76 protein-coding genes (1 of these 76 only partly in view) are annotated in these 51,396 nt (G+C 71.1%); 19 read left to right on the forward strand and 57 right to left on the reverse strand.

All coding sequences use genetic code 11. The features are described from left to right. Positions 1–42 precede the first annotated feature (42 nt). Complete coding sequence (locus JM949_RS06095) at positions 43–585, reverse strand: type 1 glutamine amidotransferase domain-containing protein (protein ID WP_203147462.1); 543 nt, start codon at positions 583–585, stop codon at positions 43–45. A gap of 158 nt (positions 586–743) precedes the next feature. Here JM949_RS06095 and rfaE2 point away from each other — a divergent pair, with 158 nt between their 5' ends. Continuing rightward, a complete protein-coding gene (gene rfaE2 / locus JM949_RS06100; protein ID WP_203147463.1) occupies positions 744–2,573 on the forward strand; it encodes a D-glycero-beta-D-manno-heptose 1-phosphate adenylyltransferase in 1,830 nt (609 codons plus the stop codon). Next, positions 2,570–3,448, forward strand: coding sequence for a glycosyltransferase family 2 protein (locus JM949_RS06105; protein WP_203147464.1), 879 nt, complete (start codon positions 2,570–2,572; stop codon positions 3,446–3,448). The genes rfaE2 and JM949_RS06105 overlap by 4 nt, the downstream gene beginning before the upstream one ends. A 1-nt stretch (position 3,449) precedes the next feature. Here JM949_RS06105 and JM949_RS06110 read toward each other — a convergent pair whose 3' ends face one another. The 3 genes from JM949_RS06110 to JM949_RS06120 are packed head-to-tail and all read right to left on the reverse strand — an operon-like array spanning position 3,450 to position 5,613. Continuing rightward, entirely contained in the window at positions 3,450–4,550 is a 1,101-nt protein-coding gene (locus tag JM949_RS06110) for a glycosyltransferase family 9 protein (protein ID WP_203147465.1), read from the reverse strand. An 8-nt stretch (positions 4,551–4,558) separates the two neighbouring features. Beyond that, entirely contained in the window at positions 4,559–5,110 is a 552-nt protein-coding gene (locus JM949_RS06115) for an Hsp20/alpha crystallin family protein (protein ID WP_203147466.1), read from the reverse strand. Continuing rightward, positions 5,110–5,613, reverse strand: coding sequence for a DUF2231 domain-containing protein (locus tag JM949_RS06120; protein WP_203147467.1), 504 nt, complete (start codon positions 5,611–5,613; stop codon positions 5,110–5,112). The genes JM949_RS06115 and JM949_RS06120 overlap by 1 nt, the downstream gene beginning before the upstream one ends. A gap of 169 nt (positions 5,614–5,782) precedes the next feature. On the opposite strand from JM949_RS06120, the gene JM949_RS06125 reads away from it, so the two are divergent. Then, positions 5,783–6,400, forward strand: a complete 618-nt coding sequence (locus JM949_RS06125) for a pyridoxamine 5'-phosphate oxidase family protein (protein ID WP_203147468.1) — start codon at positions 5,783–5,785, stop codon at positions 6,398–6,400. Here JM949_RS06125 and JM949_RS06130 read toward each other — a convergent pair. Further along, positions 6,381–6,965, reverse strand: coding sequence for a DUF4240 domain-containing protein (locus JM949_RS06130; RefSeq protein WP_309232025.1), 585 nt, complete (start codon positions 6,963–6,965; stop codon positions 6,381–6,383). The genes JM949_RS06125 and JM949_RS06130 overlap by 20 nt on opposite strands. A gap of 154 nt (positions 6,966–7,119) precedes the next feature. On the opposite strand from JM949_RS06130, the gene JM949_RS06135 reads away from it, so the two are divergent. Next, positions 7,120–7,743: an RNA ligase 1 family protein gene (locus JM949_RS06135; RefSeq protein ID WP_203147469.1), complete on the forward strand. Its 624-nt coding sequence runs from the start codon at positions 7,120–7,122 to the stop codon at positions 7,741–7,743. Between the two features lie 106 nt (positions 7,744–7,849). Here the strand turns inward: JM949_RS06135 and JM949_RS06140 are convergent, their stop codons facing one another. The 3 genes from JM949_RS06140 to JM949_RS06150 all read right to left on the reverse strand — a co-directional run bounded on the left by JM949_RS06140 (position 7,850) and on the right by JM949_RS06150 (position 10,967). Next, positions 7,850–8,692 carry an SGNH/GDSL hydrolase family protein gene (locus tag JM949_RS06140; RefSeq protein ID WP_203147470.1) on the reverse strand — a complete coding sequence of 281 codons (843 nt, stop codon included), beginning with the start codon at positions 8,690–8,692 and terminating at the stop codon, positions 7,850–7,852. 131 nt (positions 8,693–8,823) lie between these two features. After that, a complete protein-coding gene (rarD, locus tag JM949_RS06145) occupies positions 8,824–9,777 on the reverse strand; it encodes an EamA family transporter RarD (RefSeq protein WP_203147471.1) in 954 nt (317 codons plus the stop codon). Continuing rightward, positions 9,777–10,967: an MFS transporter gene (locus tag JM949_RS06150; protein ID WP_309232026.1), complete on the reverse strand. Its 1,191-nt coding sequence runs from the start codon at positions 10,965–10,967 to the stop codon at positions 9,777–9,779. Before JM949_RS06150 ends, rarD begins: the two co-directional genes overlap by 1 nt. A 78-nt stretch (positions 10,968–11,045) precedes the next feature. On the opposite strand from JM949_RS06150, the gene JM949_RS06155 reads away from it, so the two are divergent. From JM949_RS06155 to JM949_RS06165, 3 genes are all read left to right on the forward strand, one after another. Then, positions 11,046–11,819 (forward strand): AraC family transcriptional regulator, encoded by a 774-nt coding sequence (locus tag JM949_RS06155; RefSeq protein ID WP_238432678.1) that lies wholly within the window; start codon positions 11,046–11,048, stop codon positions 11,817–11,819. 131 nt (positions 11,820–11,950) lie between these two features. Continuing rightward, positions 11,951–12,868 (forward strand): aminopeptidase, encoded by a 918-nt coding sequence (locus JM949_RS06160; protein ID WP_203147473.1) that lies wholly within the window; start codon positions 11,951–11,953, stop codon positions 12,866–12,868. Between the two features lie 321 nt (positions 12,869–13,189). Further along, positions 13,190–13,912 carry an LPXTG cell wall anchor domain-containing protein gene (locus tag JM949_RS06165; protein ID WP_203147474.1) on the forward strand — a complete coding sequence of 241 codons (723 nt, stop codon included), beginning with the start codon at positions 13,190–13,192 and terminating at the stop codon, positions 13,910–13,912. Positions 13,913–14,170: 258 nt separating this feature from the next. Here JM949_RS06165 and JM949_RS06170 read toward each other — a convergent pair whose 3' ends face one another. Further along, on the reverse strand, positions 14,171–14,854 hold the full coding sequence (locus JM949_RS06170) for a hypothetical protein (protein ID WP_203147475.1): 684 nt from the start codon (positions 14,852–14,854) through the stop codon (positions 14,171–14,173). 116 nt (positions 14,855–14,970) lie between these two features. After that, positions 14,971–15,378: a winged helix-turn-helix domain-containing protein gene (locus JM949_RS06175; RefSeq protein WP_203147476.1), complete on the reverse strand. Its 408-nt coding sequence runs from the start codon at positions 15,376–15,378 to the stop codon at positions 14,971–14,973. 158 nt (positions 15,379–15,536) lie between these two features. Here JM949_RS06175 and JM949_RS06180 point away from each other — a divergent pair, with 158 nt between their 5' ends. The 5 genes from JM949_RS06180 to JM949_RS06200 all read left to right on the forward strand — a co-directional run bounded on the left by JM949_RS06180 (position 15,537) and on the right by JM949_RS06200 (position 18,085). After that, positions 15,537–16,793 carry a helix-turn-helix domain-containing protein gene (locus tag JM949_RS06180; RefSeq protein ID WP_203147477.1) on the forward strand — a complete coding sequence of 419 codons (1,257 nt, stop codon included), beginning with the start codon at positions 15,537–15,539 and terminating at the stop codon, positions 16,791–16,793. 160 nt (positions 16,794–16,953) lie between these two features. Then, entirely contained in the window at positions 16,954–17,163 is a 210-nt protein-coding gene (locus JM949_RS06185; RefSeq protein ID WP_203147478.1) for a hypothetical protein, read from the forward strand. 38 nt (positions 17,164–17,201) lie between these two features. Then, on the forward strand, positions 17,202–17,426 hold the full coding sequence (locus JM949_RS06190) for a hypothetical protein (RefSeq protein ID WP_203147479.1): 225 nt from the start codon (positions 17,202–17,204) through the stop codon (positions 17,424–17,426). 220 nt (positions 17,427–17,646) lie between these two features. After that, positions 17,647–17,835, forward strand: a complete 189-nt coding sequence (locus JM949_RS06195) for a DUF397 domain-containing protein (protein ID WP_203147480.1) — start codon at positions 17,647–17,649, stop codon at positions 17,833–17,835. Positions 17,836–17,911: 76 nt separating this feature from the next. Beyond that, on the forward strand, positions 17,912–18,085 hold the full coding sequence (locus JM949_RS06200; protein WP_203147481.1) for a hypothetical protein: 174 nt from the start codon (positions 17,912–17,914) through the stop codon (positions 18,083–18,085). A 16-nt stretch (positions 18,086–18,101) separates the two neighbouring features. Here JM949_RS06200 and JM949_RS06205 read toward each other — a convergent pair whose 3' ends face one another. After that, complete coding sequence (locus JM949_RS06205; RefSeq protein ID WP_203147482.1) at positions 18,102–18,317, reverse strand: hypothetical protein; 216 nt, start codon at positions 18,315–18,317, stop codon at positions 18,102–18,104. Positions 18,318–18,444: 127 nt separating this feature from the next. Between JM949_RS06205 and JM949_RS06210 the strand changes: the two genes are divergently transcribed. From JM949_RS06210 to JM949_RS06235, 6 genes are all read left to right on the forward strand, one after another. Next, entirely contained in the window at positions 18,445–19,308 is an 864-nt protein-coding gene (locus tag JM949_RS06210; RefSeq protein ID WP_203147483.1) for a DUF2637 domain-containing protein, read from the forward strand. Positions 19,309–19,380: 72 nt separating this feature from the next. Beyond that, complete coding sequence (locus JM949_RS06215; RefSeq protein WP_203147484.1) at positions 19,381–19,725, forward strand: hypothetical protein; 345 nt, start codon at positions 19,381–19,383, stop codon at positions 19,723–19,725. Further along, positions 19,725–19,958 carry a hypothetical protein gene (locus tag JM949_RS06220; protein ID WP_203147485.1) on the forward strand — a complete coding sequence of 78 codons (234 nt, stop codon included), beginning with the start codon at positions 19,725–19,727 and terminating at the stop codon, positions 19,956–19,958. The genes JM949_RS06215 and JM949_RS06220 overlap by 1 nt, the downstream gene beginning before the upstream one ends. Beyond that, on the forward strand, positions 19,958–20,575 hold the full coding sequence (locus JM949_RS06225; protein WP_203147486.1) for a hypothetical protein: 618 nt from the start codon (positions 19,958–19,960) through the stop codon (positions 20,573–20,575). Before JM949_RS06220 ends, JM949_RS06225 begins: the two co-directional genes overlap by 1 nt. Then, positions 20,572–21,036 carry a hypothetical protein gene (locus JM949_RS06230; protein ID WP_203147487.1) on the forward strand — a complete coding sequence of 155 codons (465 nt, stop codon included), beginning with the start codon at positions 20,572–20,574 and terminating at the stop codon, positions 21,034–21,036. The genes JM949_RS06225 and JM949_RS06230 overlap by 4 nt, the downstream gene beginning before the upstream one ends. 106 nt (positions 21,037–21,142) lie before the next feature. Then, positions 21,143–21,643 (forward strand): hypothetical protein, encoded by a 501-nt coding sequence (locus tag JM949_RS06235; protein WP_203147488.1) that lies wholly within the window; start codon positions 21,143–21,145, stop codon positions 21,641–21,643. A 71-nt stretch (positions 21,644–21,714) separates the two neighbouring features. Here JM949_RS06235 and JM949_RS38995 read toward each other — a convergent pair whose 3' ends face one another. Beyond that, on the reverse strand, positions 21,715–21,948 hold the full coding sequence (locus tag JM949_RS38995; RefSeq protein ID WP_203147489.1) for a holin: 234 nt from the start codon (positions 21,946–21,948) through the stop codon (positions 21,715–21,717). A gap of 29 nt (positions 21,949–21,977) precedes the next feature. Here JM949_RS38995 and JM949_RS06245 point away from each other — a divergent pair, with 29 nt between their 5' ends. Further along, entirely contained in the window at positions 21,978–22,295 is a 318-nt protein-coding gene (locus JM949_RS06245) for a hypothetical protein (protein ID WP_203147490.1), read from the forward strand. A 597-nt stretch (positions 22,296–22,892) separates the two neighbouring features. Here JM949_RS06245 and JM949_RS06260 read toward each other — a convergent pair. The 45 genes from JM949_RS06260 to JM949_RS06470 all read right to left on the reverse strand — a co-directional run. Further along, positions 22,893–23,186 (reverse strand): hypothetical protein, encoded by a 294-nt coding sequence (locus JM949_RS06260; RefSeq protein WP_203147491.1) that lies wholly within the window; start codon positions 23,184–23,186, stop codon positions 22,893–22,895. Between the two features lie 31 nt (positions 23,187–23,217). Then, positions 23,218–24,126, reverse strand: coding sequence for a hypothetical protein (locus tag JM949_RS06265; RefSeq protein WP_203147492.1), 909 nt, complete (start codon positions 24,124–24,126; stop codon positions 23,218–23,220). Positions 24,127–24,219: 93 nt separating this feature from the next. Then, positions 24,220–27,213: a hypothetical protein gene (locus JM949_RS06270; RefSeq protein WP_203147493.1), complete on the reverse strand. Its 2,994-nt coding sequence runs from the start codon at positions 27,211–27,213 to the stop codon at positions 24,220–24,222. 15 nt (positions 27,214–27,228) lie between these two features. Continuing rightward, positions 27,229–27,924, reverse strand: coding sequence for a hypothetical protein (locus tag JM949_RS06275; protein WP_203147494.1), 696 nt, complete (start codon positions 27,922–27,924; stop codon positions 27,229–27,231). Beyond that, positions 27,909–29,030: a hypothetical protein gene (locus tag JM949_RS06280; RefSeq protein WP_203147495.1), complete on the reverse strand. Its 1,122-nt coding sequence runs from the start codon at positions 29,028–29,030 to the stop codon at positions 27,909–27,911. Before JM949_RS06280 ends, JM949_RS06275 begins: the two co-directional genes overlap by 16 nt. A gap of 1 nt (position 29,031) precedes the next feature. Next, positions 29,032–29,406 (reverse strand): hypothetical protein, encoded by a 375-nt coding sequence (locus JM949_RS06285; RefSeq protein ID WP_203147496.1) that lies wholly within the window; start codon positions 29,404–29,406, stop codon positions 29,032–29,034. Positions 29,407–29,443: 37 nt separating this feature from the next. Next, entirely contained in the window at positions 29,444–32,521 is a 3,078-nt protein-coding gene (locus JM949_RS06290) for a coiled-coil domain-containing protein (protein WP_203147497.1), read from the reverse strand. A gap of 10 nt (positions 32,522–32,531) precedes the next feature. Next, the gene (locus JM949_RS06295) at positions 32,532–32,765 is read right to left on the reverse strand and encodes a hypothetical protein (protein WP_203147498.1); all 234 of its coding nucleotides are present in this window, start codon (positions 32,763–32,765) and stop codon (positions 32,532–32,534) included. Positions 32,766–32,785: 20 nt separating this feature from the next. After that, positions 32,786–33,433 carry a hypothetical protein gene (locus JM949_RS06300; protein ID WP_203147499.1) on the reverse strand — a complete coding sequence of 216 codons (648 nt, stop codon included), beginning with the start codon at positions 33,431–33,433 and terminating at the stop codon, positions 32,786–32,788. Next, positions 33,430–34,023, reverse strand: coding sequence for a hypothetical protein (locus tag JM949_RS06305; RefSeq protein ID WP_203147500.1), 594 nt, complete (start codon positions 34,021–34,023; stop codon positions 33,430–33,432). The genes JM949_RS06300 and JM949_RS06305 overlap by 4 nt, the downstream gene beginning before the upstream one ends. A 1-nt stretch (position 34,024) precedes the next feature. Beyond that, a complete protein-coding gene (locus JM949_RS06310; RefSeq protein WP_203147501.1) occupies positions 34,025–34,432 on the reverse strand; it encodes a hypothetical protein in 408 nt (135 codons plus the stop codon). Between the two features lie 19 nt (positions 34,433–34,451). After that, complete coding sequence (locus JM949_RS06315) at positions 34,452–34,760, reverse strand: HK97-gp10 family putative phage morphogenesis protein (RefSeq protein ID WP_203147502.1); 309 nt, start codon at positions 34,758–34,760, stop codon at positions 34,452–34,454. Further along, a complete protein-coding gene (locus tag JM949_RS06320; RefSeq protein WP_203147503.1) occupies positions 34,760–35,230 on the reverse strand; it encodes a hypothetical protein in 471 nt (156 codons plus the stop codon). The genes JM949_RS06315 and JM949_RS06320 overlap by 1 nt, the downstream gene beginning before the upstream one ends. Further along, a complete protein-coding gene (locus JM949_RS06325; protein ID WP_203147504.1) occupies positions 35,218–35,619 on the reverse strand; it encodes a DUF6093 family protein in 402 nt (133 codons plus the stop codon). The genes JM949_RS06320 and JM949_RS06325 overlap by 13 nt, the downstream gene beginning before the upstream one ends. Positions 35,620–35,622: 3 nt before the next feature. After that, on the reverse strand, positions 35,623–36,027 hold the full coding sequence (locus JM949_RS06330; protein ID WP_203147505.1) for a hypothetical protein: 405 nt from the start codon (positions 36,025–36,027) through the stop codon (positions 35,623–35,625). Between the two features lie 3 nt (positions 36,028–36,030). Continuing rightward, on the reverse strand, positions 36,031–36,573 hold the full coding sequence (locus tag JM949_RS06335; RefSeq protein ID WP_203147506.1) for a hypothetical protein: 543 nt from the start codon (positions 36,571–36,573) through the stop codon (positions 36,031–36,033). Beyond that, positions 36,566–37,468, reverse strand: coding sequence for a major capsid protein (locus JM949_RS06340; protein WP_203147507.1), 903 nt, complete (start codon positions 37,466–37,468; stop codon positions 36,566–36,568). The genes JM949_RS06335 and JM949_RS06340 overlap by 8 nt, the downstream gene beginning before the upstream one ends. Positions 37,469–37,487: 19 nt before the next feature. Beyond that, a complete protein-coding gene (locus JM949_RS06345) occupies positions 37,488–37,865 on the reverse strand; it encodes a capsid cement protein (protein WP_203147508.1) in 378 nt (125 codons plus the stop codon). Next, on the reverse strand, positions 37,796–39,184 hold the full coding sequence (locus tag JM949_RS06350) for a head maturation protease, ClpP-related (RefSeq protein WP_309232032.1): 1,389 nt from the start codon (positions 39,182–39,184) through the stop codon (positions 37,796–37,798). The genes JM949_RS06345 and JM949_RS06350 overlap by 70 nt, the downstream gene beginning before the upstream one ends. Next, positions 39,075–40,481 (reverse strand): DUF935 domain-containing protein, encoded by a 1,407-nt coding sequence (locus JM949_RS36565; protein ID WP_238432679.1) that lies wholly within the window; start codon positions 40,479–40,481, stop codon positions 39,075–39,077. The genes JM949_RS06350 and JM949_RS36565 overlap by 110 nt, the downstream gene beginning before the upstream one ends. 17 nt (positions 40,482–40,498) lie before the next feature. Then, complete coding sequence (locus tag JM949_RS06355; protein ID WP_203147510.1) at positions 40,499–42,025, reverse strand: hypothetical protein; 1,527 nt, start codon at positions 42,023–42,025, stop codon at positions 40,499–40,501. Continuing rightward, positions 42,022–42,420: a hypothetical protein gene (locus JM949_RS06360; RefSeq protein WP_203147511.1), complete on the reverse strand. Its 399-nt coding sequence runs from the start codon at positions 42,418–42,420 to the stop codon at positions 42,022–42,024. Before JM949_RS06360 ends, JM949_RS06355 begins: the two co-directional genes overlap by 4 nt. A 124-nt stretch (positions 42,421–42,544) precedes the next feature. Next, entirely contained in the window at positions 42,545–42,763 is a 219-nt protein-coding gene (locus tag JM949_RS06365) for a hypothetical protein (RefSeq protein ID WP_203147512.1), read from the reverse strand. Positions 42,764–42,838: 75 nt separating this feature from the next. After that, positions 42,839–43,165, reverse strand: a complete 327-nt coding sequence (locus tag JM949_RS06370; protein ID WP_203147513.1) for a hypothetical protein — start codon at positions 43,163–43,165, stop codon at positions 42,839–42,841. 3 nt (positions 43,166–43,168) lie between these two features. After that, complete coding sequence (locus tag JM949_RS06375; RefSeq protein WP_203147514.1) at positions 43,169–43,702, reverse strand: HNH endonuclease signature motif containing protein; 534 nt, start codon at positions 43,700–43,702, stop codon at positions 43,169–43,171. A gap of 208 nt (positions 43,703–43,910) precedes the next feature. Next, entirely contained in the window at positions 43,911–44,177 is a 267-nt protein-coding gene (locus tag JM949_RS06380; protein ID WP_203147515.1) for a hypothetical protein, read from the reverse strand. Beyond that, complete coding sequence (locus JM949_RS06385) at positions 44,174–44,518, reverse strand: DUF6221 family protein (protein ID WP_203147516.1); 345 nt, start codon at positions 44,516–44,518, stop codon at positions 44,174–44,176. Before JM949_RS06385 ends, JM949_RS06380 begins: the two co-directional genes overlap by 4 nt. 14 nt (positions 44,519–44,532) lie before the next feature. Next, positions 44,533–45,192 carry a hypothetical protein gene (locus tag JM949_RS06390; RefSeq protein ID WP_203147517.1) on the reverse strand — a complete coding sequence of 220 codons (660 nt, stop codon included), beginning with the start codon at positions 45,190–45,192 and terminating at the stop codon, positions 44,533–44,535. A gap of 29 nt (positions 45,193–45,221) precedes the next feature. Next, positions 45,222–45,485 carry a hypothetical protein gene (locus JM949_RS06395; RefSeq protein WP_203147518.1) on the reverse strand — a complete coding sequence of 88 codons (264 nt, stop codon included), beginning with the start codon at positions 45,483–45,485 and terminating at the stop codon, positions 45,222–45,224. Next, the gene (locus JM949_RS06400; RefSeq protein WP_203147519.1) at positions 45,479–45,691 is read right to left on the reverse strand and encodes a hypothetical protein; all 213 of its coding nucleotides are present in this window, start codon (positions 45,689–45,691) and stop codon (positions 45,479–45,481) included. Before JM949_RS06400 ends, JM949_RS06395 begins: the two co-directional genes overlap by 7 nt. A gap of 980 nt (positions 45,692–46,671) precedes the next feature. Continuing rightward, entirely contained in the window at positions 46,672–46,950 is a 279-nt protein-coding gene (locus tag JM949_RS06405) for a hypothetical protein (protein WP_203147520.1), read from the reverse strand. Then, complete coding sequence (locus JM949_RS06410; RefSeq protein WP_203147521.1) at positions 46,947–47,276, reverse strand: hypothetical protein; 330 nt, start codon at positions 47,274–47,276, stop codon at positions 46,947–46,949. The genes JM949_RS06405 and JM949_RS06410 overlap by 4 nt, the downstream gene beginning before the upstream one ends. A 3-nt stretch (positions 47,277–47,279) precedes the next feature. Continuing rightward, positions 47,280–47,648 (reverse strand): hypothetical protein, encoded by a 369-nt coding sequence (locus JM949_RS06415; RefSeq protein WP_203147522.1) that lies wholly within the window; start codon positions 47,646–47,648, stop codon positions 47,280–47,282. 83 nt (positions 47,649–47,731) lie between these two features. After that, positions 47,732–47,926: a hypothetical protein gene (locus JM949_RS06420; protein WP_203147523.1), complete on the reverse strand. Its 195-nt coding sequence runs from the start codon at positions 47,924–47,926 to the stop codon at positions 47,732–47,734. Positions 47,927–47,929: 3 nt separating this feature from the next. Further along, on the reverse strand, positions 47,930–48,442 hold the full coding sequence (locus JM949_RS06425; protein ID WP_203147524.1) for a DUF6085 family protein: 513 nt from the start codon (positions 48,440–48,442) through the stop codon (positions 47,930–47,932). Next, positions 48,439–48,561 (reverse strand): hypothetical protein, encoded by a 123-nt coding sequence (locus tag JM949_RS38465; protein WP_255545534.1) that lies wholly within the window; start codon positions 48,559–48,561, stop codon positions 48,439–48,441. Before JM949_RS38465 ends, JM949_RS06425 begins: the two co-directional genes overlap by 4 nt. After that, the gene (locus JM949_RS06430) at positions 48,558–48,773 is read right to left on the reverse strand and encodes a hypothetical protein (protein ID WP_203147525.1); all 216 of its coding nucleotides are present in this window, start codon (positions 48,771–48,773) and stop codon (positions 48,558–48,560) included. The genes JM949_RS38465 and JM949_RS06430 overlap by 4 nt, the downstream gene beginning before the upstream one ends. Further along, positions 48,766–49,122, reverse strand: coding sequence for a hypothetical protein (locus JM949_RS06435; RefSeq protein ID WP_203147526.1), 357 nt, complete (start codon positions 49,120–49,122; stop codon positions 48,766–48,768). The genes JM949_RS06430 and JM949_RS06435 overlap by 8 nt, the downstream gene beginning before the upstream one ends. Next, positions 49,119–49,553: a hypothetical protein gene (locus tag JM949_RS06440; protein ID WP_203147527.1), complete on the reverse strand. Its 435-nt coding sequence runs from the start codon at positions 49,551–49,553 to the stop codon at positions 49,119–49,121. Before JM949_RS06440 ends, JM949_RS06435 begins: the two co-directional genes overlap by 4 nt. Beyond that, positions 49,550–49,837: a hypothetical protein gene (locus JM949_RS06445; RefSeq protein WP_203147528.1), complete on the reverse strand. Its 288-nt coding sequence runs from the start codon at positions 49,835–49,837 to the stop codon at positions 49,550–49,552. Before JM949_RS06445 ends, JM949_RS06440 begins: the two co-directional genes overlap by 4 nt. Continuing rightward, positions 49,834–50,142: a hypothetical protein gene (locus JM949_RS06450; protein WP_203147529.1), complete on the reverse strand. Its 309-nt coding sequence runs from the start codon at positions 50,140–50,142 to the stop codon at positions 49,834–49,836. Before JM949_RS06450 ends, JM949_RS06445 begins: the two co-directional genes overlap by 4 nt. Continuing rightward, positions 50,139–50,333 carry a BldC family transcriptional regulator gene (locus JM949_RS06455; protein WP_203147530.1) on the reverse strand — a complete coding sequence of 65 codons (195 nt, stop codon included), beginning with the start codon at positions 50,331–50,333 and terminating at the stop codon, positions 50,139–50,141. Before JM949_RS06455 ends, JM949_RS06450 begins: the two co-directional genes overlap by 4 nt. After that, a complete protein-coding gene (locus JM949_RS06460) occupies positions 50,326–50,682 on the reverse strand; it encodes a hypothetical protein (RefSeq protein WP_203147531.1) in 357 nt (118 codons plus the stop codon). The genes JM949_RS06455 and JM949_RS06460 overlap by 8 nt, the downstream gene beginning before the upstream one ends. Continuing rightward, positions 50,679–51,005: a hypothetical protein gene (locus tag JM949_RS06465; RefSeq protein ID WP_203147532.1), complete on the reverse strand. Its 327-nt coding sequence runs from the start codon at positions 51,003–51,005 to the stop codon at positions 50,679–50,681. The genes JM949_RS06460 and JM949_RS06465 overlap by 4 nt, the downstream gene beginning before the upstream one ends. Beyond that, positions 51,002–51,396, reverse strand: partial view of a hypothetical protein gene (locus JM949_RS06470; protein ID WP_203147533.1) — the 3' portion only. It continues 67 nt past the right edge of the window; only the last 395 of its 462 coding nucleotides appear in the window; its start codon lies off the right edge, out of view — the gene reads right to left on this strand; it ends in the stop codon at positions 51,002–51,004. The genes JM949_RS06465 and JM949_RS06470 overlap by 4 nt, the downstream gene beginning before the upstream one ends.

Genomic DNA, 51,396 nt, shown 5'->3' on the forward strand with positions numbered 1-51,396 from the left:
GTTCTTCGACGCGGGCAAGCCGGTCGGGGTGGGGGTCGGTGGTTAGGGGGTGGCGAAGGTTTGGGTGATTTTCTGGCAGAAGGCGGGGAGGTCGTCGGGTTTGCGGCTACTGGTCAGGTTACCGTCGGTTACGCACTCCTCGTCCACCCAGGTGGCACCGGCGTTGGTCAGGTCGGTACGCAGGGTGGGCCAGGAGGTGATGCGCCGGCCGCGCACCACGTCCGCCTCGATCAACGTCCACGGGCCGTGACAGATCACCCCGACCGGCTTGCCCGCGTCGAAGAACGCCCGCACGAACCGCACCGCGGCCGGGTCACCGCGCAGGAAATCCGGATTCGCCACCCCGCCGGGCAGCACCAACGCGTCGTAGCCGGCGGCGTCCGCCTGGTCGGCGGTCACGTCCACGTCGTACGTCTTCGACTCGTCCAGGTGGTTGAAGGACTGGATGGAACCGGGCTTCAGCGAGACCAGCTCGACCGTCGCGCCGGCGTTCTCGACCGCCTCCCGCGGCTGGACGTACTCCACCTCCTCGACGCCGTCGGCGGCCAGGAAGGCGATCCGCTTGCCCTGCAATGTCGCTGCCATCTCGGTACATCTCCTTTCCGGGGGTACCTCAACTCCCTTCCCGAGCCCGAACGCCCGAAACAGGCCGGACCGACGCGAACCGCCGAAGGCCGTCTGACCAGCGGCGGACCGGTCACCACCCAGGTTTGGCCCGGAGGGCGGTGGGGACCCGGGGAGGCATGGCAGGAGCAGCAGCGGAACAGCGCCGGCTCGCCACCGTCGTGGAGAGCTGGCTCGGACGCCCCGTCCTGATCGTCGGTGATGCCATGTTGGACGAATGGCGGTTCGCCGACTCCGACCGGCTCTGCCGGGAAGCACCTGCCCCGGTGCTCACCCTGCGCCGGAGGATCTCCGCCGCCGGTGGGGCCGCGAACACCGCTGTCAACGTCGCCGCCCTCGGCGGCCGGGCGGCGCTGGTGGCACCGGTCGGCGCCGACGTCGCCGGGGACGAACTGCACGACTGCCTGGACCGCGCCGGCGTCTGGGACCGTACGGTCAACCAGCCCGGACGACCCACCCCGGTGAAGCGGCGGATGCTGGCCGGCAACCAGATCCTGCTGCGCGAGGACTCCGGCGACCCGGACGACGCACTCGACCAGGACGGTGTGGACCGGCTGCTCACCGCCCTGAGCTGCGCCACCGAGGAGCTACGCGCCGCCGCCGGCGGGGAGGCCCCGACCCTGGTGGTCTGCGACTACGGCCTGGGCGCGCTGCCCGCGCCGGTCCGCGCGTGGCTGGTCGAGCACCGCGAGCGGTACGCCACTGTCGCGCTGGACGCCCACGACCTGGCCGACTGGCGGGGCCTCGCGCCGACAGTGGTCACCCCCAGCTTCGCCGAGGCGACCCGGCTGCTCGCCCGCGCCGGTGGCCGGACCCGACCGACCGGCGGACCCGAACTGCACCTGGAGCACCCCGACGGCGACCCGGTCGACGGGCCGTCCGAAATGACAGCGGGCGCGGCGCCGGGCGGGGTACGCGCCGGCGTCGCGGAGCCGGCGCCGGACGACCGTCGCGGGCCGGTCGGTGAACCCACAGCGAGCGAGGGACGGGTGGCCCTGACCGGCGACGGGCTCAGCGTCACCGGCACCGGCGTCACCGTGAACACCCAGGCCGGCGCGGGGGTCGACCGGGCCGTCCTGGCCGAGTCGCGCCTGGCCGAACTGCGCGCGCACACCGGTGCCGACGTGGTCGCGGTGACCCTGGACACCGAGGGCGCGGTGGTCGGCGGCGCGGACGGGGAGCCGCGACGCAGCCACAGCACCCCGGTCCCGGCGAGTCACGCAGTCGGTGCCGGGGACGCCTACCTGGCGGCGATGACATTGGCCCTGGCCGCCGACGCGCCGCTGCCCACCGCCGCCCAGCTCGCCCAGTTGGCGGCCACCATCACCGTCTCGGACACCGGCACCTGCGTGTGCCGGCGGGACGACCTGCTCGCCGCGCTGGGCCAACCAACTGGCACCACGAGCTATCCCGGGCTGGTCGGCAACGACGAGTTGGACGCGATCGTCGCCCAGTACCGCGAGGCGGGACGGTCGGTGGTCTTCACCAACGGCTGCTTCGACGTGCTGCACCGCGGGCACGTGCGCTACCTGGAACAGGCCCGCGCGTTGGGCGACCTGCTCATCGTGGCGGTCAACTCGGACGGCAGCGTACGACGGCTGAAGGGCCCGGACCGGCCGGTCAACCCGGTGGAGGACCGGAGCGCCCTGCTCGCCGCGCTCTCCTGCGTGGACCACGTGGTGGTCTTCGAGGAGGACTCGCCCGCCGACCTGATCGAGGCGGTCCGGCCGGACGTGTACGTCAAGGGCGGCGACTATCCGCCGGAGCTGGTGCCGGAGGCGCCGCTGGTGCGCCGGCTGGGCGGTCAGGTGCGCACCCTGGGCTACGTGCCGGACCGGTCCACCTCCGCGATCATCGAGCGGATCCGGTCGCACAGCCAGGACCCGGCTCCGCACGCCACGGACCGGGCGCCCGATGAGTCGCTGAGCGCCCGTACCCAGGCGTCGTGAACCGCCCTCTCGACCTCGGCACCCCGGCGGAGTTCCGCACCGACCGGCTGGTCGACGTGCTGATTCCCACCCGGAACCGGCCAGCCGAGTTGGCGGTAACCCTGGGCGGGCTCGCTGCCCAGGAGGGGCTGCCCGGCTTCGGGGTGGTGGTCAGCGACCAGTCCGACGGGGACCCGGCGTACGCGCACCCGGCGGCGGCCACCATGGTCCGGGCGCTGCGCCACCGTGGTCACCCGGTGCTGCTGACCCGGCGGCTGCCCCGGCGCGGGTTGGCCGAACACCGGGCGTACCTGCTCGCCACCTCGGCCGCCCGGTACGTCCTCACCCTCGACGACGACGTCTGGCTGGAACCGGGTGCGCTGCACCGACTGGTCACCGCGATCGGTGAGCTGGGCTGCGGGTTCGTCGGCAACGGTGTGCACGGGCTCTCCTACACCGACGACCTGCGGCCCGAATCACACGGGCACTACGAGGAGTGGGTCGGCCCGCCGACGCCCGAGCGGATCCGACCCGACACCCCCCAGTGGAACCGCGCCCGAATCCACTCGGCGGCCAACCTGCTGCACATCACCGAGCAGCTGGCGCTGCCGCCGGGCGCGTGGCGGGCGTACAAGGTCTCCTGGATCGGCGGGTGCGTGCTCTACGACCGGGCCAAACTCGTCGCCGCCGGTGGCTTCGACTTCTGGCGGCGGGTGCCGGAGAAGCACCAGGGCGAGGATGTGGCCGCGCAGCTCGCGGTGCTGTCCCGGTACGGCGGGGCGGGCATCCTGCCCAGCGGCGCGTACCACCTGGAGTCTCCCACCACTGTCACCGACCGGGACGTCGAGGCGTGGGAGGCCGTGCTCGCCGACGAGGACGCCCCGCAACCGGCCTGAACTACGAGCTGAGCAGCTCCCGGGCGGCCTCCAGCACCTCGACCACCGGGACGTCGGCGACGAACGAATCCCGGTGCGGGCACTCGCCGTCACCCGGCCGGTGCGGGTAGATGCCGGGCGTGCAATCCACCCCACAGACCGGGCAGTGCACCGTCCAGGAGCAGATCGGCCGGTGCCGGCCGCGCAGCGGACTCCCCGTGTTGATCAGGTTGCCGACCCAGAAGATCCCCACCGTCGGCGTACCCACCGCTGCGGCCAGGTGCAGTGGGCCGGTGTCGTTCGAGACGACGAGCGCGCAGTCGGCGTAGCAACCGACCAACCCGGAGAGGCTGAGCGTGCCCACCTGCGGGCGCACCGGCACCTGGGCCGCGGCGACCACGCGGTCCACCACCTCCCGCTCGGCGGGCGTGCCGGTGACCAGCACCTCGTAGCCGTCCTGGTGCAGGGCGCGGGCCACCTCGGCGAAACGCTCGGCGGGCCAGCGGCGGCGGGTGTCGCTGGCACCCGGATGCAGCGCCACCCGGGGTCGACCCGCCGGGCCGAGCACCCGGGCCGCCTCGGCCCGGTCGGCGGCGGTCACCGCAAGCGTCGGCACGACGGTGGTGGCCGGCGCTCCCACCAGCGCCACCACCTCCAGATAGCGGATCACCTCGTGCTGGTAGTAGACGTAGCGGAGCCACCGGTCCAGCGGCGGCGCGTCGTCGGCGCGCAGCCCGACGGTGAGCCGGGCACCGAGACGACTGATCAGCGGGTTGGAGTTGGCACCGCCACCGTGGACCTGCACCGCCACGTCGAAACCGGTGGCCGCCGCCACGAAATCGTCGATCGACGACTCCGGCTCGCCCGGGTCGGCCGCACGAATGCCGGGTGCCGGCGGCACCACCAGCACCCGGTCCACCGGGCCGGGCCGGTCGCGCCAGAGCTTCGCGTGCCACGGCGCACCGAGCAACACGATCTCCGCCGAGGGGTACGCGCCGCGCAGCGCCTCCAGCGCCGGCAGGACGAAGATGAAGTCGCCGAGTGCGTTCGCGCGCAGCACCGCGATGCTCCGCACGTCGGGAAGGGGCTCGGCGGTCGGGCCGAGCAGGGACGGGGTGACCACGCAGCCCGCTACGGGCGGTCGATCTCGCCGAGGGTGTCCGGGCGGTGCAGCTCCCGGTCCGCGGCGGGATCGGCCGGCATCGCCGTACCCGTCCAGGAGTCACCGGAGCGTGGCCCGGTGCGACCCACGGTGATGGTGCGCGGTGCGGGCCGGCTCGCCCGGGGCAGCCGGACCCGGAGCAGGCCGTGGTCCATGACCGCGTCGATGGTGTCCGGGTCGACCCGGGACGGCAGGTTGACCCGGTACTCGAAGCCCCGGGTCTCGAAGCCGCCCGGGATGCCCTGGTCGGCGTTGACCTCCGCCTCCGAACGGGCTCGTACGCACAACTCGCGGTCGTCCAGCTCGACCGCCACCTCCTCCGGCGCCACACCCGGCAGCCGGACCACGACCTCCCAGCCGTCCGAGGTCTCGGTCAGCTCCACGTCGGACGTGCCGGCCCGGCCGCCGACCAGGCGACTCAGCTCGGCGCGCAGTGACTGCAACTCCCCCATCGGGTCCCAGCCCTGCTGCCGGCCGCCCCGCCAGCCCCGGCCGAAGCCGCCGCTCTGCTGCTCGCTCATCACACCTCTCCGATCCGCTGGGCGGCCTTGGGCGGCCGTAGTGAGCTGGGCGCGTCCAGGCCGGCGTCCCGGTCGACACCCACGCCCAGCCGGTCGACCAGCTCACCACCGAGCCAGGCGCTGATGCCGAGGATCGCCACCGCGACCACCTCGATGGCGATCAGCGCGCCGCCGGCGGCGCGGGAGTCCGCGTTGAGCCGGACGGCCCACACGGCGGCGAAGAGCAGGATCACCGCGATGTTCGCGGCCGCGTGCAGCAGACCGACCCGCTTCGCACGGGTGCCGGTCGGAATCGCCAGCAGGTCGAACGAGCCGGCCGCCGCGGCGAGCAGGCCACCGATCAGCGCGACGGTGATGTTCCAGTACGCGACCTCGCCAAGGAAGTCGGGACCGCCGACGGTGTCCACGATGTCGAACAGCACCGCCGTCACCAGCAGGGCGACCGGGAACATCACCAGCATCGGGTGGACTGGGTGACCCAGTACCTTGAGTCGGCTCTCCATCTCTCGGCCTCCACTGGTCGGCGTCCTGCGGAACGATGTCGTTGCGGCGGGCGCGTCGGGTGAGGCCGTACCCCCGGCGACCGGACCCAAACCTCGCACTGGCCACCCCGCCTTAGGCTGACGACCGGTGGTGCCCCGCCATCGGGTCAACGGCTGAGGGAGGACCAACGTGACGGTGGAGATCACTTCCCACGAGGAACTACGCGAGCTGCTCGGCGTGCCGAGCGCGCGGGCTGCCAACAAGGACCGCACCCGCCTGCACCAGCGCGACCGCGACTGGCTCGGCGCCTCGCCGTTCTGTCTGGTGGCCACGGCCGGCGCGGACGGCAGCTGCGACGTCTCCCCCAAGGGGGACCCGGCCGGGTTCGCCCTGGTGCTGGACGACACGACCATCGCGCTGCCGGAACGGCCGGGCAACCGGCGGGCGGACGGCTACCGCAACATCCTCGACAACCCGCACATCGGGTTGGTCTTCCTCATCCCGGGCCGGACCGACACGCTGCGGATCAACGGGCGCGCCCGGCTGGTCAGGGACGCGCCATGGTTCGACGAGATGGTGGTCAAGGGGCACCGGCCGGTGCTCGCCGTGGTGGTGGAGATCGAGCAGATCTTCTACCACTGCGCGAAGGCGTTGCTGCGCTCCGCGCTGTGGCAGCCGGAGACCTGGCAGCCCGAGGCGCTGCCGTCCCGAGCCCGCCTGATCAAGGAGGTCGAGGCGCCGGTGGAGAGTCTCGAAGACCTGGAACAGCACTACGGGCCGGAGTACGTCACGAAGATCTATACCTGATCTCCGCGTCTCCGTTGGCTCGAATCAGCCCGTCGTCGGGGCGGACCGGCTCCCGGGAGATCCCGGAGCCGGTCTCCGGCCACGAACCGAACCGGTCGTTGTGCAGGTGCGCGAAGAGGTAGCAGATGCCCTCACACTCGGCGTCCGGCAGCGCCATCGTGGGGTCGGCGCGAACCGCCTCGTAGTAGGCCTGGCCCAGCGCGACGATGAAGCCTCGGCAGTAGAGGAAGCCATCGTCGGACCCGTCGGTCACCTCGTGGATGTCCTCCCGGTCGATCTCGTGCAGCTTGCGCTCCACCACCCGGTCGAGATCGGTCAGCTCCTGCCGGGTCAGCTCGGCGGCCAGCTGTCCGAGCCGGTCCAGGAGAGGATCCAGCCACCCCTCGATCGCGTAGGACGGGCCGTCCTCGTCGTCATCGTCGGCGGGGTCACGCTGGAGGATGGCCTGCCGTAGCGCCAGGGGCTCGGCACCCAACCCGGCCCACGCGGACTCGATGAGGGCCCACAGTCGGGCCTCGTCGGCGGGGGTGGGCATCGACTGCGGAGCATCGGTGGTCACGGTCACCGCCGGACCGTATCCACCACCACCGACGTTCCTAGCGCCCCCAAGTGGGCGGACACCATCCAGCGGTGACCGTCCGAGCGGCAATATGCCGTGGCAGCCGGCAGCACCTCTCCCGCATGCTGTGCGAGGCCAGCGCAGCACAAAGGAGACCGCGATGCGGAAGATCCCCACTCTGTTCCGACGCGACCCGGAGGACATGCGCCGGGTGACGTCGGATGTCCACCCGGACTGCCGGTGGGTTCTCGACGGCGAGGGAGTCGCCACCCGGAAGTACGACGGAACCTGCGTCAGGTACGACGGCGAACGCTGGTGGGCTCGGCGCGAGGTCAAGCCGGGTAGGACCACGCCCCCGGGGTATCAGCCGGTCATGACCGACGACGTGACCGGCAAGACCGTCGGCTGGGAGCCGATCGAGCAGTCGGCCTTCGCCACGTTTCATGCTGAGGCGCTCGACGCGACTGTGGACGCCGACCAGGTCACCGGCCCACAGCCGGGCGCGACCTACGAACTGGTCGGGCCGAAGGTGAACGGCAACCCGGAGAAGGCAGTTGGCCACCAGCTCGTCCGCCACGGCTTCTGCACCCCCGGGGACGAGGAGGAACTGCGCAAGGCACCGCTGGACCACGACGGGCTGCGTGACTGGCTGCTGGGTCACCCGGGCTGGGAGGGTGTGGTCTGGCACCACCCGGACGGCCGAATGGCGAAGCTCAAGCGTCGCGACTTCCCCTTGGCGTCGTCGTCGCCACCGGGCCACATGTCGGTGCCACGATCCCGGTAGCCACGACGACGGAGCCGGCCCCACCCAGGATGGGCGGAGCCGGCAGAGGTTGGTCGCTGCCCGGTGGGGCGCGGGTCGAGTCATCGCGGTGACCCGACCCGCCTCATCAGTTGAGGTTCATCCGGTCGCAGGGAATCCACTCACCGACCGAGACCCCCGGTCGCCGGCCCACCAGCCCGCACGGCAGCGCCGCCGGCGGGACACCCAGTCGGGGGGCGATGGTGTTGTAGGCCAGCCGACCCATCACGTCGTAACCGCCCGGCGTGGGGTGCACGCCGCACTGGTCCAGATAGCTTTCCGGGATGGACTGGTAGTCGATCCAGGTCGGCACGCGGTCGCCGTACTCGTCGATCACCAGCATGCTGCGATAGATCGCGTCATTGACCTTGGCTTCGCTGTCCGGGAGCCAGGCCGGGCTCGGACCCGGTGGGGTCGTGCAGCCATCGGTGCCGTGCCCGGCGCTGTACTGCACCCAGGACGGGTACATGACGACGTCCGGGTCCAGGTCCAGCGCCGTGTCGAAGAGCGCCCGGTAGGTGCGCTCGAAGGCGGTGATCTGTGCCGAGGTGGCGTTCGACAGGTTGTTGTTGGTCCCACAGTTGAGCAGGATCAGGTCGGGTCGGTGCGTGGTGACCAGGTCCGCCATCCGCGACGACCAGTAGTTGCAGGTCACTCCCCCGACCGCTGCGACGACGAACTCGTGCGGTACGCAGGACTGGTCGAGCAGCCACCCCAGCTCCTTTCGGTAGCCGGCGGTCACCGATTCGGTCATCGTCGCGCCGCTGGTGATCGAATCGCCCACGGTCAGAATCTTCACTGTGGGTCGCCCGGGGGTGGGGCAGGCGGCAGCGGAGGTCTGGGCGGCGACGGGTGTTTCCGAAGGGATGGACAGGCCGACTGCCACGAGGACGAAGGCGATGGCACCCACCAGTACGGAACGTGGTTTCATCGGCTCTTCCCCGCCACCAACACGGCGACCTGCTCGCCCCGGACCAGATCCGGCACTGCCATTGCCATCATGAAACTGACGGTACCGTCTCCGCATTCAGTGCCAAATGCGGCACTTACCTTCACCAGGCGTCAGGGAGTGCCGGCCGGAATCCCCACGTCATCGGGTTCATCCCGCGCTCGGTCAACGTGGTCCGATGCGCGGCGGTCCTCGGCGCGGGTCTGCCGCCAGGCGTAGGCGGCCAGGAAGAACGCCGCACCGGCCCAGACCAGGCAGTAGGCGCCCAGGCCCACAGCGCCGATCGACTCGTGCAGCCCGAAGTAGCCGATGACGAACTGTGTCGTCGGCAGCAGGAACTGGAGCATCCCGAGCACCGTCAGTGGCGTCCGGACCGCCGCGAAACCGAACAGCACCAGCGGCAGCGCGGTAACCAGGCCGGCGCCGACGAACAACACGGACCGGACCGGACTGCCCCCGAAGTGGCTCCGGCCGGTCGCCGACAGGAAGGCGAGATACCCGGCGGCGGGGACGGCCAGCGCCGCGGTCTCCACCGCCAACGCCCGCCAACTCGGCACTGCCGCCCACTTGTGAAACAGCCCATAAACTCCGAAGGTGGCGGCGAGGCCGATCGCCACCCACGGTGGTCGTCCGGCGTCGATCCCCAGCCACACCACGCCCGTTGCGGCCAGAGCCACGCCGATCCACTGCGCGATCGCCATCCGCTCCCGCAGCACGGCCAGGCCAAGAAGTGCGGTGAAGAGCGGGTTGATGTAGTAGCCGAGGGCCGCCTCGATCACCCGCCCGTTGTTGACCGCCCAGATGTAGAGGCCCCAGTTCACACCCACGAAGCAGCCAGCGCCGGCCAGCAGCGCCAATACCCGTGGCTGCCGCCGGATCGCCCGCACCCAGCCGAGGTCGCGCTGGATCGCCAACACGACGGCGACGAAGACCAGCGACCAGACGATGCGGTGGGCGAGAATCGCCGGCGCCGGCGCCGGGTCCAGCAGCGGCCAGTAGAGGGTCAGCAAACCCCAGACGAAGTACGCTGCGGTTCCGGCCGGCACGCCGGTGCGGGCGCGGCGCATCACTTCTGCGGCTCGGTGAGGAACAGCCCGAGCACCAGCGCCACCAGGGGGATCAGACAGATGATGGTGAACACGCCCTGGGGGCCCCACGCTTCCGCTGCCACGCCGAGGACGGGCGCGATGAGGCCGCCGATGCTCACGGCGAGTCCGAGCGTCACGCCGGCTGCGGTGCCGGGCCGCGCCGGCAGGTAGTCCTGACCCAGCTTGACCAGCACGGCGAACGGGATGTTCAACGCGATGCCGGCGAGCACCGCGAGCAGGAGCGGCGGGTACTCCCCGGGCGTGAACCGCAGGCCGACCAGCGCGGGTACGGCGACGACCGCGCCGAGCTGCACGGTGCGGACCATCCCGACCCGGTCGGCGATCCGGCCGCCAAGCAACGTGCCGAGAACCCCGCCGACCAGGAAGGCGGCCAGCGCGGCCCCGGCGAGGCTCCTGCCCGCACCCAGATGGCGGATCCAGAACAATTCGATGAAGGTGATCGCGCCGAAGAAGGCCACCGATCTGACGGTCTCGATGCAGGTCAACACCAGGAACGGAACCCAGCGGTCCGGGCCGTGGTCCGAGACCCTGCGGGCGGCCGGCCGCGGCAGCCGATTCCGGTACAGCAGGAAGCCCATGAGCACGGCCGGCGGGATGAAGAGCGCGGTCGCTCCGACACCCATCGCGATGAGTGCGGGAGTGGCCAGTACCGGTGCCAGGAAGAATCCGACACTGCCGCCGGCGGCGAAGATGCTCATCGCTGTGGCGCTCTCGCCCGCCGCCACCCGGGCCGACTTCCCCGCCGCCGGATGGAACATCGCCACGCCGAATCCCGAGGCACAGAGCAGCAGCCAGACCGCCACGTAGGTGTGCACGAGACCGGAAAGACCGAGACCGATTCCGGCCAGCGTCACGCCCGCCCCGGCGAGCCAGTCGAGCCGGTAACGGTCGACGGCGACGCCGATGAACGGCTGCGGAATGGAGCTGCCCAGGGTCGCGGCGAGCGTGAGACCGCCGGCGGCCACGTAGCTGTAGTGGCGATCCAGCACGAAATACGGGACGCAGGCCGGCACAAGACCCTGGTAGAGGTCGTCGACCGCGTGGGCTGCGCTCCACAGTCGCATCCGCCGCCACGCCGACGAATGCTCGTCCGGCGTCAGCACCGTTCCAGGGTTGGCCGGGTCCACTCGGCTGCCTGTCTCCGTCACGATCAGCTCTCTCGTTGGGGTGTCGCAGGAAGAATGCCCGGTCGCCCCGGCTGCCGACTATCGATATCCTGCCGACTTATGTCGCCAAGCAGCCAAGATGTCGACGGCAACGCCCGGGTGCCCTTGGCCGACCGCGACCGAATCGACTGGCACACCCACGCGCGCCATCAACTGATCTGCCCCCGCAACGGCGTGCTCGGGGTGTCGACGCCGACCGGGCTGTGGACCGTCCCACCGGACCGGGCGGTGTGGATTCCGGCCGGTGTCGCCCATTCCCATCGGGCGTACGGCCCCACCGACATGCGCGCGATCATGTTCGACCGGCCGCTGAACCCGCTGGGCGTGGAGCAGCCGACCGCCCTGGCCGTCTCGCCGCTGCTGCGCGAGGTGATCGTCAAACTCACCGACGGTGAGGAGTTGACCGACGAGGAACGGCTCAACCTCGAACGTGTGGCACTCGACCAGCTCCGCCGGACGGTCATGTTGCGCCTGCGCCTGCCGTACCCGGCCGATCCCCGGCTGCGGGATCTTGCCGAGATCCTGCTCGAAGACCCCACCGACCGCCGCACCCTCGGCGAGTTGGGCATGGCCGTCGGCGCCGGCGCACGTACCCTCAGCCGACTGTTCCGGGAGCAGACCGGAATGTCGTTCCCGCACTGGCGCACCCAGCTGCGGCTGCACCACTCACTCACGTTGATCGCCGAGGGCGCGTCGGTGACCACCACCGCAGCGGCCAGCGGTTACAGCGGTCCCAGTGCGTTCATCCAGGCGTTTCGCGCCTACTTCGGGATGACGCCGGGCGAGTATTGCCGCAGCCGGCGGGGCTCCGACCCGTCGCCGACCTCACACTGAGCGGGCGGGGTCCGGGTCGCCGTACGGCCGGCAGCGGCCACCTCGCCACTCGACCACCCGTCAGATCCGTGCCAGCCCAACCCACTGCGCCGGGGCTCCGCGATTCCGACTCACGTGTCACGATCTCGGCCATGCGTCTTCCGTTCGGCCTGCTCGTCGCATCCGTCGTGGCTGGTCTGCTCTCGGCTGCGGCGGCGCTGCTCGCCAGGCCGGCCGCGGCGCTGCAGTTCGGCCTGGCCATGCTGCTCGCTCTGCTCGGCTACGTCCTGCTGGGTCGCGGTGCGCGCCGCGTACGGTGGGCCATCGCCGCCGGTGTCGGACTCCTTGCCGTGGTGGCGGCGATGAGACTGCACTGGTATCAGGAGCAGGTCGTCGAAGTGGGCTGGCTGACATACGGGCCAGCGGCAGCAGAGCCGTCCAGCTTGGGGCCATGGCGCGACTCGGTCGACCGGCAACGGCTCGCCGCACTGGGTTCGGCGCTGGGCGCGGCCTGTCTCGCGGCCGGCGTGTTGGCACTACCGTCCCGCGACAGGCGGCGGGGTGTGGCCACGACACTCTTCGCGCTGCTGCTGCTCGCCTGGTTCGGGCTGGGCGCCACCCCGGAGTTCGTCGACTATCCGCTGCCGGACCTGCTCGGGACGGTCTGGCCGGCGCTGCTCGCCGCTCTGGTGACGCTGGGCGCACTCGCGCTGTCCGGGTGGCGGGCCGACCGACGTTGGCTGCTCCCGGTGGGGTTGTTCCTGCTGTCACTCGCAGCGGCTGACGCGTACTCGGTTCTCGCCGGGGTGTGGTCGGGCTGGTGGGAGATGGCCAATCCGGACCGGAACGCCTTCCTGGAACTGGGCATGGCGGTGAGCACCTCCACGAAGGATCCTCTCCAGCTGTCGTCGGCCGTGGAGACGACGATCCCGCTCGCCGGGGCGGCACTGGCGGCCGCCGGCGCACTGCGCAGCTCCCGCGAAACCACGGACCGGATGGGCTTCCCGCTAATGGATGACGAAGGCCGGGACACCGTTGACGGTGACGACGACAACACCTCTTCGGCCTAGTAACTCTCGATTAACACGGTTGCCCATGCAGACAGCAGAAAGGGGGACTCTGACCCTTTTCCAACTAAGCCGACGCCGTTCCGCACCGGCTGCGCGAGCGTTCGACCGAAGCGGGACCGCCAGCAGGCGCACGAGTCCGTCCCCCTCGGCCCGGTCGGCGCAGCCCACGAACGCGAGGCATAACTGCGTGGTCTGCTGCTGGAGGGGCGACGGCTGCGTTCATGCTGAAAGGGCACTCCAGCACGGCTATCCCATCTTGCTTCTCCGCTAACCAACGGTAATATCTCCATGTTTTGATCAACAACGGGGAGGAAGATCCACATGCGATGGAAGTTTCCGGCCGGCGCCCTGATAGCGCTGGCTCTCTTCATTCCGGCGGCCCCGGCGGCGGCGCAAGCCGCATCGCCCGGGCTGAATGCGGCCTGCCAGACGGTCGAGCGCAAGGTCTACACGGATATCCGCGAACTTGTCACCATCGACCTGGATACCGCCACCACCGTGCAGGTGCGAGTGCTGGCCGCCCAGATCCTGGCCACGGCGAACAAGGAGTCGTTGCCCGTTCTGCCTGACGCAATCCAGGACAAGCTCGACGGCACCTCGGACGAACTCCGCGCATTCCTCAAGTCGGACGTGCAGAATGCCTGGTCAGTGGCGCTGCGGATCTCGGTGGTCCAGACGTTGACGGACGCTGGCCCCAACGTGAAGGAGGCCGCGCAGAAGGTGCTCGATGCCCCGTCCATCGACACCTACCTGGCTTACCTGAACAACGGTCTGTACGAGGCACGGGCGCTCGACTGCGCGTCTCAGCCCACGCCGACGCCGAGCGCGACCGCCACGCCGAGCGCCACGCCCAGCGGTACGCCGACCGTCGCACCGACCGCCACGCCCTCCGTCAGCTCGGGCGCTGCCGGCGGTAACGGCGGCGGACTGCCGGTGACCGGTGCCAACACCCTGACCGTGGCCGGCCTTGGCGCCGCGCTTCTGCTCCTCGGCGGCGCGGGCTACGTGATCGGACGCCGACGCCGGTCCCGCTTCGTGGCATAGCGCACCCGTCGCGCCCGGCTCGGCACTTCGTCGAGCCGGGCGTGGTCAGACGGAGGTGTCCGCCCGGCATGGCCAGCGGCACCGCCGTCGACCTTTGAAAACGCCGAAGCCCAGGTCACTGACCTGGGCTTCGGCACCGAGCCGCCTGACGGAATCGAACCGTCGACCTACGCATTACGAGTGCTCGGTGACTATCGGAACGGTTGCGAACCGACCTACGCTGACCTGCGTCGGTGCCGCCTATGTAGGCCCCTTCCGTCAGATTCGCATCCCACCCGTGTCCTCAGAATTGTCCTCAGCCCGATGCTGCTCTGTGGCTATCACTCGGCTTGCCAAGCTGCGTGCCGCCCGCAACGTCTCGGGCTCCGGCAGCCACGTCACGCCCTCGCTCCGGTTCCGGCGCCCATCCTCCCGAGGCTTACCCAGTGCCACGCCCAAGGGGTCCGTTGGCCCGTCCACACTGCCGCCTCTGCGGAAGCCGATGGTGTCGCCCTGGGTGCCGGCAACGTACATGTGCCCACCCGACACCTGCCGAGCTGCGGGCCGTACCAGACGAATGCCAACGTCGCGCTGCCCCGCGATCGTGACGAGCAGCGCCTCCACCTGCACGGCCAGTTCCGCCACCCGACCCGATAGTTGCGACACCTCTTCGCGGACCTCGGTCACCTCTGCGCTCACGTGGCAGGTGACGCAACGCTCGGCCCTGCTGAGCAGCCAGGTCACCGTCCACCCGCACCCGCCGACGCCGATCACGCTCGCCAGGAGGGGATAGGTGCCGAACGGGATGGTCACCGGCGCCAGGTGGTCGACGAGGAAGAGGGTGGCCGCCAGAACGATCGCGGTTACGCAGAGGATCACGTAGCCGTATTCGGCGTGACGTCGAGGCGGGTCAACAGTGGCGAGGGGTCCCCCTGTGATATCCATCGTGGGAGTCTCGTTCACGAGACGGGGGGTGAGGCAATGATCACCCGCCGCAGTGTGCAGATAGTGAACCGTTGACGCAGCAACGGTTAACAAAGGTGTGACGTCCGGTGATGATCCACTACCCGAACGGGGTGTCAGCTCGCCCGGAAGGTCAACCGATACCGATGCGCGGCGTACAGATCCTGCAGACCGTCAGCGTGGGTCACGACCAGCAGCGGAACACCCTCCGGCACCTGATACGTCCGGCGCTCCGCCGGCGTCGGCTGCCGCGCACCCACCCACGAGCCAGGTTCCACGACGATGATTTCCGGCTCCACTGGGGTCCGCACCACCACGCCGCGTCCCCGTACCGCCTCTGCCAGGCCCTCTGTCCGCAATTGCTGCACCGCTGCCCGGGCCGTGATCGCGCTGACGTCGTAGGTCTGCGACAGGTCCCTTTCGGACGGAAGTCGGTCACCTGGTCTGAGCTGCCCAGACGTGATCCGGTCACGCAGAATGTCGGCCAGCTCGCGGCGGCCGACCTGCTCCGGGTCCGGGGTCACCGCCGCAGGCTAAGCCGCGCGACACATTGGGGCGGTGAGGTACCTGAGTACCGCAGACGCCTCCGGACTGTCACCACTGCGGTACGGTCGGGTATGGCGGGCCCGCCGGTTGTAGCGGTCGGCGGGCCGCCGCCCAGACCGCTACCTGGGGGGACACCTTGACACCCAAGCCACCGACCGAGCAGACCATCGGTCAGAAGCTCAAGCGCCACCGCAAGGCCGCCCGGCTCACGCAGGAGCGGCTCGCCGAGCGCGCCGGCGGGCTCAGCGTCGAGACCGTCCGGAAGCTGGAGCAGGGCGTACGCCGCAGCGCCTCGCTGCCCACCCTGCACGCGCTCGCCCGCGCCCTGAACGTGCCCACCAGCACGCTGATCGGCGACGCCACCGAAGCCGCCGCCCGCGCCGAACCCGACCACCGGCCTCTATCGCTGGCCGCGATCCGCCGCGTCATCGCCCCCGTACTCGGACTCGACGGGGCCATGCTGAACACGCCCGCCGGCGACCCGCCCACACTGGACGTGCTCACCGGCCGGCTGCGCACCGTCGACCGCAGCTACCAACGCAACGACTACGCCGCCGCCCTCGCCGCCCTGCCGCCGCTACTCGCCGACGTCCAGGCCGCCGTCGACGTCGCCGCCGACCGGAACCAGCCCGCCGCCCACGCGCTGCTCGCCCGCACCCGCCACCTCACCGGGAACCTGCTCATCCAGCTGCGCGCCGGCGACCTCGCCCAGACCGCCCTCGCCGGCGCCCTCGACGCCGCCCGCCAGTCCGGCGACCAGGTCGTCGCGGCCACCGTCATTCAGGGCATGTGCTGGCTGCTGATGCGGCAGGGCCGGCTCGTCGAGGCCGCCGAGCTGGCCACCACCACCGCCGACCAGATCGAGCCGAAGTTCTCCCGGGCCACCCCGGGACAGCTGGCGGCGTGGGGTTGGCTGCTGGTGGGCGGTGCGGCCGCGTACGCCCGCGACAACCAGCCGGGTGTCGCCGCCGACCTGGTCGACGCGGCGCAGGCCGCCGCCGTGCGGATCGGCGAGCGGGCACCGGAGCCGGGGCACCTGATGATGGTCGGCGGGTTCGACGCGGGCCGTGTGCAAATGGCGCGGGTGGAGAACGCCGCGGTGGCCGGCGACCCGGGCCGCGTGTTGGACCTGTCGCGGGTGGTGCCGGCCGGTCCGACGCCGGTCGGGTCGAGCTGGCAGCGTCACCGGCTCGATGTGGCGTGGGCGCACGCGCAGCGCCGCCAGCACCACGAGGCCACCGAGGTGCTGGTCGAGCTGCGGCACCTGGCACCGGCCTGGCTGCGGCAGCAGCGGTATGCGCGGGACATCGTGGACGTGATCGCTGACGGTCGCCGGCGGGCGATGACGGAGGACCTGGCGGATCTGGCGCAGGTCGTCGGCTACGTTCCCTGACCGCTCGCACGCGGTGTACCAGTTTGGTCACCGGATGCGGTTAGCGGTACGTGAGGTACCTGGATACCTCACCTCGCACCCTGGACTCTGAGGTCAGGACGCGGTAACTCACCGGTCACGCGGTGAGGCCGCGCCCCTCGGAGCGAGGGAGGCGAGCACCGTGCACTGGCCCTTCAACCGGCGACGGCAGCAGCCGGCACAGCGCATCGACGCGACCGGCCCTGCGACCGGCTACCCCAACCAGTCCGGCGCGCTCGGCCCGGCCGCTGTCGACGAGCTGCAGGCTCGCCGGCGGGCCGGGTCGCACTGGAGTCCGAGCCCGATCGACAAGCTGATCGACCCGTGGACCGCCCGGGACGGCAACTCGTGACCGCCCGGACCATGCCGGCCGCCGGCACTCGCGTATCCATGAGACCCGGGGACTGGCTCGTCGAGCCCGGGCGGCCCGGCCACATCCACTACGACATCCGGGTCGTCTCCATCCACGACTCCAGCGACCCCGCCTACCACTGGGTACGCGGTCACGGACTGGAGTGCACCTGGGAGTCCGCCGAGTGCACGGCCCCGTGGTGCTGGGAGGTCCTGGTCGACGTCGACGTCCTGGCCGAGGCCGCCGACGGGGCGACCCCGTGAGCCGCCTCGACGAGCCCGTCGACCGGGCCCACGTCGCCCACTCCGCCCGGCTCACCGTCAAGGCGCACGCGGACGGTCGGCGCTGCTGCATCGAATGCCCCGGCGACGACTGCGCGCAGGACGCGTGGGCCCGGCGCGCCCTCGGCATGGACCCTCGAACCACCCCGCCCGACGACCGGCCGCACCCGACGGCCGGCGGAACAACAACCGAAGGAGAATCATGGAGCAGCTCAAGTTCGTGAAGCCCAACCGGTGCGACAACAGCGGCCCGAACTGCCTGGAGATCGCCATCGACAAGGACAACAGCCGGATCCTCCGGAACTCGCGGCGGCCGGAGACGCAGATCGTCGTCGACGCTGACGAGTGGGCGGCGTTCGCTGACTCGCTCCGCGCTGGCCAGACCTTCTGACCGGAGCATGAACGAGGGGCCGGCCGCCAGTTCGGGGCCGGCCTCTCACGCGTCCCCGTCGACGTGCCTTGGCTGCATGCCCCGGATCCTCGCCACCTCCACGCACACCTGCGGCGGGGACCGCATCCCGTCCGACGAGCTCGGCTGGTACTGCGTCTGCCCCGAGCCGGAGTGCCAGCGCCGGCAGAACGGAATCTGGCCGACCGACCGAGCCGTCGAGCGACACCGGCGGGCCCGGCCCCGCTCGTGATCTAGCAGCGGCCCCGCTACTGCTCGGGCTCACCGGCCTTGGCCATGACCGCACTGCGCCGCAGCTGGTACGCGCCCCGGGTCGACAGCGGTTTGTACCGCCACCCGGTTCCCTCCGCGCCCCACTCCCGCAGCCGCTGATCCTCGTCCTGCAGGGACCGCTGCACGGTGCGCGCGGATATCTCCAGCAGCTCGGCCGCCTCCGCCGGGCTTATCCACACGCTGCCGCTCAACGCACGCCCCCTGCTCGTCTCATCTGGGGATGATCTCACGCCAGACACGCCGGCAGAAGCCACAGCGACACACGGTGACCCTAACGCCAGTTGCGCCAAGAGCGCCAACAGCGTCAAGATGGACACCATGACCGCCCCCGCCGTCAATGGCACCAAGTACCCTCCGGCCGTCGACGCCCTGCTGCCACAGGCCCGGGCACTCGTCGACGAACTCGGCGAGGTCCCGTCACGGAACCGCCTGATGCGCGAGTACAAGATCGGTGCACCGAAGGCCGACGAGCTTCGCGACCTACTGATGACCCCACCCACTGAGCCGGCCGCCGACGTCGAGGAAGAGCCGATCGACCCGTGGGACAACGCCCAGCCGATCGACCCCGAACCCGCCCCGACACCCGCCGGGTCCGACGAACCCGGGTCGGTCACTGAGGACGCCGACCCGCCAACGGCCGACCCGGAGGACGAGGACCGCCCGCGCCGCCGATGGTTCCGGCGCCGGAAGTCGGCCGAAGCGTCGCCGCAGGTCCCGACCCCCGGACACCCGGGTAAGCCGGCCGCCGTCGCACCGGCACCCGCCGGGACCGCCGAGCGGAAATCGCTCGTACGGATCCGCTGGGGCGTGCGCCTGGTCCTGACCCTCGGGGTTGCCGCGAGCATCGCCGGGAACGTGCTGCACGCCCAGGACAGGCTCATCAGTCAGGTCATCTCGGCGTGGTCGCCGCTGGCGCTGCTGCTGACGATCGAGCTGATCTCCCGGGTGCCGGTCCACTCCCGTCGGCTGGCCGTGGGCCGGTGGGCGGCGACCGCGCTGATCGCCGGTATCGCGGCCTGGGTGTCGTACTGGCACATGGCGGCCGTCGCGTCCCGGTACGGGGAGACGAACGGGTCTCAGTACCTACTGCCGCTGTCCGTCGACGGCCTGGTGGTCGTCGCCTCGATCTGCCTCGTGGAACTGGGTGGCCGGATCGCCACCGCAACCAAGCACGACAAGTAGCCCCCGGGGCGCGGCCTACGCCTGGACAGCCAGCCGCGCCCCGGGACCCTCCCCGAAAGGAAGGCACCCATCATGACGACAATCCACCAGATACGCGGGAAGGTGCCCGCTGACTCGCCGCTCCGGGCACTCGCGGGCAAGACCGTGACCGCGCCCGCGGGCACCCCCTCGGAGGTAGCCGCGAGGGTCACCGAGATGCGCCTCGCCCGGATCGACCCGGTCATCCTGGCCGCCCGGCACATCCCGTGGACGCCGATCGTGCTCGCCGGCGCGGGCGCGGTGCTCGTCGACGTCGCCGTGATCCTCGCGGCCATCCTCGGCGGTCACAACCTGATCGCGTGGACGGCCGCCGGCGTCGGCCTGGTGCTCGGTCTGCTGCTGCTGGTGGCGTGCATCCACCTGCAGATGGACCGCTGATGGTCACCCAGCAGTACCGCCTGCACATCTACGACGGCACGTACGAGGTGCTGCACGGCCGCCAGCACCTGGTCTTCATCGACTTGGACGTGCCCGGCTACGAGAGCACCCTCGACCGGCACCTGTGGGCCCTCACTCGGGACGCGCTGGCCGCGAACGAGCCGATGGACGCGCCGCGCATGGAGGTCCGGGATCCGGCCGGCACGGTGGTGCGGAACTGGACGGCGCACTGATGCTGCTGCTTCACGCACTGCTGGTCGCCGCGCCGACGCCCAGCCCCTCTCCGTCTCCGTCGTCCGCGCCTGGTGCCGGGTCGGCGGCGGTGCTCGAGCACGCCATGTCGCCGACGACCGTCGCGATTTTGCTGCTGCTGGCCCTGCTCATCGACTGGATGTCAGTCGGACCGAACTCGCTGCGTGACAGGGTTGCGTTCGTGGTCGCCGTGCCCACGATCCGCGAGGGTTTCGACGGTAGCCCGCTCGACCAGTGGACTGTCGAGACGCTCAGCAAAATGATCCAGAGCCTGCTCGACTCCACCGGCGGCGCGTACATCGCCGGCGCGAGCATCAACTACATCCTCGGCGCGGGCATCGGGTGTCTGTGGATCTACGCGGTCGGCTGCATGTTGCCGATCAAGCTCAGCAAGAGGTTGGGGCGGTTCGCCACCCTCACTTTCCCGGCGTCCGGGCTGCGCAGGCTCAACGCGCCGTTGTGGTGCGTGGCGATCCTGCTCGGCCTGATGTCCGACCTGCCCGGCGGCCTCGTCGGGGACATCTCCCGCGCCCTGGTCGACGTGGCGGCGGACCTCGTCGCGCCCCTACCCGAGCTGCTCTTCGGAGGTGGAGAGTGACCCCCGCACTGCTGGCCGCGACCAGCGACCCCGACCGTGGATGGGGCGGGCCGATCGCGCTGCTGATCGCGATCGTCGTGTTCCTGACGGTCATCGGCATTCAGGAGTACATCAACCCGGAGAACCCCTCCCCCACCGGGGACCAGGGGAGTGGTGTCACCGCGAACCCCAAGGTCAACTCGGTGTCAGACACCGATGACACCGAGCCTGACACCAGTTGGTGGGGACGGATCCGCGACGTCGGCGGCCGCCGGGTGCGGGTCGTCGACGAGCCGGTCGACGACGAACTGGACCTGGACCTCGACGACGAGGACGAGCCGGAAACGGTGGAGAAAGCCGTCGCCCGGATGGTCGGTGAGCGCCAGTCGTACATGGAGATCGTGCGGCACCTGATGACCGTGCACCGGGTGTCCGAGTCGACAGCGAAGCGGCGCATCCGCGAGCACCACGAGGCGGTCTGATCCGGGCAGCAATCAGCGCCCCCACCCGAACGCGGGTGGGGGCGCTGTTCGTCGGGATCCCGACGAATTCGTAGTGTCGTTGCTACTCACCGATACGGTGCCCGGCATGACCCGCACCCACCGACTCCTGCTCACCGCACTGTTGCTCACCGCTGCGCTGGCCGGCTGCGGAGGCGACCCGGATACGGCCGCCGCCCCGTCGGCGACCCCGGCCACCACGAGCGCTTCGCCGTCGCTCTCGCCGAGCCCGAGCCCACCGCCGAGTCCGTCGGTGAGCGCGTCGCCGTCGTACAAGCCGAAGCTGGCAACCGTGATGAGCGATGCCGGCGGCAGCTGCGTCTCGAAGGGGCGATGCGGCTACTACGTCGCCGGGTCAACCTGCAAGAACGTGGAGTGGTGCAAGAAGGCTCACCTGGTCGAGCCAGGCACGTGGGCGACCGACGGGGGGTCCGGGCCGACGGACTGCATGTGGGGGTTGTCGAAGGCGCCGGAGTACGGCGTTGACGATGGCGGCTACGCGTCGAGTTACACCGAGGTGGTGGTGCCGAAGGGTGCCATCTTCGACACGCACAACTGCGTCAACGATTGGGAGTGGCTGCATCCCTGACGGTCCGAGTCCGGACGCAACGAAGCGCCCCCGCCGGCCGGGGCCGAGGCGGGGGCGCTTGCTGGTTCGGGCTACTGCTCCGCCGTGACCAGGCTCGGCGAGTCGGGCTCGCCGGACACCTTCGCGCTGACCAGCGAGGTCAGCACCGACAGCACGGCCGCGCCGGAGGCGATGCCGCCGGCGGCCGCCCAGTCCGCCTGCCACGCGTTGAACACCACGTCGGCGCCCCAGTAGAGCAGCAGACCCTGCGCGGCGCTCTTCACCGCACGCTCGGCGGTGGCCTTCCAGAACTTGCCTGTGAACACGTGGTACCTCCTCGGGTTACGGTTCTCGGGTGGTGCATGTGCCTTCCCTGCCGGCCAGTGACCGGCTCGTGTTGGCCGGGCTGTCCGGCGTCGCCGGCCGGTACGGCACCGGCAGCGACCGCAACGCGCCGCGCGACCAGGCGGTCGCCGCAGTGCGTAAGGTGTCGACCGACCCACGGTTGCTGGGTATCCAGGCCGGGGTGGCGCTGGCCGATCCGCAGGGCATCAGCGGGCCGACCGTCGAGCTGCTCCAGGCCGCCGGCGCGGACATGGAGGTGGCCGCGCAGCACGCGGCCGAGGTGAGGGCGAGGTTCGAGCAGGCCGGGATCCGGTACGACCGGAGTTAGTCGGCGACGCACGCGGCGATCTGCCGCGCTCCGCCGATGGTGAGTACCGTGACCGTCTCCGGCTTCGTGCCATCCGGGCACTGTGCGCCGGCCGGCCCGGCTTCGCCCCGCGGCCCCTGCGGTCCCTGCTCACCCTGCGGTCCCTGATCACCGGGCGGCCCGGCCGGACCAGTCGGGCCAGTTGGTCCCGGAGGTCCCGCCGCCCGGTGGAGCCGGGAGCCCCATCAGTGCCGTTCTCGCCGGCAGCACCGGGCCGGCCGGGAGCACCCGGTGACCCGGACGGTCCGGGCGGGCCGTCGACGCCGTCGACCCCGTCGAAGCCACGCGGCCCCTGAGGACCCGGCGGTCCGGTGACGGTCTGCGGATCCCGAATGATGTCCTCCGCCGGCGGTGCGACGGGATCCTGGCCGGAGTCCTGCGCCTGCTGACGCTGCTGATCCAGCGCGCTGGCCAACGCGTCGTTCTGCGCGCGTAGCACGCCGATCTGGTAGGTCGCCCACGCGATCATCGACGCGACCACAACCGCGGCGAGGATCGCCGCCCAGTCCCGCCACCTGCCGCGCCGGCGTGCTCGGTGCTCGCCCGTGGTCGTCGTCATCATCTTGGCCCCTGAAGGTTGAAATAGATGGTCACGATCAAGGCGGCGCACGGGAACACGACGGCCGAGATCAGCCACCGGGTGAGGGTTCGCCGCTGCTCTTCGCCGTCCTTCACCCGCGCTTCGAGCACTCCAACGCGAGTCTCCATCGCCTGGCGTTCGGCGGCGTACACCTCGCGGAGCACGTACGAGTCCATGCGCCGGCTGATCTCGGCGAAGTCCTCGTGGAAGTCGCGGCGCATCGCGTCGAGCCGCCGCGCCAGCTCCGCGTTGGTGATGTCATCGCCGGGCACCGGCGGACCTCCCCGTGATGGTGATGGTGGGTCAGTCGGCCAGGCGGCGGGTCAGCTCGTCGGCCACCTGCTGGGCCATGGTGGGCGGGATAGCGGCCGCGATGGCGGTCGCGTCGAGCCCGGCCAGAACGCCCGCCACGATCGCCGGCTCGTCGGTGAAGTCCCGGCCGGACAGGGCGGCCACCGCGACGTCCAGCCGAGGCAGAACCCCGGCGACGTACGCGCCCGACCCGCCGGGGCCTGCCACGAGCGCGAACGCCAGGTCCGCGAGCCGCTGCGCCAGGGGCTCCACCGGACCTGGCTTGCCCGATGCGTCCTTCACGGCGAAACCGAAGCCGCCCTTGCCGGTGCCCAGCAGCGCGTTCTCGATGCGCTGTAGGCGGGCGCTGTCCTCTGCGCTCATGTCGTCGTCCCCCTCGATGAGTCCGTGCGTGGTCAGGTAGCGGCGGAATAACGGCCGCTGGTCGCGGCCCGCCTTGATGGCGTCGCGGAAGAAGCTGAAGTGCGTGTGCCAGCGGTGCGAGCTGTCCCCGGTGGTGCGCTTGCCGAGGCGGTCCCACCGCTTCACCGTGGTGCCGTCGGGGCTGTAGATGATCTCGCGGATGTCCCGGGTGTCGGCCGCGCCGGCAGCGCACTGGCCCACACACCACAGCGAGAAGCTGGCCAGGGTGTGGGTGCGGTCGCCGGCGCGGACCTCGAACTGGCCGACGTCGAGCGCCGCCGCGTCGGCGGTCAGGCCGGCCCGGTCCCGGGGCGACTCGCGCACCGAGTAGTCGTCGGCGTCCACCCGGTCGGATCCGCAGTGGTAGCCGCCCCGGTGGGCCGGGTCGCCGACGATGCCGACCTCGGCCGGCTCCAGGTCGTCCGGGCCGGGCGCGTTGTCGAGGTGGGTGAGGAGCAGGGAGCGGACGGCCAACAGGTTGCTCGGTGCACGCGTCATCGAGGTACCTCCGGAAGGACGGCGCCGCCGCAGCCAGGCGAACCCGGCAACGGCGGCGAGGAAGAGAGCACGGCCGCCAGGCGGCCGGCATGGTCAGGGCGTCCAGACACCACCGACGGTCGTGCCGATGACGCTGCGGACCTCGGCCCGGTACTCGTACGGCACCCCCGAGGTCGCCCCCCAGTCGTCGTACGTCGACCCGGCCGGCAGACCCTGAGCGACACGCACACCGGTGGTGCTGTTGTTGCGGCGCACCCGCACCTCGTCGACCCACAGCACGTCGCCGGCGGTCGGGATCGAATCGACGATCCCCAGGACCGTCACATGGGTGGCGTTCGCCGGGGCGGTGCCGACCGCCCACCGGTACTCCCAGCCGCCCGGTGACGGCGGCGGTTTCCCGATCCCGCCGTCCACCGCGACGAACGTTCCGCCGGCGTCGTACCAGCGCAGCTGCGCGTAGACGTCCTTCCCGCCCGACGAACCGGCGAGCCACATGTCGCCGAAGTACGTCTCACCCGGGGTGATCGGGATCTTCACGCTCTCGACGAAGCTGCCGAGTGCGTCGGTGCCGTCCGAGGTCAGTTGGTACGACCAGCTGCCCGAGTGCGACTTGCTGTTCGTGCGGGTCGCGGTGCCGGCGTGCGGTGCACCCCACCCGGACATGTCGGCCGTCTCGAAGTCCGCGGCGAACAGCGTCGGGTAGAGCACCGGCCGCCGGTACAGGTCGACGCTCGCGGGCAGCGGCACGTACGGCCGGAACGCGGCTTCGTCGATCCACATCAGGTGGGATCCGGCCGGTGTGCTGCCCATCGACGCCGGGACGAACGTCGCCACTACCGCCCCGGGCGGGGCCTGACCGGCGACCTCGAAGTACGTCCACGCTCCCGCGCTCACTGACACGGTCGGCCCGGTGGTCTGCGACAGGATCGACAGGCCCGCGTCGCGCCAGATGATGCCCATGCCGACGGTACGGGCCACGGCCGAGCGCAGCCACGCCGTACCGATGTAGCTGTTTCCGGCGGTCACCGCCACGTTGCCCGCTCGGGCCTGCACGGTGGCGGTCACCCCGTCGGGGGTGAGTAGCAGCGACGCCGCGCCTTCGTGCGCCTGTGCTGTCGACCGTGCCACCACCCCGCCGAGCGCCACCCAGTCGGCGGCGTCGGTCTCAAGGTAGGGGTTGGCGTTCAGCGGGCCCGGCTGCGGCGAATGGGTGACCGCTACCCGGATCACGCCCTGCGCCGGTAGCGGCGTGACCGCCAGCGTCGCGGTGGCCGGTTCGACGAAGTCGACGTTGAAGTTGACCTGCACGGTGTCGCTCGGCAGTCCCTTCAGGTTGCGGGTCTGCAGGACCACCCCGTACCCGAATTCGTCGCCCAGGGCGAAGTCCGGCGTGTAGGTGGTGGCGGTGCCAGTCACCCACCCGGAGTCGAACACCGTCTCGGCCAGGATCACCAGGCGCACCCGGAACGCCGTCTGCTCGGCGACCGTCCAGGTCACCGTCACCCGGTCCTGGCTGACGACCTGCGCCGTGACCGGTGCCGTGATCGTCGGGTTTGCCTTGCCCGACGGGATGACCACGAACGCGTCGGAGTACAGCGACGCGGTGTCGGAGCCGTCCCACACCTTGACCTTGTAGGCGTGTTGGGCGTCGCTGGTCAGCCCCCACCCGGAGGAGAGGGTCCGGGCGGTCGTCGCGCCTGCGTTCTTCACCTCCGCCGCCTGCCAGGTGTTGTCGGAGGCGCGGAAGTAGGCCAGGGCGCCGACGCCGATCTGCCGCGACAACGCCCACGCCGACTGGCTATCGGCCGGGTCGGGGTCGGTGAACGTCCAGTCCAGGGTCAGCGGCGACGACACCTCGGCGGCCGCGCCGTTGTCGACGCCGATCGCGGGGACGTCCCACGTCGGGGTGTTCGGCGCGTACGTCAGCACCTGGTGGTAGCCGTTGACGACGTTCGGGCTACCGGCGTGGGCGATGGCCAGGTCGTGGCGGGCGCGCCCGAACGAGCCGCGACGGATCGAGAACTGGTTGCTGTTGGTGCCGAGCACGTCGGTGGTCGTGACCGTCGTCCAGGACGTCCACGTGCCGCCGGCCCTGCTGTAATCGACGAAGTACAGGTCGTTGTTCGACGTGCCGACCGCGTACACCCGCACGTCCCGGGTCGACTCCGCGTACGACAGGGACACCGCCCGCACCACCCCCGCCGGGTGAGCCGGGCTCTGCCGCTCCGTGCTGCTGGTGTTACCGCGGTTCCGCTCGACGAGCAGCACCGCCCCGCTCACCGTCGGGTGCGGCACCACCATCAGCCACCGCTCGCCGTCCCACCGGCCCACGATGCCGTCCTGCGCGGCGGCCAGCACCGGCTGCAGCAGCTGGGTGGTACGCGGGCCCGACCACCCGGCGCCGGTCCAGGCGAGCTTCACCATCCGCAGCTCGGTGCGGCCGTACGCGATCCACAGGTGGGGTGTGTTCGACGACTTCCCACCACCAAGGTGCTCGATGTCCACGCTCGGGACGATGCGGCCGGTGCCGGCGATGTCCATCCATTGGCGGGTGCCGGTCAGGATGTTGTTGTTGTACGTGGCCGTGCCGTTGGATTGGTCGAGCAGCACCCCGTAGAGGGTGACCCCGGAGGTGCCGAAGAACGTGGTACCGACGGCGATAACGATCCACATCCACCGGGTGGCGCCGCCGACCAGCTGGATGTCCATGCCTTGGTGGATCGCGCCGGGGGTGCCGCCGTGGTCGGGTCGGCCGGTGAGGGTTTCCGGCCCCCACAGGCCGAGGTCGAGCCGGCAGCGGCGGAACCAGATCCGGTCCTGCCCCGACTCGTTCGTGCGGTAGCTCGTGTAGAGGTGCCCGTCGGCGGAGATGAAGATGCTGCCCATCTCCTGCACGCCGGTCCGGAGCATGGACGCGAACACCGTCCACGACGTGCCGCCGTTCGTCGACCGGTACAGGTCCCACATGTTCGCGGTCGTCGACCGGACCATCACGTACAGGTACCCGGTCACCGGGTCCCGGTCGATGCGGGTGTTCGCCGGCACGCCCAACGGCTCGGCCTGCGTGGTCGTGGCGATCTGCGCCATACGGTGTGCGCCTCCCTAGATGGCCAGGCCCTGCGGGCACTTCGCCGCCGGGCCCCATTCCTCGATCAGCAGGTAGCGGGGGCTGGTGGCGGTGCCGATGTGCGTCACCGTGCCGGCTGAGGCGTTGACGTTGACGCTGACCGTCTGGCCTTCGAGGTCACTCGCGGTGGTCCGCTTCAGCCAGTGCTCACCGAACAGGGCAACCGGGGTGGACGCCGACGGCACCCCGTAGTGACCGAACTGCCCCCAGTCGGCCCCCGACGTGGCGGTCGAGTTGCGGACCCGCCACAGGCTGAAGTTCACGACGCTGCCCTGGAGCTGCCCGCCGAGGACCAGCCGGTACGCCATGCCCGCCCGGAACGTCACCCCGGTGATGCTGATCAGCGACGTCTCCGCCAGCACCGCCGCGCTGTTGGACGTCGACGACGCCACCCACAGCCCCGGCACGGTGAACGCGCCGACGATCACCCAGTCCGACTCGAAGAGCTGCAACCCCACCCGGTCTCCCGGGTTGACCTGCACGTGGCCGAACCGCTTGACCGGGGCTGGGATCACGTCGCCGTCGAAGATCACCGTGCACGCCGACGTCGCCGGGTCGCGGGTCACCACCGTGCCCATCCGCGCCGCCGGCGACGGCAGCAGCTCGGCGATACGCCGGTCGACCAGCCGCGCGAGCGCCGCGTCGTACCGGGCCGTCACAGGATCGTCCATTCCTGCGTCATCCGTCGGCCCATCAGCGGCAGCGTCCACTGCGTGCCGAGGACCTCCATCGGCGGGCCGGCGGTCGGATCCAGCACCAGCAGTCGGTCGAAGTGCCAGTGCAACGGGTTCAGCGCGGTGGGCGTGGTGTAAGTCGTGGGCACCCGAATGTCCGTGTCGATGCGCTCCTGCGCCTGCCGCACCAACGACGCGTGGTCGGCGGCGTCCAGCCCCACCGGTTGGGTGATGACCCGACCGCGTCCCTCGACTGACGTCGGACCGTCCGCCTGGTTGACGTAGGTGTACATGCCGTTGCCCTCGACCGGGGCGGCCTCGACGTTGTTGGACTGGTAGAACACCCACCGGTTCGGGGTGCGGAAGAAATCCTGCTCAATCTCCCGCTCAGGGGCGATCATCGACCGGATCCCGTCGGCCTCGTACGTCCATTCCGCTGGCCGCTGCTGTGGCGGCTGGTACGGCTGGCAGCGGGGCCGGCCGTCCCAGTCCGACCAGATTCCCGCGTACCCGATGGCCGACAGCAGGTCGTTGACGACCTGCAACCAGGTGGTGCGGGGGTCGAACGGCCACACCTTCGCCGCCGGCAGCACCAGGGCGGCGGACGACCGGTCGATCAGGTACTGCACGAAACCCCGTTGGATCAGGATGTCCTCGACCGCCGTCAGGTAGCCGACACCCGCGTCGACCGCGTACGTCTGCCCGACCGGGTCGTTGAGCGCCAGCAGGATGTCGAACCCGGCCACGTCGAACCGCGGTGGTGTCTCCCGCAGGTTCCGCTTCGGCTTGGCGGTGTAGTACGCGCCGAGGTTGAACCGGGCGGTGAGCTGCCCGTCGGACAGGGTCATGTACGGGCGGACGATCGCCCGCCCCCAGTCCAGGTCCCGGCTGATCGACAGCTGGGCGCTGCCGTGGAGCTCGGCGTACGCCGCCCGGGACACCGACCCGCCGCGCACGTCCTCGCTGATGTCGGCGAGCACGGCGAGGGTCTGGTCGACCAGTTCCGCGCCGTGGCCCACCGTCACCGCCGGGGCGTCGCGCACCAGCGCGGTCACCAGGTCGGCGGTGAGCCCGTCGCGGGGCGACGCGGTCAGCGGCTGCACGTCACACCCCCTCGGCGACGGTGACCGTCCGGACCGTGATCGCCACGTCGTACCAGTTCGTCTCCGTCAACTCCGACGGGGTGACGGTGAAGAACACCCCCGCCCACGACTGGCCCCGGTGGTCACGGACCTGCACGGGCAGGCCCTTCCACGACCGCAGCAGCACCACGGTGGCCAGCGGCACCTGCCGCAGCGTCAGCGATACGGTGCCCTGCTCGCCCTCGATCGTCACGGCGCGTTGGCGGCCGCCGGCGAACGTCTCGACGTCACCGTCGGCCTGGTACGTCTGGGGGCGGTCCCGGCCGGAGTAGGCGGCTACCGCCTCCCCGGTGTCGAGCCGGTTGATCCACACCCTGTCCAGGGTCAGAGTCGCCACGGTGACCACCTCCTGCGGTGAGCGGGCTGGGGGCTGGTCAGCGGGCCACGACCCGGCCGCGTGACCTGCCCAGGTTGTCGGCCGACATGACCCCACCGGTCAGCGCCTCAGCGAACTCGCCGGCGAGACGTTGGGTGTCCTGCCGCAGCGCCCGCAGCTCCTCGATCACCACGTCCATGATCGGCGCGGGGGTGACCGGCTCGGGGCGGCCGGTGCCGTTGTAGATCGGCGGGTTCCACCCGGGCATCAGGTAGCCGCCGTTGTCCATCGCGACGTGCAGGTGGTTGCGGTGCAACGGCAACTGCGTCGGCATCGTGGTCTTCCGACCCCGGGTCACCGCGTAGTCCCGGGTGCCGGAGCGGTGGATCAGCTCCAGCAGTTGGCCCTGCCGGGCCATGAAGAACTGCGCCAGGCGGTCCTGGTTGTAGCCCATGAAGTCGACCGCCCGGCCGGAGCCGTGCCACAGCGGGTCGCCCGGCCGGTACGCGTTCCCGAACGTGTACGGGATCCCGCTGGCCTTGACCATGGCCATGATCGAGCGCCACACCCCGGAGTCCCCGCGCTGCGCGCCCGGCGACGACGGCCAGGCCCCCAGCGCCGGCGTGACCTTCGATGCGACCTCGGCCCGCGACGGCACTCGGGTGCGGTTGACGTCCGTTTCGAACGGCATCCGCGTGCCCCAGTCCCGGCCGCGCAGCCGGTCGATCAGGCCACCGGTGGCGTAGCCCTGCAGGGCCTCTTTCGGAATCTGCCGGTGCCGGATCGCCTGCATAGCCGCGACACCGTAGTAGTCCACCGCCGGGACCGGCTGCATGAACTCACCCGGAGCGGCGACGATCGGGACGCTGTCGACGCCCTTGATGCCGTGCCCGTCGATCTGCCCGCCCTCACGCTTGAAGACGCGCGGGTCGCCGGCGTACCCGCCGAACACGTCCGAGCGGACCTGCGCCAGGGTGCGGCCCGTCGCGAGCGACCGTTGGAAGATGTACAGGTCGGTCAGGACCTTGCCCACCCGGTCGATCCCGTCGACCAGCAGGTTCGTGGTCTTCGACGGCGGGATCTTCCCGTACGTGCCGATCAGCTTCTCAGTCTCGGCCTTGTTCAGCCGTAGCTGGCCGGCCTCGGTGCGGATCGCCCCGGTGCGCTTCTCGTGCTTGGCGCGGGCCTCGTCGATGGCCACGCCGGCGTTGATGTCGGCGTAGTACATCTCGTTCGACTTGACCAGCAGGTCCTGCAACGCGTCCCGGTTCGACCGGCCCGCCTTCGTGTGCAGGTCAAGGTTGTTCTTGTTCCGGCCGATCTGGTCGCTGTTGCCCGAGACCGTCTCCGACAGCGCATCCCACGTCGCCTGGTAGATCTCGTTCGCCTCGGTCTGCTGGATGACCGCACCGAACATGCTCTCGTGGGCCTGCCGCAGCGCATCCGCGACGGTCTTCTGCCGGACCATCGCCCCGGTCAACGCACCGCTGCTCACCATCAGACCGTTGAGCGCGTCGGCGCCGATCTCACCCAAGGCCTGATACCGGGCGGCAACCGAGTCCAGCTCCAGCTGCAACCCCGCGACGTCGTCCTCCGACGCGGCCAGCGCCGCGCCGGAGCGACTCAGCGCCGCGGCGACGTCATCGAGCTTGGCCCGGAACGTGCCCGACGAGTCGGCGGCCGCGATCTGCGCGTCGCTCAGCCCGGCAGCCTTGAGCGTCGCGAAGTCCGCCACCTCGGCCGTGCCGAGGGTGGCCTTCCGATACGCCTCTGCCTCGGCGGTGCCGGCGGCGAAACCGTCAGCGGTCAGATCCAGCCGCTTACCGAACACGTCCAGGATCTTGTTCAGGTTCGCCTGGTCCTCGACCAGATACCGGGTCTTGTCCAGGCCGACGTCGAGCTGGTCCGTCCACCCCTTGATCGACGCACCGACGTGCACGATCCCGGCGCTGGTCCGGATCAGGTTGGACACGCCCATGGTGAGGTCGTTGACCGCCGACGCTGCCTCGTCGGCGTCGCCCGCAACCGTCGTGAACGCGTCCCCGGTCGCGTCGCCGATCCGATCGAGGCTGGCGCCGAACGCGGCGACAACCGGGTCGGCCTCGTCGACGGCGTCGGCGATCCCACCGATCAGCTTGCGGGCGCCCGACGTGGCCCCAGCGACCAACGGATCCACGAACCGCGACGACGCGAAGATCCGATCGAGATCCCCCCCGAGCGCCTCCCAGCCGGTGCGGATGTGCGCGAGCGCCCCCAGCAGCTTCGGCGCGAAGTCCGCCGCCCGGGCCTCCAGGTCACCCAGGATGAACTCACCCAGGTCCGAGCCGGCCGCCTGCACGCGCGCGTCGCGGGCGCCGAGGATCGCCCCACCGACGATGCCACCCGCACCGGCACCACCGATCACGGAGGCCGCGAGACCGCCGGCGAGCGCCGGCCCGGCGATCCCGACCGCAGCGGCAACAGCGGCGAGCATCGGCGGGGACAGCGGCGCCGACGCGAGGACCGGCCCGACCCGGGCGATGAACCGTGCGCCGAACCCCTCGGCCGCTTCGTCGCCGACGTCGCCGATCTGGTCGCGTAGCCGCGCCAGGTCCGTCCGCGCGGACGTCGCGTCGAGGCGCAGCCGGACGTTGGTGGCGTCCTTGGTCAGCTTCTCCAACTGCTCGTCGACGCGCCCGATCGCCGCGAGGGCGGCCTTCGGGTCCGCGTCAACGGTGACCGGCGGGTCGATGCCCAGCGACGCCAGGCGCCGCTGCAGCTGCTCAACCTGGCGGCGCGCCGGCGACGCGTCCGCCTCGACCGTCACCGGCGCGTCATCCACCTGGCCGAGCTGCTTACGGAACCGCTCCAGCTGGGTCAGGGCCCGTTCGGTGCGGACCCGCATCTCCACGCTGTCGGCCTCGCGGGACATCTCCCGCAGCCGATCCCGGGTCGCCTCGATCGACGCCAGCGCCGCCTTCGGGTCGGCCTTCACGTCGACCGGGTCGATGTCGAGGACCTTCAGGGCGTTGTTCAGCTGCGACGCGAAACCCTTCGCGGCCTTCGTCGCCTTGACCTTGACGTCACCCGACAGCTTCGAGTCGTCCGCCCGCAACTCCAGGTACGCGTCGCTGAGCTTCTTGCCCCTGGCTGCCATCGCCGCCCCCTTACGTCACCCCGAGGACCCGCAGCTTGATCCCGCGCGGGCTGTCATCCCGACCGCCCGGCTCACCGGCCGCCGGCGGGGCGGCCAGGGCGACGTCGAACGCCGCCTTGACCGTGTCCCAGTCCGCCCGGTCCCCGGCAACCTGCTGCGCACCGAACGCCGCCCCGATCGCCGCGGCGATCGTGTGGGCGTGCACGTCGCGGGCGAGATCCTCCAGCCGCAGCGTGTACGCCACGGCCAGGACGTCAGCGAGGCTTAGCCCAGGCCGGCCGCCGCCAGCTGCCGCTGGTCCCGGGCCGTGCGCTCCCGGGCATCCCGCTCCGCCCGCTCCTTGTCCTCGACCTGCATCAGGTAGAACTCCTGGATGTCCGGGCGGCCCCGCTCCAACGCCATCGCGACTTCCAGGTCCGACGCCGGCGCCGGTGAGGGCGAGTCGGCCGTTGATGCGGGCGGCGTTGTCTCGGGCCCAGTCGGCGAGGCGGCGGGCCGCCCAGTAGGAAAATCCGTCGTCGACTCCACCACCGCGGTGGTGATGGCCTTGATGTCGGACATCCGGTCGCGGATCTGCTGCCCGTTCTCCATGCCCAGACGCCAGTAGGTGTCCCAGTCGTCCGGGTGGATCAGCCGGCGCAGCGCGTCGAGGACGGCCCGGTACGCCGCTGCGGTGGCCTGCCCCATCGCCCGGACCAGCCGCGCCTGGTCGGCGGCGGCCATCGCGTCGACCTGCGACAGGTCGACCCCGTCGAGGGCGGACATGTCGATGTCCCTGCCGGCCTGGAGGAACTCGAGCTCGACGGCGTCGGTGGCGTGCGGGTGGATCCGCACCGTCTGGCCGAAGTAGTCGAACTCCAGATCCAGCGGGTCCCGCTGCCGACCCAACGAGCCGATGCTGCGCCCCATCATGCCCCCAGACGGGCCGTGCCCGCGCCGTAGAACGCGAACGCCTTCCCGGCCGCCGGACGCTCGAACGACCACACCGTGGCGATACCGGCCGCCGCCGCCCGCCCGTACGTGGACTGCAGCTCCCCGCCGTTGAGGCACTGCCGGCCCACCAGACGCAGGGTGTGATCCAGCGACTCCCACCCGATCATCGACCGGACGATCTCCGACGGGTCCGGGGCCTCCAGCTTCGAGCTGAGGGTCGCCGCGGTGCCCGACACGGTGGTCACCGCCGAGCTGGGCGCGTTCATCGCCCGCCGCAGGTTGTGCAGCGTGTAGTTGGTCATGGCGAACGCCAGCGTCGTGGTGACCTCGGTGACCGAGTACGCCACGGCGTCGAACAGCTCGGCGACCCGGATCGCCTCGATGTTCATGCTGTAGGAGAATGCCGAGCCTTCCTGCGTCGGGCCGAGCGGCACCCACGCCACCGGCCACGCGTCCGCGTCGTACGTCGACCCGGCCGCCGCGTTCGTCGGCTCCGTCGACGCCAGCGGCGCGTGGAACAGAAAGCCCGGCTCCTTGATCAGCAGCGGTGTGGCCTGCGTCAGCGGCATCTCAGTTACCTCCGGACTTCCGCGCCGACGCGGTGGTCGCGCCACCGGCCGACGTCTGCTCGTTCGCGGCCGCCTGCTGGCGGGCCCGCTCGGCGGCGGCCTTGTCGTCGGCCGCCCACTTCTCCAGCTCCGCCGGCTCGGCGGTGCCGGTGCGCTCCAGGACCTCCCGGCCGGCCTTTGTGTCGCGCTTGACGACCAGGCCCAGCTCGTCCCACTTCAGCCGCTGGACGGTCGACGCGGGCACCTTCATGCCCGCCGTGAAGGCGTTGACGGTGCCCCACGGGATGGTCTGGCTGGCGACCCAAACGCCGTACTCGGCCTCGCGCTCCTTGCGGCGCCGCTCGACGGCCAGCATGTCCTCGTTGACCGGCGACGACGTCGGGTCGTTCTCTGCTCCGGGGTATGTCACCTGGCATCTCCTTGCTTGCTCACAGCGCCCCATCGAGCGCGGGTTCGAGGAACGGCCGGGCCGGCAAACGCTCCGTGCCTCGGTCGTGGAAGTACATGTAGAAGTGCGCCCGATCCCACGAGATCCGGACCGTCCAGTCCGGGCCGTCGAGCACCGGTTCGGACCGGATCGACGCGGCGCCCTCACCGGACGCCTTCGGCGCGCCAAGCTGCGCCCGGCCGACGATCGGGTCCGCGACGTCCAGCAGCAGGTCGCGCATGTCGACGGACCGGACGACCTCGTCGACGGCCGCCTGGTCGACATCGACGCGCACGTTGTCGTCGGCCATCACCCGCCGCCGTACGTCACCGTCGACTCGATACGCACCTGCACGCCGAGGATCGTCAGCGTCTCGCCCGGCGCCAGGTCGTAGTCACCCTGCCCCTGCGTGATGCCGGCGAACGCGAGGGCCTGTCCCAGGTCCGGCCAGGCGGTCAGCTGCGCGGCCAGCTTGGCGAACACGACCTCGGCGCGGGCGTCGGTGTCCTCGACCGTCGCGGTGGTGTCGCCGGCGATACGGATGTACGCCGACACCAACGCGACTTCGTCGAGCAGCACGTTTCGCTCTGCCGTGGCGTCGGTGTGGGTGAACCGCACCCCACCGCCGTACACGCATTCCCGTGCCAGGGCGGCCGGCCTCGGGATCGAGTACGCGACCTGCAGGCCCGCCAGCGGCTGACCGTCGCCAGCGAGCACCCCCAACCGGGCGAACAGCAGCCGCTTCGCGGCGTACACGTTCGTGCCCATCAGGTCGTCCACGCCCGCTCGTCGCCGCCCCGCAGATACACCGGGGAGGTTCGCTCGACGACGAACAACCGCCGGCACGTCGCGTTGCTCTCGAACGCCAGGCCCTGGATCCGCAGAAACCGGCCGACCAGTTCCGGATCCCGCGACGACACGGTCAGCTCCGCCTCGTCGCCCAACTCCAGGCCCACCGCCCGGATCGGCAGCTTCAGCCCCAGGCGCAAATTCAGGGCGTACGCGTCGGCCTCGTCCTGCGCCTCGCCGCCCTCGTCGGACGACTGCTTGATCTCGCACCGACCGGAGTACACCGGCTCGGTCACGCCGGCGCGGCGGATGACGCACTCGTCGACCATCCGCCGCTCCGCCGCGTTACGCCCCCGGGCGAGTACTGACGCCAGCGACATGCCTCAGCCCTCCCGCCCCGTGTACGTGTCCTGCCCCCACGACCAGTCCGGCGCGGGGAACGACCACAGCGGGCCCGCAGCGGCCGGCCCGGGCGGGCTGGCCGACGGGTACGCCGCACGGGCCGCCGTGAGGATCTCCGCCCGCCGGGCCCGGTCGAACCGCACCCGGTGGTCGTCGGACTGCTCTTCGCTGGCACCGTCCGGGTTGCGGTACGCGATCGCGCCCAGCTCGATCGCCCACGTCCACAGCCGGTCCGGGATCGGGTCGGGCCAGTCCGTCAGGCCGGTGGCGTCAGAGAGCCACCCACCGGCCTGACGGCGTGCGACCGTCGCGGCGTCGCTGTCGAACTCGATCTCGGACTCCCGAAGCAGCTTCCGCAGGTCGACCAGTTCGAACAGGTCCGCCATCGGTCAGACCTGCGGCGGGGCGTCGGCGTGGTAGTCGACGCCGGCGCGCTGCTTCAGGACGGGGAGGGTCATCGCCTCGGCCTGCGCGCGGGCGGTGCCCTCGTCAAGGTCGTCCGGACGCTGCTCGACGTGGTACGCCACCCACTCGGCCTTCGGCGCGTTCACCGACGGCCGCTTACCGCCGCCGTCTGGCACCTCCGGGCCCGTCTGCGGCCTGACCGAGGGACCCGGCACGCCGGCCGGGTCGACCAGACCGGACTGGATCCGCGGGTCCGCCGACCCCGCCGGCGAGATGCGACCCTCGACGTCGGCCGGGTCGACAGTCACGATGCCCGGCGCGCCGGCCGCCGCCCGCCGGTCCACGAACGCCCGGAAGTCCGACCCGGGCGCCAGGTCCTCGTCCGTGGCAAACGCGCCGTGCCGCTCGCCCCGCTTCAGGTCCTCGTCGCGGGTGATGTCCACCTTGTCGCCGCGTACCGCCGACTGATGCAAGCCCTCGTCGTCGATGTACCAGAAGCTGCCGTGGATGATCGTCTTCTCAGCCATTGAGCCCGGTCACCTTCTTGATCGAGTACGGGTTGGTGACGTACATGATCGGGACGACGGACGACTGCACCCAGTCGCGCTTCGTCGCTTCCTCGTACCAGGTCTCGGTCTCCAGCGGCTGCTCGACGCGCAGCTCCCCGACCTGGCCGCGGGCCACCGCGTACGCCGTGCCGTTGGCCACCCGGTTCGAGGCGAACATCTCGTCGATGCCGGCCGCGGCCAGCACGTCGTTCAGCGCGCTGCCGTACGCGGTGGTGAGGTCCATCTTCTGCTTCGGGTTGACGATCCATAGGTCGTACTCGACCCCCAGCTCGTCAGTGTCGGCGAGGTACTGCGCGTTCGCGAAGTCCGCCGCCGGCCAACCGCTGTTGTTCGTCTGGCTGGATCCGGCGGTCACCACCGTGGCCCAGTTGTGCCCGACGAACGTGCCGGCGCCACCGAGCGACGCGATCGCGGCCTCCAGCACCGCGACGGCGTTGGTGTTGACCCGGCGGACGATCGTGTTCGCCAGCTGCGTCACCTGGTTGTTGAAGAACGCCACGTCGTTGCGGCGGCGCGCCTCGCGGGTGAGGAAGAACTTGCCACCCCAGTCCTCGGGGAGGGCGACCTTCGGCGTCGGCCGCTGCGACCCGACGATCGGGTACTCGTCGCCCGGGCCGCGGCGCTCGACGTCCCGGTCGGTGTACAGCTCGTTCACCGTGGCCTGGTCGTAGACGACCGACCCGGTCGCGGTGCCGCCGGTGGAGAAGATCCGGTCGACGATGAACCGCTGCAGGGTGAGGTCCATGATCCGGCGCGTGATCCGCGTCGGCTGCTTCACGGCCATGTCGACCGTCAGGGTGTTCCCGGTGACGGTCGGTGCGGCCAGCGGGTACGCGGTCTGCTGCGTAGGCATCTGACTGGGTCCCCCTCTCTCAGTCGAGCGCGATCTGCGCGGGGTTGCCGGACGTGGCGCCGGTGACGACCGTCCCGACGGCGATGCCGGACGCGAGGACCACCGCCTGGCCGTTGGAGCCGACCTCGACACGCTGGTTAGCGGTCAGGTTCGCCCCGGCGGTGACGGGGACGATGAACCCGGAGCCCCGCAGGACGCCGACCTTCTCGCCGGTCGCCGCGTCGTACGCGGCCACACCGAACGCCTTGGTAGCGGCGGTGGCGTGCGCGACACTGATCGACCCGTCGGCCTGCCGGTTGCCGGAGATCATCACGAACCGGCAGCCGGTCACACCGGCGGTCGCGTGGCCGGTGATCCGCCGGCCGGGCTCGTAGAACGGGATGCACTCGTTCGCCATGGCTCAGTTCCCCTTCCGGGCCGGGGCGGAGCCCGGGAACCAGTAGTCGTCTCCGGCCGCCGGGTCGGCGGACGCCTTGGAGTCCTCGCCGCCGTAGCCCATCTCGCTGACGGGCAGGCGGTTGGCCGGCAGCTCGTCCAGGTCGGCCTTGGCGCCCTCGGGATCCTTGTCCCACGCCTTGATCCAGTGGTCGCGTCGGCCCGGGGCGATCTTCCCCTCGTCGATCGCGTTGCGGATCGCCTTGTCGCGGGCGTCCCGGAGCTGCTGCGCCCGGGCTTCCTGACCGTCCTTCGCCGCGAGCCGAAGCTCGTCGAGGACGTTCTGCGAAACGGCCACGTGCCCTCGGGGATGGCCGGTGCGGACGTCGGCTCGGGCCGCTCGGCGAGCGCCGTGTCGAGAGCCGCCAGGATGGCGGCACCGTTGGCGTCGTCAGCGGCGTTGACCCGCTTCCGCAGGGTGGTGAGCTGCTCGTCGCTGAACGCCACGTCGCTGCCCCTCTCCTGGTTGGTGGAACCGGCCGCGGACGCGACCGGGGAATCGGGGCCCGCCACCATGGCGGGCGCGGGCGCGTTCGCGCGCCCGGCGTGCTGGAAAGCGCTGAGGTCGAACCGGTCCGGGTCGCGCAGCGTGTCCCACAGGTCCCAGAAGCTGGATGAGCCGCCCGGGGTGATCTGCTCGCCGGACGCGGTGCCCGTCTCGTCGGCGGCCGCGACCCGGTCAGCGAGGCCTGCCGTGACGGCTTCCTCGGCCGTGTACCACGCCTCGGCCTGCATCACGGCCCGCCACTGCTCGGTCGTGCCGCCGGCCTTCGCGGCGTACGCCGACGCGATCGCGTTGCTCGTCGACGCCAACCGCTCGACGTACTTCGTCATCTCGGCGGCGTTGCCGATGGCCACACCCCAGGCGTCGTGGACCATGAGCTGGGTGCCGATGCCCATCACGACCTCGTCGCCGGCCATCGCGATGACCGAAGCGGCGCTGGCGGCCATCCCGTCGACGCGCACCACGATCCGGGCCCGGTGCGCCCGCAGGACGTTCGCGATCGCCACGCCCTCGAACGCGTCCCCGCCCGGGCTGTTCAGGTGCACCACGATCTGGTCGACGTCCAGGCCGGCGACGTCGCGGACGAAGTCGTCAGCCGTCAGGCCGAGCCACCCGCCGATCGTGTCGAACACGTAGACGTCCGCAGTAGTCGCGTCGCTGTCGCCCTCACCCTCGCTGTCCTCGGCCAGCGCCTGAACCGGGCCGATCTGGTACCAGGCCGGTGGCTTCTCGCCGGCGGCCAGCGCTGCGGCCCGCTGCGCGGACAACCGCGTCACGCTGGGTCGGCGCGCCGGGTCGGGGCGGAGCAGGTCGAGTAGGTCGGCCTGTCCCTTCATCAGCTACTCCCATCGTCCGCCGGCGCCGCGCCGGGTTGTCCTTCGCCGGCAGCCCGTAGTGCTGCCGGGTCGCTTCCTCCAGAGGTCGGTCCGGGCGGAGGATGCCCGCGTCGACGAGCCACTTCAGGGCCTGCGCGGTGGCGGCCTGCTTGCTGCCGATCTCATCGGGCACGATCACCGGCGCCGGTTCGTTCTCGCCCCAGTTCGCGTCGACCAGGTCCTCGACGATGTGCTGGTTGGCGACGTCGGCGATTTCTTCGGCGAGGGTCTGCAGGCTCATGGTGAAGAAGTCCGCGAACGTCGACCCGAGCGCCCAGCTGCCGGTCTGCGTGCCGAGGTTGAGGAAGTGAGCCAGGACGGACCGGCCGATCTGCTCGTCGTGGTACCGCACCGACGGCAACGCCTGCGGCAGGTCACCCTCGACACCGCGCAGCACCATGTCCGCGCCGTTTGGAACCGCGCCGCCCGCCGTCGCCCCGGCCCGCCAGTCCTGCGCCATCTGCCGGCCGGCCGTCAGGTCCGTTTCACGCTCTCCGGCCTTGTACAGCGGGATGCCCATGCCGTTGCGCTCGATCGTCTGCGCGTCGACGCGCAACAGCCGGTCCTTCAGCAGCCAGTTCTTGTAGCAGTTACGCAGCACGCTCTTGCCGAGCCAGTTGCCGCCCTCGCGCTCCAGCACGTAGGCCACCAGCCGGTCGACCGGGATCGGCCGCTGCATCCGGCCCACCTTCGCCGAGAACTGGGTGATGCTGACCAGGCCCCCGTCGTCGGCGACCTCGATCTTCTCGATCGTCTTCGGCATCCGGATCGCCAACTTCCGCAGCCGCGCCCGGGTGCCGTCGTCGGTGATCCGGTACACCTGCTCGAAGTAGGCGTGCCCGAACGGCAGCATCAGCAACGCCAACCGCAGGTGCTCCGCCCAGCTGAACCGGTCCCGGGTGCGCGGCAACGGCCGCGGCTCGGTCCCGACGATCGGCAGCCCCAGGTTGTCCGCCACAAACTCGACGACCTCGTCGCGCGCCCCGGCCGGGTTGATCCGCCACGGGGTGCGCCGCACCGGGTACGTCACCGCCCGCAGCACCGACCCGACCTGCGAATCCTGCGACCGCATCGCGTCGTACACCTCGATCGAGCGCGGCCAGCGCAGCTCCGGTGTCGGCTCGTCCTCGACGAACTCCAGCCAGCCCATCAGCGACGGCCGGGCGGCGTACCCGATCTCGTTGACCGGTGCGGCCATCGCGGTCACCTCCCCACTCAGAACCCGACCGTCGCCAGGTCGGTTGTCTCCAGCTGCGTCTCAGCGGGCAGATTCACCGGCGCCGGCGGCGGCGGCTCTTCCGGCGGCACCACCGACAGCCCCCAGTACGCGCCCGTCCCACCGACCAGCACGCAGATGTCCGCGTCGGACTTCCGGCGCGCCCACGCCCACAGCCCATCGCCGATGTCCCGCTTCGCCGCACCCCGGATCGCCTGCGTCCACGCCGGGTCGTCCAGGTGCACGACGTCGCCGTCGTCGACGGCCGACACGAACGCCTCGCAGGCCTGCCCCAGGTCCCGGGTCGTCATCTCCCGGGGCTCGATGCCCTTCTTCGCCAGGGCCGGCTTCAGCGCGCCGACCGGCCCGGCCGGGTCGATCACCCAGTCCAGCGGGTCGTGCACCAGCAGCTGCTCCGCAGCGTCCGGCACCCACTTCGCGCCGGGCCGGTGCGCCACGACTTCGAGGTGCGTGCGGCCGTCCGGCAGCTGCATCGCGGCGATGATCGCCGCCGACTTCGACCTCGGCGCCACGTCGATCAGGAACACCGGCCGCGTCGCCGGCGCCGAGTCCAGGTCGCGCAGGTCGGACCACCGCTTCAGCAGCTCGTCGACCACGCCGACCGGGTCGTCGTGCCAGCCGAGCCGTTCCCGGCCGAACTCCCGCGGCGCCATAGTCCGTCGCTCGCCGCGCACGAACTCGACTGTGATTCGGCCGCGGCGGATCGCATGGTTCGCGGACCGCCAGCGGTCCTCGTCGTCGAGGGAGCAGCCGTCGGTGCCGTACTCGTGCGGGCACTCCGGGCCGAGCTCGCAGCCCGGGTCGTCCCAGCTGCCCGGCGCGCAGAACTCGATGTAGACCAGCGACGGGTCACCACCGCGGCGGCCGCGGTCGCGGAGCCGGCGCAGGTGTTCTGACTGCTGCTTGCCCGCGCTGGAGGCGTAGTTGATGACCGGGTTCCCCCGGGCCGACAGCGTCGGGATCAGCGCGCCCATCGAGTCCGCCGACAGGAACAGTGCCTCGTCGAACACCAACCGCTTGCCGCCCAGGCCGCGGCCGCCGTCAGCGGTGCGCGCCAGGAACTCCAGCGTCGCCCCCGACCTCAGCTCGATCGACTCTTCGCTCTTCGACTCGCTGATCGCCTTGACCCGGCGCGACAGGTACTCCGACCCGTCGATGAGCTGCTTGACCTCGTTGAACGCGTCCCGGGACGTCTTCATGCGGTGGGCGGTCCACACGATCCGGTCCGGGTTGTCGTCGAACAGGAAGAGGTCCGCCAAGCAGATCGGCAGGACGACCTTCATCGTCTTGCCGTTCTGCCGGCCTTCGATGATGGCCGTCTCCAGGGCCAGCCACCGGCCGCCCGGCCCGTACGACGCCGTCGCGTCGATCGCCAGCTTCTGCTCCGGATCGACCGGCAGGTGGATCATGTCGCAGAAGTCGATGATTTCCGGCCCGTACGACCCGCGCCGCGGCGGCACCCACAGGTGCGCGGGCTGGGTCATCGGCTCCGGTGCGCCGATCATGCGCCTCTCGCCTTCTCCCGCCGCCTCGCGGCCAGCTCGTCCATCTCGTCAGGTGCGGCCGGCGCGCCCTCCGTCGCGATCGCCATCGTGCGCAGTAGCTGCGACGACAGCGACGACGCCTGCGACGCGGTCAGCAGCTGCGAGTCCAGGTCCCGAGCCAGCCGCAACGCGATCGCGCCCGCCGTCGTGTCGACCCGGTTACGGGCCTCCAGCTCCTTGCGGGTCGCCGTTTCGATCGGCCCCGGCTCCGTAGGCCGCTCCGGCAGCGGCAGGACCGCAGCGGGCTTCTGACGAGGCGGACGGCACCGCTCGCAGTACTCCCGGCGCGAGCCCTGCGGCCTGGTGAAGCGCTCCGGACAGGTCTTCGTCTTGCAGCGCTTTCGCGGTCCGGCCATCGAAGATCACCGCCCCTGCTGTCCGGACAGCCAAGATCGCCACTGTGCGGAAAAAAAATCCTGACCCCGGCGGTCAGGCTCGCCCCCAATGTCCGAATTTTTCTGGGCTTCGGGTGACGCTGGGTCACCGTCGGGGGCGGTAGGCCTCGCCGGCGGCGATGTAGGCGTTGCGGAGGCCGTTGGTCATGAAGTCGCTGGTCAGCAGCTCCTTGGCCCTCGGGTGGTGGTAGATGGCGTAGTAGAGCTGGGCGCCTGCGTCCACCTTGGCCATGAGGTCTGCGGGCAGGGCATGGCCGAGGGCTGCGGCTTGCTGGTCGTCGAGTCGGGTGCCCGACTTGGCCACGGATGGTGGTGGTGGGGGTGTCGAGTCGGTCGGGACGGTCGACCTTCGGGGCCTGCTCTTGGCCGCGCCGGGTGGTCACAGTGACGTACCTCCTGCCTCGGTCGGGAACCACACGCGGCTGTGCCGCAGCGGTGTGCGCTGACCGTTGACCAGCTCGGCGCCTTTGCGTCCGCCGGCGGCGCGGTTGCAGCGCGGGTGTTCGGGTCCGGTGTAGGCGGTGCGGTCGTCGGTGTGCCCGAGGTCCCAGTCGTCGCCGTGCCGGATCGTGCGGGTTGGTTCGAGGCAGTGGGTGGCGTGGCAGTGGGTGGTGCGTTCGGCCTCGATGGTCTTGGCCCATTGGTCGCGGAGCTGTTGGTGTGGGTGCCCGTACCCCCGGGCTGTGGTGCTGCCCTTGGTCGGCATTGCTCACCTCCCGGTTGGCTGGTGCAGGGTGACGTGCCGCCAGCTCCATCCGTTGCGGATGTTGTTGATGGCGGACCGCTTCATGCCGTACTCGGCGGCGAGGTCAGCGTCGCGCTCACCCGTTCGGCAGCGGCGGTAGATGTCACGGACCTGTTGCTCGGTAAGGCGGGCGTTGGAGCGGACCGGCTGGTGCAGGCCGGTGCGGTAGGCGTGGCGCATGTTGTCCGACTGGGTGACCGCTTCGAGGTTGGCGAGACGGTTGTCGGTCTTCACGCCGTTGAGGTGGTTGACCGTGAGCCCGTCGGCCAGGGGCCCGTGCTCGGCTTCCCAGATCACCCGGTGCGCCAGGACGGTGTGCTCGGTCTGCCAGTCCTCGGGCGCGCGGAACTTGATCTGGACGTAGCCCCAGCTGTTGGTACGTCGGAAGGGCGCGCCCTTGACGCCGTGGACAAGGCCGGCGTGGGGGTCGACGCGCCAGGTGCCGTCGGCGATGAGCTGCTGGGCGTGGTCGTAGTGGTCTCGGATAGCCTGCGTCATGTCGATCCACTCCTGAGGTGGTGAGACGACGAAGGCCCGGCCGTGGGTGCGGCTGGGCCTTCACTGATGGTGGGGGTGCTACGTCTGGCGGTCGGTGGTGCTGCCGGGTCGGGGCATGGTCACCTCCCCCGGGTACGCCAACAGCCCGGGAGCCGTGGGGCTCGACCGGGCTGCGGGCAGGGTTCGTCTACCAGTTGGAGTGATCAAATCATGCGGTGGCCATGATCGTTTCGTCAAGTCGGCGCTTGCGGCCGAGGCCGGAGAGGTACTTCTGGGCTTCGATGTTGGTCGCTGCTTGGCGTGGGTAGCGGACCTCGGGTCGGCCGTGTCGGTCGCGCATCTTCGCTGATGGGAGGCCGTCTCGTGTGGCCCAGTTGCGGATCATGCCGACGGTGACGTCGCCTCCGAGGTGCGCGGCGATCATGCGTGCGGTGCCCCAGTGGTCGCCGTTGGCGGGGATCCACTCGTCGGTCATGCGGGCCGCCACTCGTCGCGGTAGCCGGGCCGGTCGGCGTACGGCAGTGCGTCATCGGCGATCACATCCGCGAACGCCCGGCGCACGGAGAGTAGTTCGTTGCGGATGGCACCGGGGTTGTCGGCGGCGGCGAGTAGGGCGTTGGTGCGCTCCCAGCGGGCTATGTGCCGCCGCTTGGCGTCCACCTCGGCCAGGGCCCGGGTCCGGCCCCATCGGGTGACGTGCGCGATCTCCCCATCAGTCAAACGCGGGTCGTCCAACTGAACGTTCGGGCCGATGGCTTGCGCTCCACTTTCGTCGTCGTCGAGCTGGGCGCGTAGCCAGGTCACCAGGTCAGTCACGGTTCGATTCTCCCTCAGGCTGCGGCGAGTACGCCGGTGGTGAGCGGGTGGGTGGGGCCCCAGATGTGGGCGACGTCGGCCAAGCGGACGGGCATGGTGCACGGGCAGTCGGGCCCGGTGCACACGCAGCTGGTGGTGCAGGTGACTGTCCAGGTGGTGCGGGGTCCGGTGGTGTGGGCGACGAGTTGGCGTCGGGCGCAGCGTGGGCAGCGGACGCCGGCGAGGGGATGGCCGTCGGGGTCGCGGCCGAGGGCGTCGCGGATCCGGGTGTCGGCCTCGTCGAGCCAGAGGGTGATCTCTCGGGCGGTGGTGGGCCGGAGGGTGGGCGCGGCGTGTGCGAGCTGCTGGCCGGGGTCGCCGGCGGGCAGGCGCAGGGCTGCGGCGAGCCAGGCGAGGGTGGCCGTGGTCGACGTGGCGAGGCGGGCGAGGTGTCCGTCGCGGTATTCGGGTTCGAGGGTGGAGACGGCGGTGCGGCCGACGAGGTCGCCGTGGCCGCCTTGCCCTGATGGGCCGGGCATGGGTCGCCAGGCTTGGATGGCGCCGGCGGCGGCGATGGTGCGGGCTTCGGCGCGGCGTGTGTCGCGTTCGTTGGTTACGGCGTTGTCGAGGTGGGTGCGGGCGGCGGCGAGTGACCAGGCTGCGCGTGTGGCGTGGTGGTTGTGCGGGTTGGTCAACGCGGGGCCTCTCGTGTGGTGCGGGTGGGTCAGCTCGGCCGGGTATGCGGGTTGTTGGCGGCGGACCGCCACTGCTCGAGCGAGACGTACCGAGCACGACCGCGTTCGTCGCGCACGATGCCGACGAGGCGGGCCGCGACGAGCTGCCGCAGGATCCGGTCCGTCTGCCCAGAGCTGAGCTTGAGCCTGGCTTGCAGGCCGAACTTCGTCTGTTCGGACTGACGCTCGATTTCGGCCAGCACTTCGGCACGGCGCGTGCCTGGCTGCGGCATGGCGGCGTCGGCGGTCACCACGGGTTGAGCCAGCTGTCGACGTCGACGGGCTGGGCGGGGTGCAGGCACAGCGGGTGGTGCCGGTACTCGAGGGCGGCGAGCTGCTCCCGGCGGAACGTGGCGATGAGGACGCCGCCTCGGCAGACGCAGCGGGTGGGGTCGGCGGCAGCGGTTGCGGGTCGCTGGGTGACGGGCCGATGGCGGGTGCGGGTGCGGCTGACGGTCATGACGCGCTCCTTCGAAGGTGGGTGAGGCACTCGGCCCCGTTGGTGGTGTCGGCGGCGAGGGTGGTCTTGCCCTCGGCGTGGCAGGGCAGGCAGAACCCGAACCCGCGCCGGGTGCCGGTCGGCGCGGTCGGGGTGCTCGGGTCGACCAGGCGCAGATTCGAGGTCTGCGCATTCGCGGAATCGCGCGCGCGGTCGTGAGTTGCGGTGTCAGGTCGTGGTTGTTGATCTGCGTCGTCGGAGATTTCGGTTTCCGAGTAGGTCCCGGGACCGACGTAGTCGGGGCCTGGGGTCGCAGGGGGTCTGGGGGCAGCGTGCCCCCAGGGATGGTTCCCGGATGGTTCATGGGTGGTTCATGGGTGGTTTGGGGGGCGCTGCGTCCGTGACATCCGGACGCAGAATCCGTGACGTCCGGATTTGAAGTGCGTGACGTCACGGACGCAGAGTGCGTGACACCCTCGACGGTGCATCCGTCACCATCGATCACCAGGGCCTCGATGGTCCGGCCCGAGACGGCCTCGCCCGCCGCGCCGTCGACCGATTCGGAATGACCATGATCAATTGCAGAGGTGGATTCGGCGGCCGACTGCGCCGCCTTCAATCGCTCCCGGCGGCTCCGCTGACGCTCGGCGTCCTGCGCCCTGCGGCGGGCCACCTTCGAGTCGGCCTCGGCCTGCGGATCGTCGCTGACCCGCTTGGACATGTCGACGTCCCAGCGGGTCGTCCCCAGGTGTGAGGTGCCCCTGTGGATGAGCAGGCCGGCCTTGCGCAGCCGGGCCTCGGCGCGCTGGATGGTCCGCTCGTCGTACCCGGTGGCGATGATGAGGGCACCGGGCCCGGGATAGCTGCCGCGGCCGTGCTTGTCGGTGCGCTCGGCGTGGGCGACGAGCACGAACCGGGCGGCCACGTCGGGTTTCCCGGCGGGGGTGACCAGCATCGGGGCCTCGTAGAGCGCCCACTTCACAGCCTCGTGGCTCAAGGTTTCAGGGCCTCTTCTTCTTGCGTTGTGACGGGCCGGCTGCGGCGGTGTCTGCTTTGCAGGTGTCGCAGGTGGCCGGGTACCAGTCGCGGGTGCTACCGGCGGGCCGGTACGGCTTGCCGGGCTTGAGGTAGCCGCCGCAGTCGCGGCAGGTGCCGACGGGGTGGTGTTGGGCGAGCGCGTCCAGCCACGGCGCGGCGTTGATCGTGCGTCCGGGCAACAGGAACTTGCGCCAGATGCCGCCGCGGCCGGGGTGGTGGATGAGCGCCGCCTGCTGGGTCACGGGCGCCTCCCGGGGTGATCCGGCGTCCAGGCCGCGTCGAACTCGAGCGCCGAGGCGGGCCAGCGGTCGCGACGCTCGCAGGGCATGTTGACGGTGTGCGGGTCGCAGCAGCCGTGGTTGCGTTCCACCTTGTAGCTGTTGATCTCGACGCCGCCGCAGATGCAGCACACCCAGGCAGGGATGACCGTGCCCGTTGGGGTGAAGTCGGCCAGCGGGCGTGGGAGGCTGATCCAGCCGCGTTGGTGCTCGGCGAGTGCGAGGGTGTGCCGGGTGCCGACGGCGCGGGCGGCCACGAGGACATCGAGCGCGAGCTGCTGGGCGGGCACGGGTCAACTCCTCTCCGGGCCGTCGAGCAGGGCCAGCTGCCCGGTGGCCGCGATCCGGGCCCGCCGGGTGGCGGCCGCCGTCTCGCGGTGGTGGTCACGGTCGTAGTGCAGGTGACAGCCCTGGCACATCGGCCGGAGGTTCGCCGGGTCGCAGTTCTCCGGCGTGTGGTCGAGGTGCGCGGTGGTGAGGACGACCGTGGAGCCGGTGCCGTACGCCGGTTCGCCGTGCTGGTTGGGGCAGCGCCCCTGGTGGGTGCCGCGTCCACATTCGCCTTCGCAGGTGCACCGCCAGCCGGCGGCTTCCTTCATGGCGAGGGAGATCGCCGGCCAGTCGGCGGGGTAGCGGGCGAGGTTCTCGGGGCGGATGGGCACGGGTCAGCTCCCCTCGTGACTGCCGTTGGTGGGCTTCTGCCGTTCCCTATCGCTGGTCGGCCCGAAAACGTCTCGCTCGGCGGTCATCGGCTGATCCCGGGCAGCTCGACGGTGACGACCGGGCGGCCTTCGTCGGCCAGGTCGTCCTCGCAGGACTCGCAGATGTCGCAGACGTGGGTGTCGTCCGACCAGTAGGCGTCGGGGGCGTCGCAGAAGCACTCGCAGCCGCTGCCCGCGCAGAAGTGGTTGCCGGCCGCGCAGGATCCACAGACGTGCACCGTTCAGCCCTCCGCCTGGTCGACCCGGTCGCCGAGCAGGAACATGCCGACCAGGTCGCCGTCACCGGCACGGCACTCGTACCGTCCGGGCGGCGGGGCCGGGCAGCGCTTGGTGCCCAGCTCGGTCTCTGCGGCGCGGTTGACGGGGCAGTCGAACAGGCGCGGCCGGCAGGCGAGCGGGTGCTTGATGGTCCACCCGTCGGGCCGGAACTCGATGATGTGCCGGGGGTCGTCGTCGACCGTGGGTGTCATTCCGAGTGAGGTCAGCACCAGGGCGACCCGCTCCGTGGTAGCGCGCTCCAGCTCGATGCGCAGCCGGGTCACATCTGCCCACAGGTTGTGGTCGACGCGGAACAGCTCCAGGTCGGCGAGGATCTGCGCATCGGTCATGCCCTTGTCGCGCACCCGGTTGAGGGTGTCGACGCAGTGTTCGCAGTCGGGGCCGTCGTGGTATCCGCACGCGGCGGCGAGGGCTGCCAAGACGGTGGCGTCGGCGGAGGCCGGGGTGTCGGTCATCGGTGTCTCCTGAGCTTCGCGGCGAGCAGTCGGGCGCGCCGGGGGCGGATGCGGTGGGCGCGGATGATCAGCGGCACGACGTGCCGGATGTAGTCCGCGCGCACCCTGCGGTCAGTCACTCGGTCCGCACCATCGCGGTGAGGTTCGCGACGTCGTCCGGGGTGAGCGCGTCGAGCTGGATGTCGGCGGCGAACAGCAGCACCCCGGCCAACCCGATCTGCTTGAGGTGCTCGGCGGCCCGCTGCAGGTCCTCAAGGCTGTGGTCGCCGACGTTGCCGATCACGAGCACGTCGCCGGGCTTGACCAGCACCACGCGTTTCTCGTCAGCCACGGGCGTCCCCTTCCGGGAGGTCGGTCGGGGCGATCAGGCCGAGCGCCTCGGCGATCGCCTGGACGGTTTCGCACGGGCCCTCACACAGCGGGTCGTCGCAGCCGGCGCACCACGGGCAAGCGCAGTGGCAGTGCTCCCGGCTGCCGTCGGTCCAGCTGACGATCCAGCCGGCACCGTCGCAGCCCCAGCAGTCCGGGTCGGGGGTGAGCTTCGTGGGCGGGTTAGCTGGGTGGCAGTCGATGACGCCGATCACCACGGCCCGCAGCAGCGGGTCGACGCCGGGCTGGGTGACGTGCTCGCGGATGGCGTGCAGCGCCTGGTCGTGGGTCGCGATCAGCAGGTCCGTCACGGCCGCCTCCGCCTCGCCGCACGACGCGACGCCCGGTTCCCACCCGGCGGCACCTGCCCCATGGCCCGCTTGATTGCCGCCATGTCGCCACGCCGCCCACCCGGCACCGTCACCGGGGCCGCGTCGCAGCCCGGCTCCCACCGGGCACCGACCAGCCGCCACCGGCACCCCGGCCGGTCATCGGACAGCGACACCGGCTGGGTGCACCGGCACGTCGCGCCGTCGAGCAGCCGTTCCGCCAGGGCCAGCGCGGCCGCCGTCGGTGAGCGGTGCTCGTCGGCGATGATCCGGGCACCCTGGTAGGTGGCCACCGCGTACCAGCGGGCCTCTTCGACGGGGCCGTGTTCGTCGCCGGCGTACCCGATCTCGAAGCCGGCGGCGCCGGCCCGGCCGACGAGGTCGGCGCAGGCGGTCACGATGTCGTCGTTCATCGGCCGACCACCGGTCCGCCGAGCACCGGGTGCCGGGGGTCATCGCGCCAGCCCCAGCACGCCGCGCACAGCGTGCCCACGCCGGTCTTCACCGGCATTGCCACGAACTCGTGCCACGTCTGCCGACCGACCAGGATCCCCGACGTCAACCGCGGGGCCGCCTTCGCAGCCTCCCGGTCCTCAGCGGTCACCAGCGGCCGGCCCCGGCGCCGGTGTCGCTGCCGTCCTGCCGCGGTGCCGCACACGCCGGTGTCCGTCGGGCCCGCGTTCGTCGTCGTGGTCACGCCGCCAGTCCTTCCTCGAGGGCCGGACGCCGCCCGTGGCGGGCGAGGATCCGGGCAACCTGGTCTGTGGTGAGGCCGAGCACCGACCCGACCTGCTGGGGCGACCACCGGTACTGGTCGGTCATCCGCAGCACGTCGTCATCGGGTGAGGGCTCGGCGGGGGTGCGCGGTACGCCGCCGACCCGGAGCAGGTCGGCGGCGTACGCCCGGCGCTGGGCGAACGGCACTGGCTGGATGGGCCGTGCCGCTGGCGGCACGTACCGCTCTTCCCAGAGCGCCTCGTACAGCGCTTTGCGCGTGGTCATGGCTGCGCCGGCTCCCCGGTGAGCAGCGCCTGGATGTCGGCCTCGTAGAACCGGCGGTGCCCGCCCGGGGTGCGGATGCCGTGCAGCCGGCCGGACGCCGCCCACCGGGTGACGGTCTTCGGGTCGACGCGGAAGATCGCGGCGACCTCGCCGGGGGTGAGTAGCCGGCCCCGGTCCTGGTTGTCAGCCACGGCCGGTCACCTCCGCCCGGCGCTGTTCGATGACCCGCGTCCACAGCTCGGTGAGGGCGTCGAACTCGTCGGCCATCTCCGGACGCGTGCACGATTCGACGTCAAACCCGAACGCGACCGCTTCGTCGAGGGGGATCTCGGTCCGGTAGTAGTTGCCGATCAGCTGGCCCAGGACGCACCAGCACGGGTCCTTCATCCGCAGCTCGCCGAGGTCGATCGCGCCGCCCTGGTCGAAGCCCTGGCTCGGCCGGTCGGTGCGCCACCAGTCCGGGATGTGCTCGTCGAGCCACACCACGCCCCGGTCGACGCGGGCCTGCAGCTCGCTGACGGTCATCGTCGGGGCGGTCACAGCTCGTCCCCCGGGCCAATGAACTCGGTCTCTGGCGCGACCGCCCACGCGATCGACTCCTGACCGAAACCCCGCGCCAGACCCGCCAGCTCGTCCTTGAGGTCGGCGATCACGTTAATGTCGACCGGCAGTTGCAACGCCCAGCAGGCGTTTTGCCAGGCACTCACCGGCTCCGACACCCACTGACCGTGCACCGCGCCGAACTGGGCATTGGCTGCCTCGTGAACGGCATGGCTGACGGCCTTGTAGAACTCTGACCAGGCGGCCTGGCTCAGCTTGTCGTCGCTGTTCCCGATGCTGATGTAGACGACGGCCGCGCTCATGCCGCGTCGTCCCCACCGCCGGAGAACGCCGGCGGCGCGACCGCTCCGGACCGCTCCTCGGCCGCCTTGCGCTCCCGGTGCTCGGCCAGCAGCTCCTCCCCGGACGCCTCCGGCACCTCCCGCTCGCCGTCCTCGTCGCCACCGGTGGGCAGCACGCTGAACAAGTCCTCCGGCGGCGTGTCGTCAAGGCCCGTGCGGTCCTTGTACCGCCGCTGCAACAGCGACCGCACCGCCTCGACGTCCGCCTCATCGACGGCGACCTCGATGTGCGCGATCTTCGCCGTCGGAGTACGCGACCCGTCCTCCGACGACACCTTGTAGAAGTTCGGCTCGACCCTGACGACGGCCCAGTACGAGGCGTCGAGCAGCTGGTCGTTGACCAACTTGCCCT

Source organism: Micromonospora tarensis (genome assembly GCF_016803395.1).
GTDB classification, from domain to species: Bacteria; Actinomycetota; Actinomycetes; order Mycobacteriales; family Micromonosporaceae; genus Micromonospora; species Micromonospora tarensis.

Coding starts and splice junctions, on each gene's coding strand:
- JM949_RS06135 (WP_203147469.1), top strand. CDS start 7,120: ATGCGGAAGATCCCCACTCTGTTCCGACGCGACCCGGAGGACATGCGC.
- JM949_RS06235 (WP_203147488.1), top strand. CDS start 21,143: ATGACCCGCACCCACCGACTCCTGCTCACCGCACTGTTGCTCACCGCT.
- JM949_RS06115 (WP_203147466.1), bottom strand. CDS start 5,110: ATGAGCGAGCAGCAGAGCGGCGGCTTCGGCCGGGGCTGGCGGGGCGGC.
- JM949_RS06380 (WP_203147515.1), bottom strand. CDS start 44,177: ATGACCGACGAGTGGATCCCCGCCAACGGCGACCACTGGGGCACCGCA.
- JM949_RS06300 (WP_203147499.1), bottom strand. CDS start 33,433: ATGATGGGGCGCAGCATCGGCTCGTTGGGTCGGCAGCGGGACCCGCTG.
- JM949_RS06425 (WP_203147524.1), bottom strand. CDS start 48,442: ATGACCGACACCCCGGCCTCCGCCGACGCCACCGTCTTGGCAGCCCTC.
- rarD (WP_203147471.1), bottom strand. CDS start 9,777: ATGCGCCGCGCCCGCACCGGCGTGCCGGCCGGAACCGCAGCGTACTTC.
- JM949_RS06290 (WP_203147497.1), bottom strand. CDS start 32,521: ATGGCAGCCAGGGGCAAGAAGCTCAGCGACGCGTACCTGGAGTTGCGG.
- JM949_RS06200 (WP_203147481.1), top strand. CDS start 17,912: ATGCCCCGGATCCTCGCCACCTCCACGCACACCTGCGGCGGGGACCGC.
- JM949_RS06190 (WP_203147479.1), top strand. CDS start 17,202: ATGAGACCCGGGGACTGGCTCGTCGAGCCCGGGCGGCCCGGCCACATC.
- JM949_RS06335 (WP_203147506.1), bottom strand. CDS start 36,573: ATGGCTGAGAAGACGATCATCCACGGCAGCTTCTGGTACATCGACGAC.
- JM949_RS06375 (WP_203147514.1), bottom strand. CDS start 43,702: ATGACGCAGGCTATCCGAGACCACTACGACCACGCCCAGCAGCTCATC.
- JM949_RS06345 (WP_203147508.1), bottom strand. CDS start 37,865: ATGGCGAACGAGTGCATCCCGTTCTACGAGCCCGGCCGGCGGATCACC.
- JM949_RS06370 (WP_203147513.1), bottom strand. CDS start 43,165: ATGCCGACCAAGGGCAGCACCACAGCCCGGGGGTACGGGCACCCACAC.
- JM949_RS06465 (WP_203147532.1), bottom strand. CDS start 51,005: ATGAGCGCGGCCGTCGTCTACATCAGCATCGGGAACAGCGACGACAAG.
- JM949_RS06325 (WP_203147504.1), bottom strand. CDS start 35,619: ATGTCGCTGGCGTCAGTACTCGCCCGGGGGCGTAACGCGGCGGAGCGG.
- JM949_RS06270 (WP_203147493.1), bottom strand. CDS start 27,213: ATGGCGCAGATCGCCACGACCACGCAGGCCGAGCCGTTGGGCGTGCCG.
- JM949_RS06220 (WP_203147485.1), top strand. CDS start 19,725: ATGGTCACCCAGCAGTACCGCCTGCACATCTACGACGGCACGTACGAG.
- JM949_RS06225 (WP_203147486.1), top strand. CDS start 19,958: ATGCTGCTGCTTCACGCACTGCTGGTCGCCGCGCCGACGCCCAGCCCC.
- JM949_RS06440 (WP_203147527.1), bottom strand. CDS start 49,553: ATGAACGACGACATCGTGACCGCCTGCGCCGACCTCGTCGGCCGGGCC.
- JM949_RS06155 (WP_238432678.1), top strand. CDS start 11,046: ATGTCGCCAAGCAGCCAAGATGTCGACGGCAACGCCCGGGTGCCCTTG.
- JM949_RS06330 (WP_203147505.1), bottom strand. CDS start 36,027: ATGGCGGACCTGTTCGAACTGGTCGACCTGCGGAAGCTGCTTCGGGAG.
- rfaE2 (WP_203147463.1), top strand. CDS start 744: ATGGCAGGAGCAGCAGCGGAACAGCGCCGGCTCGCCACCGTCGTGGAG.
- JM949_RS06095 (WP_203147462.1), bottom strand. CDS start 585: ATGGCAGCGACATTGCAGGGCAAGCGGATCGCCTTCCTGGCCGCCGAC.
- JM949_RS06165 (WP_203147474.1), top strand. CDS start 13,190: ATGCGATGGAAGTTTCCGGCCGGCGCCCTGATAGCGCTGGCTCTCTTC.
- JM949_RS06355 (WP_203147510.1), bottom strand. CDS start 42,025: ATGATCGGCGCACCGGAGCCGATGACCCAGCCCGCGCACCTGTGGGTG.
- JM949_RS06360 (WP_203147511.1), bottom strand. CDS start 42,420: ATGGCCGGACCGCGAAAGCGCTGCAAGACGAAGACCTGTCCGGAGCGC.
- JM949_RS06120 (WP_203147467.1), bottom strand. CDS start 5,613: ATGGAGAGCCGACTCAAGGTACTGGGTCACCCAGTCCACCCGATGCTG.
- JM949_RS06265 (WP_203147492.1), bottom strand. CDS start 24,126: ATGACGCGTGCACCGAGCAACCTGTTGGCCGTCCGCTCCCTGCTCCTC.
- JM949_RS06450 (WP_203147529.1), bottom strand. CDS start 50,142: ATGACCACGCGCAAAGCGCTGTACGAGGCGCTCTGGGAAGAGCGGTAC.
- JM949_RS06160 (WP_203147473.1), top strand. CDS start 11,951: ATGCGTCTTCCGTTCGGCCTGCTCGTCGCATCCGTCGTGGCTGGTCTG.
- JM949_RS06305 (WP_203147500.1), bottom strand. CDS start 34,023: ATGCCGCTGACGCAGGCCACACCGCTGCTGATCAAGGAGCCGGGCTTT.
- JM949_RS06140 (WP_203147470.1), bottom strand. CDS start 8,692: ATGAAACCACGTTCCGTACTGGTGGGTGCCATCGCCTTCGTCCTCGTG.
- JM949_RS36565 (WP_238432679.1), bottom strand. CDS start 40,481: ATGGCCGCACCGGTCAACGAGATCGGGTACGCCGCCCGGCCGTCGCTG.
- JM949_RS06340 (WP_203147507.1), bottom strand. CDS start 37,468: ATGCCTACGCAGCAGACCGCGTACCCGCTGGCCGCACCGACCGTCACC.
- JM949_RS06195 (WP_203147480.1), top strand. CDS start 17,647: ATGGAGCAGCTCAAGTTCGTGAAGCCCAACCGGTGCGACAACAGCGGC.
- JM949_RS06400 (WP_203147519.1), bottom strand. CDS start 45,691: ATGACCGTCAGCCGCACCCGCACCCGCCATCGGCCCGTCACCCAGCGA.
- JM949_RS06275 (WP_203147494.1), bottom strand. CDS start 27,924: ATGGACGATCCTGTGACGGCCCGGTACGACGCGGCGCTCGCGCGGCTG.
- JM949_RS06210 (WP_203147483.1), top strand. CDS start 18,445: ATGACCGCCCCCGCCGTCAATGGCACCAAGTACCCTCCGGCCGTCGAC.
- JM949_RS06215 (WP_203147484.1), top strand. CDS start 19,381: ATGACGACAATCCACCAGATACGCGGGAAGGTGCCCGCTGACTCGCCG.
- JM949_RS06315 (WP_203147502.1), bottom strand. CDS start 34,760: ATGGCCGACGACAACGTGCGCGTCGATGTCGACCAGGCGGCCGTCGAC.